55 protein-coding genes and 2 pseudogenes (1 of these 57 running past the window's edge) are annotated in these 57,176 nt (G+C 70.4%); 28 read left to right on the top strand and 29 right to left on the bottom strand.

The features are described 5' to 3' along the window. Both ACQEVM_RS37635 and ACQEVM_RS37630 read right to left on the bottom strand, forming a co-directional pair. On the bottom strand, positions 1–58 hold the 5' portion of the coding sequence (locus ACQEVM_RS37635) for an SAF domain-containing protein (protein ID WP_433087094.1). The gene continues 665 nt to the left of window position 1, outside the view; the window shows 58 of its 723 coding nt (coding positions 1–58); the start codon lies at positions 56–58; its stop codon lies off the left edge, out of view. A 937-nt stretch (positions 59–995) separates the two neighbouring features. Next, positions 996–1,604: a hypothetical protein gene (locus ACQEVM_RS37630; protein ID WP_433087092.1), complete on the bottom strand. Its 609-nt coding sequence runs from the start codon at positions 1,602–1,604 to the stop codon at positions 996–998. A gap of 588 nt (positions 1,605–2,192) precedes the next feature. Between ACQEVM_RS37630 and ACQEVM_RS37625 the strand changes: the two genes are divergently transcribed. The 4 genes from ACQEVM_RS37625 (at position 2,193) to ACQEVM_RS37610 (ending at position 4,708) form a co-directional block, all read left to right on the top strand. Further along, positions 2,193–2,861 carry an HNH endonuclease family protein gene (locus ACQEVM_RS37625; protein WP_433087167.1) on the top strand — a complete coding sequence of 223 codons (669 nt, stop codon included), beginning with the start codon at positions 2,193–2,195 and terminating at the stop codon, positions 2,859–2,861. A gap of 132 nt (positions 2,862–2,993) precedes the next feature. Then, positions 2,994–3,563, top strand: a complete 570-nt coding sequence (locus tag ACQEVM_RS37620) for a hypothetical protein (protein WP_433087090.1) — start codon at positions 2,994–2,996, stop codon at positions 3,561–3,563. Positions 3,564–3,951: 388 nt separating this feature from the next. Then, on the top strand, positions 3,952–4,152 hold the full coding sequence (locus ACQEVM_RS37615) for a hypothetical protein (RefSeq protein WP_433087088.1): 201 nt from the start codon (positions 3,952–3,954) through the stop codon (positions 4,150–4,152). Positions 4,153–4,246: 94 nt separating this feature from the next. After that, entirely contained in the window at positions 4,247–4,708 is a 462-nt protein-coding gene (locus ACQEVM_RS37610; protein WP_433087086.1) for a hypothetical protein, read from the top strand. 70 nt (positions 4,709–4,778) lie between these two features. On the opposite strand, the gene ACQEVM_RS37605 is transcribed toward ACQEVM_RS37610, so the two are convergent. The 9 genes from ACQEVM_RS37605 to ACQEVM_RS37565 all read right to left on the bottom strand — a co-directional run bounded on the left by ACQEVM_RS37605 (position 4,779) and on the right by ACQEVM_RS37565 (position 17,307). Then, on the bottom strand, positions 4,779–5,687 hold the full coding sequence (locus tag ACQEVM_RS37605) for a replication-relaxation family protein (RefSeq protein ID WP_433087084.1): 909 nt from the start codon (positions 5,685–5,687) through the stop codon (positions 4,779–4,781). Then, entirely contained in the window at positions 5,684–8,272 is a 2,589-nt protein-coding gene (locus ACQEVM_RS37600; RefSeq protein WP_433087082.1) for an ATP/GTP-binding protein, read from the bottom strand. Before ACQEVM_RS37600 ends, ACQEVM_RS37605 begins: the two co-directional genes overlap by 4 nt. Beyond that, complete coding sequence (locus tag ACQEVM_RS37595) at positions 8,257–8,736, bottom strand: hypothetical protein (protein ID WP_433087080.1); 480 nt, start codon at positions 8,734–8,736, stop codon at positions 8,257–8,259. The genes ACQEVM_RS37600 and ACQEVM_RS37595 overlap by 16 nt, the downstream gene beginning before the upstream one ends. Before the next feature lie 197 nt (positions 8,737–8,933). Beyond that, entirely contained in the window at positions 8,934–10,019 is a 1,086-nt protein-coding gene (locus ACQEVM_RS37590) for an NlpC/P60 family protein (protein WP_433087165.1), read from the bottom strand. Positions 10,020–10,051: 32 nt separating this feature from the next. Next, positions 10,052–12,955 carry a hypothetical protein gene (locus ACQEVM_RS37585; RefSeq protein WP_433087078.1) on the bottom strand — a complete coding sequence of 968 codons (2,904 nt, stop codon included), beginning with the start codon at positions 12,953–12,955 and terminating at the stop codon, positions 10,052–10,054. Continuing rightward, a complete protein-coding gene (locus ACQEVM_RS37580) occupies positions 12,952–15,531 on the bottom strand; it encodes an ATP-binding protein (protein WP_433087076.1) in 2,580 nt (859 codons plus the stop codon). Before ACQEVM_RS37580 ends, ACQEVM_RS37585 begins: the two co-directional genes overlap by 4 nt. Next, on the bottom strand, positions 15,528–16,070 hold the full coding sequence (locus tag ACQEVM_RS37575) for a hypothetical protein (RefSeq protein ID WP_433087074.1): 543 nt from the start codon (positions 16,068–16,070) through the stop codon (positions 15,528–15,530). The genes ACQEVM_RS37580 and ACQEVM_RS37575 overlap by 4 nt, the downstream gene beginning before the upstream one ends. Further along, positions 16,067–16,381: a hypothetical protein gene (locus ACQEVM_RS37570; protein ID WP_433087072.1), complete on the bottom strand. Its 315-nt coding sequence runs from the start codon at positions 16,379–16,381 to the stop codon at positions 16,067–16,069. Before ACQEVM_RS37570 ends, ACQEVM_RS37575 begins: the two co-directional genes overlap by 4 nt. Then, on the bottom strand, positions 16,378–17,307 hold the full coding sequence (locus ACQEVM_RS37565) for a hypothetical protein (protein WP_433087068.1): 930 nt from the start codon (positions 17,305–17,307) through the stop codon (positions 16,378–16,380). The genes ACQEVM_RS37570 and ACQEVM_RS37565 overlap by 4 nt, the downstream gene beginning before the upstream one ends. A 590-nt stretch (positions 17,308–17,897) precedes the next feature. On the opposite strand from ACQEVM_RS37565, the gene ACQEVM_RS37560 reads away from it, so the two are divergent. Next, complete coding sequence (locus ACQEVM_RS37560; RefSeq protein WP_433087066.1) at positions 17,898–18,923, top strand: ATP-dependent DNA ligase; 1,026 nt, start codon at positions 17,898–17,900, stop codon at positions 18,921–18,923. A 745-nt stretch (positions 18,924–19,668) separates the two neighbouring features. Here the strand turns inward: ACQEVM_RS37560 and ACQEVM_RS37555 are convergent. Beyond that, entirely contained in the window at positions 19,669–19,899 is a 231-nt protein-coding gene (locus ACQEVM_RS37555) for a DUF397 domain-containing protein (protein ID WP_433087064.1), read from the bottom strand. Further along, complete coding sequence (locus tag ACQEVM_RS37550; protein WP_433087062.1) at positions 19,896–20,765, bottom strand: helix-turn-helix domain-containing protein; 870 nt, start codon at positions 20,763–20,765, stop codon at positions 19,896–19,898. The genes ACQEVM_RS37555 and ACQEVM_RS37550 overlap by 4 nt, the downstream gene beginning before the upstream one ends. Before the next feature lie 498 nt (positions 20,766–21,263). Here ACQEVM_RS37550 and ACQEVM_RS37545 point away from each other — a divergent pair, with 498 nt between their 5' ends. The 8 genes from ACQEVM_RS37545 (at position 21,264) to ACQEVM_RS37510 (ending at position 26,330) form a co-directional block, all read left to right on the top strand. Further along, positions 21,264–21,536 carry a hypothetical protein gene (locus ACQEVM_RS37545; protein WP_433087060.1) on the top strand — a complete coding sequence of 91 codons (273 nt, stop codon included), beginning with the start codon at positions 21,264–21,266 and terminating at the stop codon, positions 21,534–21,536. Between the two features lie 71 nt (positions 21,537–21,607). Beyond that, complete coding sequence (locus tag ACQEVM_RS37540) at positions 21,608–21,745, top strand: hypothetical protein (RefSeq protein ID WP_433087058.1); 138 nt, start codon at positions 21,608–21,610, stop codon at positions 21,743–21,745. Positions 21,746–21,828: 83 nt separating this feature from the next. Beyond that, positions 21,829–22,452, top strand: a complete 624-nt coding sequence (locus ACQEVM_RS37535) for a hypothetical protein (protein ID WP_433087056.1) — start codon at positions 21,829–21,831, stop codon at positions 22,450–22,452. A gap of 66 nt (positions 22,453–22,518) precedes the next feature. Further along, positions 22,519–23,520, top strand: coding sequence for a UDP-glucose 4-epimerase GalE (gene galE / locus ACQEVM_RS37530; protein ID WP_433087054.1), 1,002 nt, complete (start codon positions 22,519–22,521; stop codon positions 23,518–23,520). Next, a complete protein-coding gene (locus ACQEVM_RS37525) occupies positions 23,517–24,395 on the top strand; it encodes an NAD(P)-binding domain-containing protein (protein WP_433087053.1) in 879 nt (292 codons plus the stop codon). Before galE ends, ACQEVM_RS37525 begins: the two co-directional genes overlap by 4 nt. Next, on the top strand, positions 24,392–24,799 hold the full coding sequence (locus ACQEVM_RS37520; RefSeq protein ID WP_433087051.1) for a hypothetical protein: 408 nt from the start codon (positions 24,392–24,394) through the stop codon (positions 24,797–24,799). The genes ACQEVM_RS37525 and ACQEVM_RS37520 overlap by 4 nt, the downstream gene beginning before the upstream one ends. Then, the gene (locus ACQEVM_RS37515; protein ID WP_433087049.1) at positions 24,799–25,119 is read left to right on the top strand and encodes a hypothetical protein; all 321 of its coding nucleotides are present in this window, start codon (positions 24,799–24,801) and stop codon (positions 25,117–25,119) included. The genes ACQEVM_RS37520 and ACQEVM_RS37515 overlap by 1 nt, the downstream gene beginning before the upstream one ends. Before the next feature lie 14 nt (positions 25,120–25,133). After that, positions 25,134–26,330 carry a radical SAM protein gene (locus ACQEVM_RS37510; RefSeq protein WP_433087047.1) on the top strand — a complete coding sequence of 399 codons (1,197 nt, stop codon included), beginning with the start codon at positions 25,134–25,136 and terminating at the stop codon, positions 26,328–26,330. A 54-nt stretch (positions 26,331–26,384) separates the two neighbouring features. Here ACQEVM_RS37510 and ACQEVM_RS37505 read toward each other — a convergent pair whose 3' ends face one another. Continuing rightward, a complete protein-coding gene (locus ACQEVM_RS37505; protein WP_433087045.1) occupies positions 26,385–26,828 on the bottom strand; it encodes a hypothetical protein in 444 nt (147 codons plus the stop codon). Between the two features lie 1,040 nt (positions 26,829–27,868). Between ACQEVM_RS37505 and ACQEVM_RS37500 the strand changes: the two genes are divergently transcribed. From ACQEVM_RS37500 to ACQEVM_RS37490, 3 genes are all read left to right on the top strand, one after another. Further along, positions 27,869–28,714 carry a helix-turn-helix domain-containing protein gene (locus ACQEVM_RS37500; RefSeq protein ID WP_433087043.1) on the top strand — a complete coding sequence of 282 codons (846 nt, stop codon included), beginning with the start codon at positions 27,869–27,871 and terminating at the stop codon, positions 28,712–28,714. A gap of 25 nt (positions 28,715–28,739) precedes the next feature. Beyond that, positions 28,740–29,300 (top strand): class IV adenylate cyclase, encoded by a 561-nt coding sequence (gene cyaB / locus ACQEVM_RS37495; protein WP_433087041.1) that lies wholly within the window; start codon positions 28,740–28,742, stop codon positions 29,298–29,300. A gap of 424 nt (positions 29,301–29,724) precedes the next feature. Then, complete coding sequence (locus tag ACQEVM_RS37490) at positions 29,725–30,342, top strand: hypothetical protein (protein ID WP_433087039.1); 618 nt, start codon at positions 29,725–29,727, stop codon at positions 30,340–30,342. Between the two features lie 24 nt (positions 30,343–30,366). Here ACQEVM_RS37490 and ACQEVM_RS37485 read toward each other — a convergent pair whose 3' ends face one another. From ACQEVM_RS37485 to ACQEVM_RS37475, 3 genes are all read right to left on the bottom strand, one after another. Then, on the bottom strand, positions 30,367–30,702 hold the full coding sequence (locus tag ACQEVM_RS37485) for a type II toxin-antitoxin system PemK/MazF family toxin (protein ID WP_433086996.1): 336 nt from the start codon (positions 30,700–30,702) through the stop codon (positions 30,367–30,369). Continuing rightward, positions 30,699–31,313, bottom strand: a complete 615-nt coding sequence (locus ACQEVM_RS37480) for a hypothetical protein (protein ID WP_433087037.1) — start codon at positions 31,311–31,313, stop codon at positions 30,699–30,701. The genes ACQEVM_RS37485 and ACQEVM_RS37480 overlap by 4 nt, the downstream gene beginning before the upstream one ends. A gap of 65 nt (positions 31,314–31,378) precedes the next feature. After that, complete coding sequence (locus ACQEVM_RS37475) at positions 31,379–31,705, bottom strand: hypothetical protein (RefSeq protein WP_433087035.1); 327 nt, start codon at positions 31,703–31,705, stop codon at positions 31,379–31,381. A 43-nt stretch (positions 31,706–31,748) separates the two neighbouring features. Between ACQEVM_RS37475 and ACQEVM_RS37470 the strand changes: the two genes are divergently transcribed. Together ACQEVM_RS37470 and ACQEVM_RS37465 are read left to right on the top strand one after the other, a co-directional pair. Beyond that, positions 31,749–32,084, top strand: coding sequence for a hypothetical protein (locus ACQEVM_RS37470; RefSeq protein ID WP_433087033.1), 336 nt, complete (start codon positions 31,749–31,751; stop codon positions 32,082–32,084). A 2-nt stretch (positions 32,085–32,086) separates the two neighbouring features. Next, entirely contained in the window at positions 32,087–32,446 is a 360-nt protein-coding gene (locus tag ACQEVM_RS37465; protein ID WP_433087031.1) for a DUF6233 domain-containing protein, read from the top strand. Between the two features lie 62 nt (positions 32,447–32,508). On the opposite strand, the gene ACQEVM_RS37460 is transcribed toward ACQEVM_RS37465, so the two are convergent. Continuing rightward, positions 32,509–32,829: a hypothetical protein gene (locus tag ACQEVM_RS37460; RefSeq protein WP_433087029.1), complete on the bottom strand. Its 321-nt coding sequence runs from the start codon at positions 32,827–32,829 to the stop codon at positions 32,509–32,511. A gap of 205 nt (positions 32,830–33,034) precedes the next feature. Here ACQEVM_RS37460 and ACQEVM_RS37455 point away from each other — a divergent pair, with 205 nt between their 5' ends. Beyond that, positions 33,035–33,724 carry a hypothetical protein gene (locus ACQEVM_RS37455; RefSeq protein WP_433087027.1) on the top strand — a complete coding sequence of 230 codons (690 nt, stop codon included), beginning with the start codon at positions 33,035–33,037 and terminating at the stop codon, positions 33,722–33,724. A gap of 209 nt (positions 33,725–33,933) precedes the next feature. Here the strand turns inward: ACQEVM_RS37455 and ACQEVM_RS37450 are convergent, their stop codons facing one another. The 4 genes and pseudogenes from ACQEVM_RS37450 to ACQEVM_RS37435 form a co-directional block, all read right to left on the bottom strand. Next, positions 33,934–34,164, bottom strand: a complete 231-nt coding sequence (locus tag ACQEVM_RS37450; RefSeq protein ID WP_433087025.1) for a hypothetical protein — start codon at positions 34,162–34,164, stop codon at positions 33,934–33,936. Positions 34,165–34,445: 281 nt separating this feature from the next. Further along, positions 34,446–34,715: a hypothetical protein gene (locus ACQEVM_RS37445; RefSeq protein WP_433087175.1), complete on the bottom strand. Its 270-nt coding sequence runs from the start codon at positions 34,713–34,715 to the stop codon at positions 34,446–34,448. 383 nt (positions 34,716–35,098) lie between these two features. Next, positions 35,099–35,344 (bottom strand): annotated as a pseudogene (locus ACQEVM_RS37440) (DUF6211 family protein); the annotation flags it as partial. Positions 35,345–35,528: 184 nt separating this feature from the next. Continuing rightward, on the bottom strand, positions 35,529–35,657 hold the full coding sequence (locus tag ACQEVM_RS37435) for a hypothetical protein (protein WP_433087009.1): 129 nt from the start codon (positions 35,655–35,657) through the stop codon (positions 35,529–35,531). A 1,053-nt stretch (positions 35,658–36,710) separates the two neighbouring features. Here ACQEVM_RS37435 and ACQEVM_RS37430 point away from each other — a divergent pair. Further along, positions 36,711–36,920 carry a hypothetical protein gene (locus tag ACQEVM_RS37430; protein ID WP_433087023.1) on the top strand — a complete coding sequence of 70 codons (210 nt, stop codon included), beginning with the start codon at positions 36,711–36,713 and terminating at the stop codon, positions 36,918–36,920. 389 nt (positions 36,921–37,309) lie between these two features. Here the strand turns inward: ACQEVM_RS37430 and ACQEVM_RS37425 are convergent, their stop codons facing one another. Together ACQEVM_RS37425 and ACQEVM_RS37420 are read right to left on the bottom strand one after the other, a co-directional pair. Beyond that, entirely contained in the window at positions 37,310–37,672 is a 363-nt protein-coding gene (locus tag ACQEVM_RS37425; protein WP_433087021.1) for a hypothetical protein, read from the bottom strand. A gap of 1,863 nt (positions 37,673–39,535) precedes the next feature. After that, on the bottom strand, positions 39,536–39,871 hold the full coding sequence (locus ACQEVM_RS37420; protein ID WP_433087019.1) for a hypothetical protein: 336 nt from the start codon (positions 39,869–39,871) through the stop codon (positions 39,536–39,538). A gap of 4,006 nt (positions 39,872–43,877) precedes the next feature. On the opposite strand from ACQEVM_RS37420, the gene ACQEVM_RS37415 reads away from it, so the two are divergent. Beyond that, entirely contained in the window at positions 43,878–44,231 is a 354-nt protein-coding gene (locus ACQEVM_RS37415; protein WP_433087017.1) for a hypothetical protein, read from the top strand. A gap of 3,917 nt (positions 44,232–48,148) precedes the next feature. Here the strand turns inward: ACQEVM_RS37415 and ACQEVM_RS37410 are convergent. The 3 genes from ACQEVM_RS37410 to ACQEVM_RS37400 all read right to left on the bottom strand — a co-directional run bounded on the left by ACQEVM_RS37410 (position 48,149) and on the right by ACQEVM_RS37400 (position 50,253). Then, positions 48,149–48,289 (bottom strand): hypothetical protein, encoded by a 141-nt coding sequence (locus tag ACQEVM_RS37410; RefSeq protein ID WP_433087015.1) that lies wholly within the window; start codon positions 48,287–48,289, stop codon positions 48,149–48,151. 1,058 nt (positions 48,290–49,347) lie between these two features. Beyond that, positions 49,348–49,503 (bottom strand): hypothetical protein, encoded by a 156-nt coding sequence (locus ACQEVM_RS37405; protein ID WP_433087013.1) that lies wholly within the window; start codon positions 49,501–49,503, stop codon positions 49,348–49,350. Between the two features lie 324 nt (positions 49,504–49,827). Beyond that, on the bottom strand, positions 49,828–50,253 hold the full coding sequence (locus tag ACQEVM_RS37400) for a hypothetical protein (protein WP_433087011.1): 426 nt from the start codon (positions 50,251–50,253) through the stop codon (positions 49,828–49,830). A 940-nt stretch (positions 50,254–51,193) separates the two neighbouring features. Here ACQEVM_RS37400 and ACQEVM_RS37395 point away from each other — a divergent pair. The 4 genes and pseudogenes from ACQEVM_RS37395 to ACQEVM_RS37380 all read left to right on the top strand — a co-directional run bounded on the left by ACQEVM_RS37395 (position 51,194) and on the right by ACQEVM_RS37380 (position 52,881). Beyond that, complete coding sequence (locus ACQEVM_RS37395) at positions 51,194–51,322, top strand: hypothetical protein (protein WP_433087009.1); 129 nt, start codon at positions 51,194–51,196, stop codon at positions 51,320–51,322. A 253-nt stretch (positions 51,323–51,575) separates the two neighbouring features. Continuing rightward, a pseudogene (locus tag ACQEVM_RS37390) lies at positions 51,576–51,764 on the top strand (DUF6211 family protein); the annotation flags it as partial. A 645-nt stretch (positions 51,765–52,409) separates the two neighbouring features. Continuing rightward, complete coding sequence (locus tag ACQEVM_RS37385) at positions 52,410–52,604, top strand: hypothetical protein (RefSeq protein ID WP_433087008.1); 195 nt, start codon at positions 52,410–52,412, stop codon at positions 52,602–52,604. A 91-nt stretch (positions 52,605–52,695) separates the two neighbouring features. Then, the gene (locus ACQEVM_RS37380) at positions 52,696–52,881 is read left to right on the top strand and encodes a hypothetical protein (protein WP_433087006.1); all 186 of its coding nucleotides are present in this window, start codon (positions 52,696–52,698) and stop codon (positions 52,879–52,881) included. A gap of 244 nt (positions 52,882–53,125) precedes the next feature. Here the strand turns inward: ACQEVM_RS37380 and ACQEVM_RS37375 are convergent, their stop codons facing one another. Continuing rightward, positions 53,126–53,542 (bottom strand): hypothetical protein, encoded by a 417-nt coding sequence (locus ACQEVM_RS37375; protein WP_433087004.1) that lies wholly within the window; start codon positions 53,540–53,542, stop codon positions 53,126–53,128. A 493-nt stretch (positions 53,543–54,035) separates the two neighbouring features. On the opposite strand from ACQEVM_RS37375, the gene ACQEVM_RS37370 reads away from it, so the two are divergent. Beyond that, positions 54,036–54,224, top strand: coding sequence for a hypothetical protein (locus ACQEVM_RS37370; protein WP_433087002.1), 189 nt, complete (start codon positions 54,036–54,038; stop codon positions 54,222–54,224). Positions 54,225–54,419: 195 nt separating this feature from the next. Here the strand turns inward: ACQEVM_RS37370 and ACQEVM_RS37365 are convergent, their stop codons facing one another. Continuing rightward, positions 54,420–54,695, bottom strand: coding sequence for a DUF6233 domain-containing protein (locus tag ACQEVM_RS37365; protein WP_433087000.1), 276 nt, complete (start codon positions 54,693–54,695; stop codon positions 54,420–54,422). 471 nt (positions 54,696–55,166) lie between these two features. Between ACQEVM_RS37365 and ACQEVM_RS37360 the strand changes: the two genes are divergently transcribed. Together ACQEVM_RS37360 and ACQEVM_RS37355 are read left to right on the top strand one after the other, a co-directional pair. After that, positions 55,167–55,400 (top strand): hypothetical protein, encoded by a 234-nt coding sequence (locus ACQEVM_RS37360; protein ID WP_433086998.1) that lies wholly within the window; start codon positions 55,167–55,169, stop codon positions 55,398–55,400. A gap of 773 nt (positions 55,401–56,173) precedes the next feature. Next, on the top strand, positions 56,174–56,509 hold the full coding sequence (locus tag ACQEVM_RS37355) for a type II toxin-antitoxin system PemK/MazF family toxin (RefSeq protein WP_433086996.1): 336 nt from the start codon (positions 56,174–56,176) through the stop codon (positions 56,507–56,509). The last annotated feature ends 667 nt before the right edge of the window (positions 56,510–57,176 follow it).

The following is a 57,176-nucleotide window of genomic DNA, read 5'->3' as shown; positions in this document are numbered from 1 at the left end:
CCCTACCGGGGCCGGGGACAGACGGCCGCCCCGGGACAGCCGTGGTGGTGCTGCTCACGTGCAATGCCTCCATACGAGGAAAAAGGGAAGTGCGGGGATCGGTCGCTTCCGTCGCTACTGGCCGACGACCTGAATCTCTCCGACCGACACCGTGAACGGCGTCTGCCGAACCTCAGTCAACTGACCGCTACGCCCGCCACCGGTGACGGCCCAATCGATCGTCCACGTGCTCGTCGCCGTGCCCTGATACCTGGCACCCGACTGACCGGCCGACGTCGACCGGTAGCGATGACCACAATCCGGCGACGGCGACATGCCACGCGCCGCGGTATACGGCGTACCCGGGGACGCGCAGGTCACTGTCGTCCCGTCGCCCATGCTCCACGCCACCGACGACACCTTCGCGGTCGCCGTCACCGTGATCCCACCCGCCGACGCCGACGCGCTGTTCGGCCCCCAGGTCGTGGGGCTCTGACCGACCCACATCCACATCGGCACCCCGACCGTGTACTTCCCGTCGGCCTTCGGACTGACGATCGCAGGACGGTCCAGAAGCATGCTGTCGACCGCCCGCTGCGCGAGGACAGCCGGGTCGACGGCCGGGGCCGGAGCGTCCTTCGACCAAAAAGTCAGACCGATGGTGTCCTCATTCGCGGTTCCCGGCCCGCTGACACAGGTGTTGAGGTAGATGGCGCCGTCACCCGGGGCGTGCCCCTCCCACATGGGGCTGCCTACGGGGGGCTGGGGATCAAGGAGTCGGATCTTGCAGGAGTCTGGATCAGGGGTGCCGCTGCCACTTCCGGTTCCTCCACCGCCGTTGGTGCCCTTGCCTTGGTTTCCGCCCGTGCCGGAGCTGCCGTCATGGCCTGGCTCTGTGACACAGATGGTGACGAACTTCTCGGCTCCGTCGCAGGGACCTGCTTCGGCGTGCGCTGGAAGGGCCAACGACAGGGACGTGGCGATGGTCAGAGGGATCGTGGTGGCTACCGCTCGCCTCAGCACTTTCTGCCTCCATCCGGCGTCAGCTTGACTACGAGCCACTGCCCAGCCCACAGCTCAACCTCAGCGACGGTGATGTAGCGCAACGGCTGCTCAGACGGATAGGGCCGAACTTCACCGGTAGCGATGTTGACCGTCTGCCACGTCGATAGATCAAGACAATCGGTGACGCCACCTCGGGGGTGCTCGCCGGACATGTCGAGCGTTGTCGCTTCGGCTCGATGGCCCGGGCTGCCCTTCTTGGCGATGCCGGCCGCCTTCATCTTCGCAAGGTCGGCCAATGCTTCATTGAAGGCGCTTTTCGCCGAGTAGTTCACAAGCTTGGTGTTCTTCTCGGTGCCAGTGGCGTAGGCCTTGACCGACTCCGCCCAGAAGGCGTTGTAGGCGGTGAGAACCTTGGCCTTCTCGGCTGCCTGCGGATCGGTGGAGCCGCTGGCCGACGCGGAGGTGGTGGGCGTCGGCGAGGGGGAGGGCGCGGCCTTGTTGTCGTCGCTGTGTTTGGTGCAGCCGGCGGTGAGGGTGGCGACGATGGCGGCTGCGGCGGTGGCGGCGAGGAGTCGGCGGTGGTGGCTGTTGGTTCGGGTGTGCTGTCGTGCCTTTGTCACGGGAACCCCCGGGTGGTTACTTCGTCGGGCGGGTGGGTTGGGTGCCTACCCGGGCCGCGGAATCGCTGGTGCAACGAGTGTGTACGTGGTTGCGGTGCAGTCGTATAGCGCACCCTACGACGTCAACGCGTCAGCTTCTATGGGGTTCTTGGGGTGCAGATGATCGAACGTCACTTTTGCCCGGGATTGTGGATCAGGCATATGCCGTACAGCCATTGAGGTGCGGGTTTGTTCCTGGCCGGCGGTGAGAATCAGCCGGAGAAGTGATTTCGGCATCCGCTGGCTTGATTTCTCCGTTCTGGCTGATTCTTTGCTGTTGGTAACGGTGGCGAAGGAAGGTCGTGGGGGTGTGTTTCTCGCATCGAGCATGGCCGGTGAACCTCACCGGTGACATCGGATCGGGTCACGATAGGGGGCTCGCGTTCACTGGTGAGGAAGTGCGGACATGATCGGCGGAACCCGACTTCGGGGCGTGCGGGGCACTGCTGACGTGGCGTTTCTTCGGTGAACCGGTGTCCGCCGAACGGGTGGTGGTCGGGTCCGGGTCTGTCGGTGAGGGCGGTGGCGCGGCTACAACCCGGGTACGTGATGATCACTGTGATGCGCGCGGCCGCCGCGATGGCCCTGGCCGTGCTTCCCCTGTCCCTGCCCGCCCCCGCGCAAGCGAGGGCCGCGGTGCCCGAGGTCCTTCCGATCGGCGTTGCGGTCTCCGTGCTCCCGGTCGCGCAGGAGTCCCGCGCCGGCTACACCCGCACCGCCTTCAAGCACTGGACCGCCGGCGACAATCCGAGTGACGGCTGTAACACCCGTTCGGAAGTCCTCATTTCGGAGGCCATCGCCGCTCCCGAGGTGGGGCCGCGCTGCTCGCTGACCGGCGGAACCTGGAGTTCCTACTACGACGAGACCGCGGTGAACGGGGCCGGCGGCCTTGACATCGACCACATGGTGCCCCTGGCCGAAGCCTGGGACTCGGGCGCTTCCGGCTGGACGGCGGCACGGCGCGAGGCGTACGCGAACGATCAGGGGCAGGCGTCTTCCCTTGTCGCGGTGACGGCGCGCTCGAATCGCCAGAAGGCGGACCAGGACCCTGCGGAGTGGCTTCCGCCGGCGGCGGGCGCGCTGTGCCGGTACGCCTCGGAGTGGACCGCCACCAAGCTGCGGTGGGGCCTGGCCGTGGACGAACTCGAACAGGACCGCCTCTACGACCTGGCCGCCGGCTGCGGCGGCGACACCGTCACCTACACCCCCGCCCCGTAAGCCGGGCGAGACGCGTGTGGTCCGCGCTACGGGGGGAGTGCGGGCCGCGCACGCCACGCATCAGGTTGTGCCGCCGGGGTGTTTCGTCCGGACCCTGGCTCGGAGCCGAGTCGGGTGGGCGATCATGAGTCAATGAGCATGGACTACTGGGTGGCGTTGTCGGATTCAGAGCGCGAACACTGGGGATTCGTTCCCGGAGAAATAGTCGGGCCGCTGAACTTCGGAATGACCGAACGGGCGGTATTCGACACCATGGCGGGGCGTGGTTTCACCGGTTCTCAGGACGAGGTGGAACGCTGGAACACGGCCCGAATGCAGTGGCGAATCACGTTCCACAAGGCCGAAGCGGATCGGTGGAATCGACCGGCAGTGAAGTGCTATTTCGTCGAAGGGGTGGGGCTGACCTGCGTCCTCCTCGACGGCCTGCGCGGACCGCAGGTCACGCACGAGGGCATCCCTCTCATCGGCCGCGTTCCGTCGGAACTCTCCCAGGATATAGAGGCTTACGCGACGCGAAAGAACATTGGAATCCGGTTCAACCATGCGAGCGACATCCTGTACGACGGCATGGACACGATGATCAACCGCGGTGCTCAGCGAGCCGGGGACACCGTTGTCACCTGGGCCGTTTTCTTCAATCTGGGCGAGATCGCCGGGACCTCGTGGGACATCTTGCCGGCGGATGTCTGGCACCACGGGTAGAGCGTTTCAAGGCCGGTTCACATGACCAAGCCGGCTCCCATCTTGCTGATCAGACGCGGATGAACGAATTGGCAGTTGGGGAATCGCTGAATCTGCCAGGCTGTGTGGGACATGTCGACCGAGGAGAGGGGCGCGGGCAGTGTTCGAATATGTTGGCAGGGTCGAGGATGGGTTGCCGGTATTGGATGTCCGGGCTCACGCCTGGCTGGCCGGCCCCCGTACCGCGGGCATCATCTACACGCACCAACTCACGATCGCGCTTCTTGATGACAGTGGTGCTCTGAGGGATGCCGACGCGGTTCTCACCCGCGCTCGCGCACTCGGCTGGGTGCCCACGGCGGAGTACGCCGGATGGGCCGCTCCGTGCCCCGGCTGGCAAGCCCGTTTGGTGGACGATCACTTGCTGGTGCGGCAGCCCGACGGGGCCGTCTGGTACGACGGGACCCTGCCCACCACCGAGGTGTGGCGCGAGGCTGCTCGGGAGGCCGGGCAGATCTACCACTTCACCGCGGCGACGGGGGACCTGGACTCGATCGGGGACCAGATCGCATCCGGCGACGCCCTGGCCGTGGTTTCCACACTGACCTGAACCGCTCGCGCGAGCCCACCGGCACGCCGTGGAGGGCTTCCGAGGGTGCCTGGGATCGGTCACCATGGAGGTCCGTCGGCGATCCGAGGTGGGGATGAGCGAGGGTGGGGACGTTCCGGAGGGGCAACCGGAGCAGGTCGGGCCCGCGCCGTGGCTGGCGCTGGCCTGTCTGGTCGGGCTGGTTCTGGCCTGCGTCGTGCTGACGAACTTCACCGCAGAGGTGCGGGCGGCGCTGTGGGGTAAGCCCGGGACCGTGACCGAAGCCGGTTGCCGGACGTACGACAACACCGTGGCCAATGCGGGAACGTCGACGTCCTGCTTGGGCGCGTTCACCCCGGACGACGGCGGCTCGTCGTTCGACGTGCCCGTCGAGGGCGACATCGATTCGCAACCGGTCCGCGCTTGGCTGGTGGACGGTACGTCCGGCACCGCGTACGTCTCACCGACGGTGTGGGCGGGGGTGCTCCCGGTGGGGCTGTCCCTAGTCCTGGCCGGTCTCCCGGTGGCGGTGACGGTGAAGCACGTGCGCCTCGTCCACGCACGGCGCCCTGGATAGCCTCTTCATGAGTTCCACCTGCCGGCCGGTCTCCCGAGAGCGGTGGTCAGGCACCGCTCTCGGGGTGGTGTCAAAGCTCTGTCCAGCCGCGGGGTTCGCGGTCTCCGGTGAGGGGTGTCCAGATCTTGGCGTGCGGGCCTTCGGCTTCGAGGTCGTCGAGGACGGTCGCTCCGAGCGGGACGGAGGTCCCGAGGCGGGTGACGAGATCGTGGTCGGCGGCCATGTGTCGCAGGTCGGTGATCCGGTTGGCGAGGGTGGGTCGGGTCGCTCCGGTGAGGACGAACAGGATGCGGGGGAAGCGGGGATAGAAGCGTTGCCAGGCGAGCATCGCCGAGCCTTGGTCGGCGACGGTGCCGCGCCTTGGCGGTTGGGGGGTGTAGTCGTGGAAGCGGGCGTAGGAGATGAGTTTGCGGGCCAGGCGTTCACTGCTCATGGTGGCCCGGTCGATCTCCACGAACGCCCGGTATTGGCGGCGGCGGGGGTGGGCGACGGTGTAGTGCAGGACGGCGTCGGCGATCAGTCGGTCCTCGCCGCCGGTGTCGGGGAGTCGGTGGGTGACCTCGGGCACCCAGTCCAGCGGCTCGTACTCGTCACCCCGGACGCGCGCGTCGGTCAGGAACGCGAGGTGGGCGCGGACACCGGTGAGGGTGTGCGCGGCGCGTAGACGTGCTGCGGCGGGGCTTTGGATGACGGTCGCGGAACGCCCGCGCAGCTCCGGCCAGTCCTGGACCGCCTGCGCGCCGGCGGGGGTCAGGAAGTAGGCGTGAAGGAAGCCGCTGCCGCCGAGCACGGTGCGGTCGATCAGCCCTTCCTCGCGCAGCGGGGCGAGTTCCTTGTGGATCTTTCGGGGTGGGGTGTTGGGGGTGAGCATCTGGTGGATCTGGTTGGTGGTCAACAGCCGGTGTTGGGCGATCAGGGCGAGGGCCCGGTGGGCGTGGGAGTCCTCGGTGGACGGCTGGGTCATCGCCTCGGTGGTCATGCGTACGGGTCTCCCTCTTTGGCGTTGCCGGCGGTGGGTTTGGCCTGCTTGGTGAGGAACTCGCGGACCTTGCCTTCTTGGGCGAGGGCGATGGCGGTCCGCTTGGACAGGGGGCGGGCGCCGGCGTTCTTGTGCGCGGCCTGGATGAGCGCGCCGACGTCCTTGGGGCGGGCGAGCTTCCCGAAGACCTCGGCGAGTTCGGGCCCGCGGATCAGCAGGGGCCCGATCCGCTTGCCGGCGACGGTGAAGGAGGCGTAGTGCCACCACCGGTCGAGGCCCGCGACGTCGCGGGGGGTGATGGTGCCGGGCCACTGGTCGGTGATTTCCGCGATGGCTTCGATCGAGCCGGCCGTCGTGGACAGACAAGAGGCGTTTTGCATCAGGGCGGTTCGGGTGGTGGGGCTGAGGCGGTGCAGGAGCTGCGTCATGCCGTGGAGGCGGCACCCGAATTTACGCAGCTGCTCGGTGATCTCCGCCAGGACACCGGAAGAGCCCTGGTCCAGTGAGATCAGCTCGTCGAGGTAGAAACGGAAGGAGCGACGTCGCTTCTCGGGGAGGTCGCGGCGAGACAGGCCGGCTCGCAGGAAGTCGTGGACGATCAGTGACACCAACAGCCTGTCGGTGGGCCCGGTCCCGGGCGGGCAGATCCACAACACGTGACCTTGGTCCATGGCGCGGCGCATGTCGTATCCGCTGAGCGGGCACCCCAGGAACGCCCGGACGACGGGGGAGGACCCCAACCGTTCCAGGGGGTTCAGGACGACCGACAGACCGTCCTTCGGGATATCGGGGAAGGTGGTCATCCACCACGACCGGGCTTCCGGTTCCAGCGCGGCGAGCACGAGATGACGAAACGCCGGATCGGTGAGCAGGGTACGGATCTGGAAGATGGTGGCCTGCCGGGTCTCGGCGCCGGCCGCGACGGCGGCGACATTGACCGACACCAGCGCCTCGACGGCCTTGGTCAGGATGGTGAGCGCGCGCGGTGCGCTCACGTCCCCCCAGCCCAGGGCGCTCGCGAACGCCTCGACCACCGCGGCGCTGACCTCGTGGGCGGGCTGCCGGCTGCTCATGTCGATCAGGTTCCAGCAGCCGAGCATGGCGTCGTCCCCGCGCACCGTCAGGTCGAAGAGCGCGACGCGGTCCATGACCGCGTCGTGCGCGAGATATCGGGCGACGTCGCCGAAGGAGTCGCCGTGCGGGTCGACGAACGCCAGACCGCGCCCGTTGTGCGCGCTCGCGACGGCCTGGACCTGCGCGCGCATCGTCTTGCCCCAACCGGCCTTGCCCGACTGGACCTCGAACAGGGTGTCGTCCTCCGGGGTGGCCAGGAGCCTCATTCGCCCGTCGGGCCCCCGATACCAACCCTGCGGAACCAGGTCCTTGCCCCTTTCGTAGGTCGGGATGTCGCCTTCCATCAACGCCACCCGCGCCGCCACGGTGGTCGGCTTCAGGAAGCCCGCCAACTCCTCGATGTGGGCCCACCCGCCCCGCGCCGGCCGCATCAGCGCGGTGGACCACCGCTGGTCGAAACGGTCCCGCCACGGCCACCGATCCGGGCCGATCCGCAGGGGCCCGAGCGACCAACCGAGCGAGGACAGACGCGAGGCACCCGCGTAGACGTCCATGGCCGCGCTGATCCGCGCCATGCGCTGCTCCGCACGCCCGTCCTTGTCCGAGGCACAGCGCACCATGATCTGTACCCGCACCAGACCGGGGCTGTGGGCGAGTTTGCCGAGCACTTCGTCGTGGTCGAGTCGTCGGGGCTGGGGTGAGATCACCATCTGTCCTCGGGGGGTGCCCCGCCACTCGGCCGGGTCGAACAGCTTGCCCAGGGCGACGGGGACACTGTCCCCGCCGGTGTTCTGGGTGACCCACCGCGCGTCCCGCCTCGCTTCACGCCGCGCCTTCTCGCGGGCGCGCTGCATGGTCTGGAGGCGGCGGGCGGCAAGGTGCCAGCGGGGTGCGGGGGAGAGGTCCACGCACACCTCGGCCATGTCGCCGAGTTCGGCGTTCAGGCCGGCGACGGCGTCGAGGAGCGGTTGCAACGGGTCGGGATCCAACGGGACCTCGCGCAGGCGGGATCCGGGCTCACCGTGCAAGGTGAGCACGGCCCGCACCACGTGGTCGCGCCGCTTGTCCGCGACCGGAGCACAGGCCTTGACGCGGACCCGCTCACCGTATGGCGTCTGCGTCAGCAGGTCGTGTGCGCTCGCCGGGGCCTCGATGCGGTAGGTCATGGGTCGGATGCCGTCGGCGCGCAACCGCAGGCGTAGCGTCCGGGCTCGACGGGGTGTCCACCACGGTCCCGAGCCGGCGGCGCGCGCGAGTTGCATGCCTTGGCGCCAGATCTGTTCGGGGCTCGGGTCGAAGTGCGGCGCGGGCGTCACCTCGAAATAGGTCCGCCGCGAGAGCGCTTCCGTGGCCAAGCGCCGTTGCACGGCCTCCCACCCGATCCACACGACGGCCGCGGCCAACGCGAGCCACCACGCGTTCGCCAACATCCAGTCGGCGAACGCCGCCAGGGCGTCGAGCAAAGCGGCGCCCGTGGTGAGTACGCCGGACGCCATCAGATGCGGTTCCATGATTCTCCGTTCTGGGTGTAGAGGACGGTCGCGGTGCGTCCATCGAGGAAGGTCCCGGCCGGATCGGCGCCAGCCCACACCAGCCGCACCACCGCCCGTGGGGGCGCCTTCTGCGGGGTCTGGTGCCTGCCGGTGGAGGTCCGCGGTGTCGGGGTGGTGTCGCGGCGGGCGGTGGCGGCCTGGATCCGCACGCGGGTGTACCGGGCGGTCTCGCCGAGCCACGCCGTACGCCCCAGGGTCAGCAGCCGCTGTTCGTCGCGGGCCGGGAGGTCCGGTGCGCTCGCCCGGTCGAGGGCGCGTTGGATGATCGGGTCCGCGGCCGGTCCCGAGTCGGGCGGCGGGAGCTCGCCCGGCGCCGACGCGGTGCCGGGCTGTGTCGGTCGGGCCGGCTCCGCTGGCGCTGAAGCGGCGTCCGCTGCCGGCTGCCCCGGGGCGCCGTGCCCGGTGGGTGATGGGCCCGCCACCGCATTGGGGCCTTCGGGCGGCGAAGCCGGCGGCGCGGGGGAGTTTGCGGCCGTCTCGATCCGGGGGCGGGGGCCTGGAGAGCCCGCAGAACGGTCCGTGGCGGGTGCCCGCAGTCCGAGGTGGAGGAGGAGGATTCCCGCGGTGGTGAGGATGGCGGCGGCCGCCAGGAGTCGGGCGCCGGTCCAGTGGGAGGTGTTCACAGGAGTCTCGTGCCGCCCGCGTAGTCGGGCATGGCGGTCACGGGGTCGATGCGGACGGGTTTCCCGGGGCGGGGCGCGTTGATCATCTTTCCGTCTCCGAGGTAGATGCCGACGTGATGGATGAGGGAGTCGGTTGTGGGGCTGTAGCCGTAGAAGATGAGGTCGCCGGGTCGCAGGGCGCTGATGCCGGCCGATGCCGGGATCCGACGGCCTGCGCCGGCTTGTTCGGCGGCGGTTCGGGGGAGGTTGATGCCGGCTTTCGCGAACGCGTACTGGGTCAGGCCCGAGCAGTCGAAGCCGGTCACGGTGCGGCCGTCCTGCCCGCCCGGTGAGCAGCAGATCCCTGTCGTCGCCCCTTCGGGCCCGCCCCCACCCCAGGAATAGGGCTGCCCTTGCTGGGCCAGGGCGGCTTGGATGACGGTGCCGATGCTGCCCGAGGGCATGGCCGGGACTTTGCCCAGGGAGTCGTAGCGGTCGATGCCGGCCATGACGTCGTCGACGTACGCCCATGACAGGTTGTAGGTGTGGATGGCCGCCCGAAGCTGCTCGCGGTCGGTCAGGTCGCGGCCTTTCCCGCACAGGTAGACGGCGGCGGACAGGGCGGCGTCGTCGGCGTTGTGCGGGTTGACGACCTTGTCGCCGTTGCCGTCCTTCCCATACGCGCGGAAGGTTTCGGGCAGGAACTGGAAGGGACCGACCGCTCGTTCGTACTGGTCGTCGCCGTCCCACAGTCCCCCGTCGGTGTCGGTGATGGCGGTGGTGTTCCCGCCGGCTCCGGATCCGTCCAGGCGGGGGCCGATGATGGGCGGGGTGATGTCCCCGCTCGTCCCGACCGCGTGACCGGCGGCGTGGTCGGACTCGATTCGGGCGATCCCGGCCAGGACCTGCCACCGCATCCCCTTGCACCCGGACACGTGCGCGGTGACCCCGGCCGCGCCGGTGAGGTAGGCGGCCATCATCCGTTCCGGGACCCCGGCCTCCGCCGCGCTCACCCCTGCGGTCACCGACCCTGCGCCCGACTGGCTCGCTGCCACCGACATGAACACGCTGGCAGTGCAGCCCACGGCCGCCGACACGAGCACGAGGCCCAAGCATCCGAGCTTCTTCCAGGCCTTCACTGGTCACCGCCGTCCGTGCGGTCGGCTTCGCGGCGACGTCGAGCGGCGTCGGCCTGTTCCTGGAACCGGCGGCGCAACCGGTCGGCGTTCTCGCTGCCCGTGTTGTCGGCCCGGGATTCGGGCGCGGGGTACGGCGTGGGTCGTGCGTCGCCGGCGGGTGCGGGGGTGTACGGGGACGGGGTGGTGGGTCTCGGGCGGATCGGTTCGGGACGCGGTGTCGCCTCCGTCATGAAACTGCCCGACGTCGCAGGGGCCGCAGGTGCGGGGCGCGGGCTGGGCGTGGTGCGCGGGGTCGGCGTGGACAGGGGTGTCGAGGGGATGCGGGTGGCGAGGTCGGGCCCGGAGGTGGGGCGGATCCGTGAGGGCGCGGGCATGCTGCCGCTGTCCCCGTCGGGGGGTGTGTCGAGGCGGGTGATGCCGGCGCGGGGGCGGGGGGCCGCTTCGGGGGCGGCGGGGGTGGAGGTGTAGATGGCGGCGCTGATCGCTGTGTCGCGGATGCCTCTGTGGGCCAGCTGGCCGGCCTCGTGGGTGCCGTCGATCAGGGGCTGCCAGGATGCGGAGTCCTCCCGTAGCCGGTGGTGGGCGACGTCGAGTTGCTGGCGGACGTCGGTGGTGAACTCGGATTTGGCGGAGTTCGCGCGGCGCAGGGTGTCGGGCAGTCCCATGGTCGCGCCGTATCCGACGCGTGCGGTGCGGGCGGCGATCCGATACCCGCGCAGTCGTGAGGCACGGGCGTGGATCCGGGACCCCAACAGCGGCCGGTCCGTCGCCGGGTCGTGCAGGATCTGCCCCGTCTCCTCGTCGACCACCATCTCGCCCCGGGCACCCTGGGCGCCGGTCGGGCCGTTGCCGGCGACGGAGGACAGGACCGTGCCGGCCGGGTGACGGGCAGTCGGTTTGGGGCCGATGAGCGCGGTGTGGGCGCCGCGTAGGAGCATCGCGACGGGTGCGAAGCCGCGGCGGCCTTCGGCGAGTGCGTCGCCGAGCAGCCGGCCGGGTGACATCGGGGTGCCGGCGCCGTCGGCCATCGCGGCGAGCGAGCCGATCGACCCCCGCAGCCCCAACCCGAGGCCGGTGCCGCTGCTTGAGCGGTCGGCGCCGTGTAGGCCGATGGCGGCGCCGATTTCGGAGTTGTCGCCGCTCAGGTGGCTGCCGCCGACCTTCCGGTAGCGCATCCGGGTGGCGAGGCGTTGCCCGAAGCCGGCCGTGGCGGCGAGGATCCGGCGGTGCATGATCAGGAACGCGATGGCGATGGCGTCCACGAGTAGAAGTCGTTCGACCATGACGTCGGGTCCGCTGTCGGCGAGGATCGCGTCCACGGCGATACCGAACATGGGCAACGCCATCGAGGCGACGAAGGTGACCATGGCGGAGACGATGAACACGCCGATCCAGCGCCACAGCAGCATGCGGGAGGGTCCCGGGAGCATCGACCACACCCATGCGATGGGTGCGGCCGCGGCCGCAGCCGCGTCGGCGCCCTGGGCGCCGAGCAACACCACCGACATCGACAGGACCATCAACGTCACCACGATCACCGCGATGAGGAGCGCGACGACCGACCACACGCGTTCCCACGTGGCCGTTTGTGCGAACTCGGCGCACTGTTTGCCGATGTCGCCGGCGGCTTTCAGGTTGGTGATGTGCTGCTCGAAGGAGACACCTGGACGGGGGCCGTTGCCGTTCTCGCAGAAGGGCTTGGCCTGCTCGTGCAGCTTGGCGCAGGGGTCTTGGTTGGCCAGGCAGTACTTCAGAGCCGAGGACCCGTCCGGCAGGAGCCTGCAATCCTCGGGAACGTCCTCCTTGTCCTTGTCCTTGGCGGGGTCTGGAGTGGGAGGGAAGTCGGTGTTATTGCGTTCGCAGTTGTCTTTGATCGGCCCAAAGGTGCCTTCGCACGTGTCGCGGGCCTCGTCGGTGATCGGCGCCTCGCCAGGCTTCCGGCGGGTCTCGTGGTTGCCGTTGACCCACTTCATGTGGGCCGCGTATGCCGGCTTGTCGTTGACGTTCTTCGGGTCGAGGACGCGTCCGTATTGCAGGAGCATGTAGGGCTTGACGATCAGAGCGTCGGTGAGTGCGGCTTGAATCGCTCCGGTGGTCGTCTTGGGGTCGGAGCGGACTCGGTCGCGTTCCTTCAGGCAGCCCGGGTTCGGTTGGCCGGTTCCGGTCGCGCAGGAGTCGGGGCCGCCGAAGTAGGAGGTGGTGGTGATGGCGGCGACCTCGATGGCGGCGCGCTGGGTCTGGGCGACCGGGCCGTCTTTGCCGAGCAGGTGGTCGGGTCGGACGAACGCGCTGGCGGCGAACGCGACGATGAACAGGGTCAGCATGATCTCGCCGAGTCCGGTGCCGACCTTGCCCCGGACGAACAGGATCAGCCCGAACGCGAAAGCCCAGGCGAGAAAGAGGCCCTGGACACCGAGGGGGACGACCACGTGGCGCGCGTAGGCGTCGGCGAGCTTCTGCGCGGGGTCCGTCAGAAGGGTCGTGATAGGGAACTTGAAGACGAAGCCGACGAGCCAGCACGCCAGGCCCACAAGTAGCCGGACCAGGGTGAACAGGCCTCCCATCACCATCCGTTGCAGTTCACCGACCACGTCATAGGGCACGCCGCTTTCCATCGTGACTTGCGCCGGGGTCTTCCCCACGTTCGGCGAGATGCTCTCCAGCTGGTAGCCGCTGAGCGGGGCGCCCTCGCTGCTGTAGATGTCCAGGGGAGCCAGAAGACCCCCGCCAGACGTCGCACCGTCCGCTGCCATCGCCACCGAGGTGTTCGTGATCAGAAAGACGACCGTGAGGAGTGCGACGAACCCGGCGGCGCGCAGGGTGCCCTGGTCGACGCGGTTCGTCCACCGGCGTATCCCGGACGCCGCCCACCACATCGCGGGCGCGGTGTCGGCGTTCACAGGGTCCTCCGGCTGGCTGCCGGCGGTGTCTTGCGGCCGGGGGTGGTGTAGATGGCGTCCTTGATGCGGGGGACGCCGGGGACGATGACCTTGATACGGCCGATCTGCATGCGCGGGTCGCGCAGCAGCATTTCCCCTTCGCGGCCGACCTGGCCGACGGGGGACAGGCCGGTGGTCACCAGTCGGATCAGGTCCTCGTCCTCGCCGTCGAGCCCCAGGAACTTCAGGCCGCGGGCGGCGCGGGCGCTGTCGGTGGTGCGGGAGAGGTACCGGTAGGCGATCAGGCCGGCGTCCTTGCCGAGTTCCTGTTCGTCGTGGGCGCCCATGAGGACGCCGGCGCCGTGCTTGCGGCCGTCGTGGAGGATCTCGTGGACCAGGGCGGCGCCCTCGGCGGAAGAGGTCAGCCAGTACACCTCGTCGAGAGTGACCAGACAGAACCGGTCGGGCTCGGTGAACGCCGCTTGGCGCGCGATGGCCGCGATCAGATACAAGACGGCCCGGCCGATCAGGGCCTCCAGCGGCTGCTGACGCAGAATCTCGGCGTTGGCGAAGGCCTCCTTCGGGGGCAGGGTCAGGCCGGCGGTGGTGACCACCACCATGTCCGCGCCCATGTCCCCGTCCAGCGTCACCGGCGGCAGATCCGGGTCGAAGACCATCGCCGCCAACGGGTTTCCGCGGACGATCCGCAGTAGGTCTGCCATGGTCGCGGCGGCGTCCGCGCGACTGCTCCCGCCGGTCTTCGCGAGGGCCGCCAAGACGTCGAGGACCTTGCCCATGGACGGGTCGGGGCCCCCGGACACCTCCTCGACGGCGTGGTGCAGCACGGCGCCGGCGGCCGTCATCGCGCCGACCCCGAGTTGCAGGGTCAGGTACGAGAGGGCGTAGTGCGCGCCGATGGCGCCGCCGAAAACGCGCAGGGGGTCGATGGAGATGTGGGCCTGGGCGGCGTCGATGATCTGGCAGCGCTCGCCCATGGACGAGCGGGCGAAGGTGGCCCATTCGCGGATCGGGGTGCGGTCGATGACGATGGCGCGCCCGCCGCGGTCCACCACCCCGGCGGTGACCTGCTTCGCCAACACACTCTTGCCGCCACCGAGGTCGCCGCATACCGCGCTGGACGCGGATGCGTTGACCTGCGGTGCGTCGGCCGGGTTGATCAGGACGGGGCGGATCGTGCCGCTGTCGAGATCGTGGCCGATCATGATCCCCGTCGGATCGCCCACCCGCGACAGCGTCAAGGCACCGGCGGCGGCCCAGTCCTCGGACAGTTGATGCTGGGTGAACTGCGAGAGTTGCGCGGCCCGTGCCGTCCCCGGCAGGGACAGGGTGAACAGGTCTTCTTGCATGCCGTAGGGGCGGACCACCCGGTAGTCGCCTCCCGACAGGGCCGCGGAGAGTTCACGGGCTCGTGCGTCGCAGGTGGCGGCGTCGCCGGCCCACACGGTGAGCACGGTGACCGACTGGACCTCGACCTCCACGGACGTGCGGGCCATGCGGGCGTCTTCCTCGGCGAGGTCCCCGGCCGCGTCCGGCAGTGAGTGCGGCATCCCGGTGGGCTGCGCCCCGTACTGGTCTGCCTGGTCGAGCAACTCGCGCTTCTTGCGCTGCACCTGCGCACGCGCCTTCTTCGAGGGCACCACCCGCAGATCCACCGTGACGTCGATCGGGAACGGCAACCCCTCCAACTGCGCCAAGACGTCGGCAGCCTCCACCGACACTGCGGGCGGCAGCTCCGCCAACACCAGATGGGACTGGTAGCCGGTGCCGGCCTCGGACTCGACCTGAAGCCACCGACGCCCCAAAGGCGAAGACGTCGCCGCGGAACGCCACCACGGCCGCTTGTTGCCGGTTGCGCTGGTCGCCTTCTCGTTGCGGACCTCCTGTCCTCCCTCGGCGACACGGATGTCGCCGAGGTCGGTGTACGAGGGGGACTGGAGCCGGCCCGCGTGGACACGGCTCCCGTACAGCGGGCTGTGTTCGGCGTCGGACAGGAGCGGTTCCTGTGACAGGCCGCGGTGTAAGGCGTGCTGGAGCATCCACACGATCTCGGCCGGGGACGCCGGACGCAGTCCGAGACCGCCCCCGAGTGAGGATTGGATGCGGTCGGCGTCCTCGAACGCGGCGGTGACGTCGGCCTCGGGGACAGGGATCGGCGCGAGGTTCAGGTTCGCGGAGAGTTCGGAGTAGAGGGCGGTCAGGGACGCGGTCGCGGTCGAGCCGTTCGAGGCGACGGGCACGGCGAGCCACAGGGTGCGTTCGTGCATCTCGCGATCGGCGAGGAGATCGACGGCGGCCGCGCACGTCTCGGCCCACTCCGGAAGCCGGCGCCAATCCACGTCCGCCACCATGCGCTCCGCGACCTCGCCGGGGTCGGTACGGGCCGCGAGAACGAACAACCGCGGGTCCATGCCCGGCATCGACCGCACCAGGGACGTGACCCGCCCCAACAACTCTTGGTGCACGCGGGTGGGCAGGTAGCCCCCGGGGAGCGGGGTGACCTTCCATATCGCCCACACCCGGCCCGTGGTGGACCACAGCAGATGACCGGCCACGTGCCGAAACGGAGTCTTGATCACGCCGCGCTCCTCTCGGCCTGCTCGGCGTCGGCCAGCAGCCGCGCGAGACCCGAACCACTCGCCGCACGCGGGACCGGCTTCAGCGCGCCGACCCGCGCACCGGCCACCCCGGGGACCGGCTCCGTCGCGGGCACGGCGGCCGCGGCCGCGAGGGCGGGGGCGCACTGGATGACGAACCGGGCCCGCATAACGCTGGGCGCCTTCTCGCGGGCGACCCGCCCGCCGATCCGGCCGGCGGGGTGACGCACGAACAGAGAGAGGGCGCCGAACGCGGCGGTGAACGGGTTCTGACCGGCGATCTGCGCACCGCGCACCGCCCAAATGGCCCCCACCCACAGCCCGACCGGGATCGGTCCGGCCCACGACCACCAGTCATAGCCCTTGATCAGGGCGAAAGCGCCGCCCCCGATCACGACCAACTGCGCCGGCGTGTAGGGCCCGAACCAGATCGTCCAGTCCCCGAGCTTGCCCAGCACCCACGGGTGTCGGCGTGCGCTCGTGTAGTTGCGGGCGACGCCCGGGCGCCCCGACTTGCTCACAGCACACCGCCGCTCGACCCGCCGGGCGGCGAGACGACCACGGTGACCGGCCCGGCGCTCTTGGACGGGTTCTTGATCTCGTCGGTGACCTTCCCCGACAGATCGTTCTGGGAGGCGTAGATGGCGAGGGCGAGAACCATCGCGATCAGTGCGCCGATGGCGGCTTTCATGGACATCTTGCGGGCGATGGTGATCAGCACGATCACGGCCAGAGCGACCTTGATCCCGTCGTCCGTCCACCCGGCCAGAGTGCCGATGAACGAATCGCCGAGATCCTTGAACGCGCCTGCCAGCATCACGGAGGTGTTCATCGGGCACCGCCCGAAACCGTCGCGGCGGAGGGCGACGCCGAGACCGTGGGCGAGCCGGTCGGGGCGCTGTTGCCCGTTTCCAGGGTGCTGACCTCCCAGCGGCCGGCGCGCGCGGTCACCTCCACCCGATACAGCAGCGGCCACCGCGTACCGGCCCGGTCCTCACCGACCACCCGCGCGCGCACCCGGGCCCGCGTGCCGTCGACGGGGGCCGCGTCACCGGCGGTCTGCTCGGCGTCGGCGGCCACCTCCTCGATGTCGACCTTCGTATAGGCGCTTGCACCCGGCGGGATCACTCGCACGCCGGGGGAGAGGTAGCGGTCGAGGCCCGCGCTCTGTCCGCCGGAGAGGTAGGCGCGGACGAACTCACCGAGCGTTGTGGCGAGCGCCCCGTCGGCGGCGACGGTGTGCGTGAACCGGGAAGCGGTCGCCTTGCCAGCCTCGGGCGCGGCGACTTCCGCCGGCGATCCCTCGATCGCGTACGGGCCGCCGTTCTCGCCGCCCGTCCCCGACACCGCGAAGTACCGCGCCGCGGGGTCGGAGACGGCCGTCGAGCCGGCGGGGGCCGGTTCGGTTCGGTCGGTGACGGCCGCTACCACCACGGTCCACGCCCCACCCGGGGCGAGTGTCGTGCGCAGGGCCACCACCCGGGAACCTGCGGGCTTCTCCTTCTGCTCGCCGGTCCGCTTGGGAAGTTCGGCTTCGGGGGCCATGGCGCGCACGGCGGACCCGATGGCGTTGTCGGGGGTGGCGGCGTCGGCGCGAAGCCAGAGGTCGACGAACATCGCGGCCGCTCCGGCCGGGTCGGCGGCCGGTCGGGCGGTGTCCTGGACGCTGGGCGCGGGTGCGGCCTGGGCGGCGGTGGTGCGGGGGGTGAGGAAGGCGACGGCCAGGGCGAGGGGGCCGGCCGCGAGTGCGGTCCACACTCCGATTCGGATCAGGTTCGGGCCGCGAGAGACGGGGCCCGCGGCCGGGACGGTCTCCGGTCGCGTGGTCCGCAACGGGGTCGAGGCGGTCCGGCGGATGCGCCGTGAGGGGCGGGGTGGGCGAGTGGTCGGGCTGGTCATCGTGGTGCCTCCGGGGGAGTGGGATTCGCTCTGCCCCAGGCAACGGCCCCGACCTCACCGGTTCGCTCACCACGGCAAGCCCTTCGGTGTCACGAGGAGACAACTCCTTGGCGCGGTGAGTCACCGGTGACTCACCACGACACCGGTGAAACTCCCCATCGCAGGTCACAGGCCCGCACGCGGCGAACTCACCGGCTCGTGAACAGAACGCCGGTGAAAGTCACCGGCTCACTCACCGGCCCGGCGGCCGTTGCCCCGTGCAGTCACCGCCCCAAGTCACCGGCTCCAAACGACGGGGCGGTGAGTCACCGAACGACTCACCGGCCCGACCCGCGCGCGGATCGTGCGTCGTTTCGGCCGTATGGAGGCGCCTGCCATGCCGGCGTCGCGCACGGCATCCACAGTGATCTTGGAAGGGGGCGACAGACGACCGCTGAGGAGACAGTCGGGTGACGTTGCGACCGCCGGTACAGCCGATGCTCGCGCAGGCCGCGGAGTCGGTGCCGGGCCCCGGCGTGCTCGGACCGCCGGCCTTCGAGCAGAAGTTCGACGGATTCCGGGCGCTGTTGTTCACCCCGGCCGGGCCCGGCGGGCGGGTGCTGGTGCAGTCCCGGCGCGGCGCCCTGATCCAGGACCGATTTCCCGACCTCGTCGCGGCCGCCGAACAGCAACTGCCCGACGGCCTGGTCCTCGACGGCGAACTACTCGTCTGGGACCCCGAGGAGGGCCGGCTGTCCTTCGAGGCCCTGCAACGCCGCGCCGCCGTCCGCGGCCGCAACGCCCCGACCCTGGCGGCCCGCTGGCCCGCCTACTTCGTCGCCTTCGACATCCTCCAGACGGGCGGCGAAGAGACCGTCAACCGTCCCTACGTCGAGCGGCGCGCACTGCTGGAGGACCTCTTCGCCGACCACGGGCTCTCGGCGCCGTGGACGCTGTGCCCCATGACGACCGACCTGGCCACCGCCCGGGAATGGCTGGAGTCCTGGACCGACGTCAGCGGCGTCGAGGGCCTGGTCGTCAAAGGCATGAACCAGCGCTACACCCAAGCCGCCAGAGCCTGGTACAAGATCCGCCGAAGAGACACCACCGAAGCCGTCATCGGCGCCGTGACCGGAACTCTCGCCCGCCCGCAGCTCCTCGTCCTCGGCCGCCACGACCTGGCAGGCCGGCTGCGCGCGGTCGGCCGCACGGTGCCCCTGCGCCCGGACGCGTCCCGCCTGGTCGGCGAACACCTGGCCGCGGCCGCACCCGGACACCCGTGGACGGGGGTTGGCTTCGCCTCCGCGTGGGGGTCCCGGGACGTGCTGGACGCGATCCTCGTCCGCCCGGACCTGGTGGCGGAGGTCAGCGCTGATCGGGCCATCGACCGCGGCGGCGTCTTCCGCCACCCCCTGCGATTCAAACGGCTGCGCACGGACGTCACGGTGGAGGACGTCCCCCGGTTCGGCGTCGGACCGAACACCGCCGCGGGGTGAGGCCCACCGACGCTGAGATTCCTCACAGCCCGTCTCGATGTCAGACCCGCCGCTTAGAGTCCTGGCTGATGGGGTCGGTCCCGGGGCAACCAGCACCAAAACACGGCGCTTCCCTGGTCTGCTCGGGGGTGGTCACGGCCCAACCGGCGTCCAGGCTCTGACGAGGGCCACGAGTGCAGCCCGCCAGCCCGGCCCCATCCACTCGAACCGAGGAGAAGAGCCCCGCCGCACGGGGGTTGCGGCGGGGCTCGGGTGGCCAGTGCGGTTGGGTGGGAGGCACTGGTACCCCTCCAGGACGGCACACGCTACGCCCATGGTGGCCTGAATGGCACCCCCCGTGTATGGCCGAATTCGGATGCCGGTAGGCGGTCGGTCCCGCTCGTCTTCAACGCCAACACCAAGGTCCCCGCTCCTCTGACGGTCGGCTTGGTCACGCCGGCTTGCAGCGCCCATGGGATCAGGCTGTCCCAAGTGGTGGCAGGCAGGGTCATGTGCCACGCCCGAAGCGTGCGAACGCAACGAGATACGCGAGTTCCAGAACCTGCGCGAGGGTGAGAGCCGCAGTGAGGTGGCAGGCGGTGCGGTGCGCCGAGCGAGAAACGTGCCGTCGGCCGCATCCGCTACGCCACCCACCGTTGGGGCGCCCTGGGGGAACCACGCGGCCCCCTGCATCAGACACACAGGGGGCCGGGTGCGCAGGGGATCCGCGATGGTCAGCGGGCGGGTCTGGCGGAGAGATCTGAGATCAGATGGCCCCGTCGTTCCTGACGTCAGTGATGAAGGAGGTCCAGGCGGTGACCGGGAAGCGCAGTACCGGCCCGCGCCCGCAGGCCTTGGAGTCGCGGACGTACAGGGCTCCCGGGGTGGGTGCCACCTCCAGACACTGGCCGCTGTCGCCGCTGCTGTGACTGGACTTGTACCAGCCGAGTGAAGCCGTGGCGGCCTCGGTGCCTTCGCGCTGGTGGCTGGTGCTCACGTGCGGGTTCCTTTCAGGTAGGTGGTGATGACGTCCCGGGACGCGTCCTCGGCGTACGCCGCGTCCTCGATCCGGTCGTACATGGCTTCGAACACGGCGACTTCCGCCGGGTCCTCCAGCGTGCTGCCGCCGCGGTTGTGGTCCACGGAGACGACGGGGTTCCACGGGTGCCCGAACGTGAGCAGGGTGAAGTTCCCGCCGGTGCCGGGGTGCGGAAGAGCGGTGAGGGGCACGACGCGGATACTGATGTGAGGAGCCTCGGAAGCGTCGAGCAGGCGGGTCAGTTGGTCGCGCAGGACGGAGGGTCCGGAAACGAATCGCTGGTGGAAGGCCGCTTCGGGGACGAGAGCGGAGTAGTGCACGGGCTTTCCCGGCCGGCTGAACACCTCTTGGCGGGCCATGCGCGCGGCCACCAGTCGCTCGGACATCTCAAGAGACATGGGCGTCACCGACGTCGCGGCGATCTCGCGGGCGTAGGCCGGGGTCTGGAGTAGGCCGCCGACCAGACCGGCGTGCCAGATGCGGATGGTCTCGGCCTCGGACTCAAGGGTGATGAAGTCGATGTACTCCTGCGTCATCAGTCCCCGGTAGGGCATCCACCATCCGATGTCCGGGGGCTCTTCGGCGACGCGGGCGATCTCCGCGAGCGCGGCTTCGTCGTCCACCCCGTACACCTTGCCCAACGCGCGGACCTCGTCGCCGCTGACCCGTTGCAGTCCGCGTTCGGTGCGGCTCATCCGGGCGTTGTCCCAGCCCATCGCCTTCGCCGCGTCGCCCGTCTTCATGTCCACGGCCTCGCGATAGCGGCGCAGTTGAGCGCCGACGCGCCGTCTCTTCACGGTCGGTGTCGCACGTGTCTGCGTCATGGGCGCAGTGTGGCACGGCGTTGGCGCGTGGCGATACGTCATTGGCGTAACCCGGTTCGCCATTGGTGCAGGCCGACGTGTCGGCGTTCCAACTCGTCATATGCGCACGGTAGTTCGCATCTTTTGAGATCTCCTCCAACATATTGCGCTGTGACCGTCAAAACGAGCATGCTAGCTCCCGGAGGACGACGTGACTGTGCGTCAAGTCGCGATTACTTCGCGATGCCCCGCCATGCCCTCCCGAGGACGACTTGCCTTCTCGCCCCCTGCCGGGGCCGGCGAGTCGATCTCACTCCCATACGACGCGAGCACGCAGAGGCCGACTATGAAGACGCGCCCGAGCATCACGACCACCAGCGGCGGACACCGGAGGAAACCCCTTTCCCTCGCGGTTTCGTTCGTCCGCGACCACATTGAGAACCCCCGTCCCCGCGGCCGGACCTCCTTCCCCCAGGACCCGACCCCCTTCACCGCTCCGATCCCCGTGGGAACGTCGCGGTGAGCCGGCAGCGCACGGGCCGGAGCGCCGCTGAACCGGCCCGGTCACTGCCGTCCAAGTTCTCCGTCGGCGACTGGGTGGAGGGCTGGACCCGTCCCACGGACGGCACCCGCGAACAGAGCGAACTCCACCAAGGGGAAGTCGTACAGATCGGGAGCGGCTGGGCAGGCGTCGACGCCGATGCCGCCTATCTCTGGGTACGCCTCCCCGACGGCACGGAGCGGCGCCTTTGCATGAAGCGAACCACCCACACACCGCGGCGGACCTCATGAGGGCCCCCGAGTTACCCCGTCGCGGGGTCGGCCGCCATCGGGGCTCGGAAGAAATCCTTCCCGGCGCGCTCATGGTCGCCGCGAACGCGGTGGGCCTGGCGCTCATCGCCTGGTCCTCCGTGCTCACGATGACCGCCGACGCCACCCCGAGGGCCGAACCCGCCCCGATCGCCGGTGCGGACGTCCCCGATCCCGACCCACTCCGCTGAAGCCCCGACGCCCGGGAAGGGCGGCCCGGACCGCCACGCACTTTCCCACCGCCCCGGCGAAGCCCCCAGAAGGGAAAATCCACGTGTCCCAGTACTCCCCGCTTGTCCCGCTCGATCCGGAGCGCACCGTCGTGGCCACGCTGGGGCCGGAGGGGACGGACGCCCACGCTGAGGCGACGCGGTGCTTCGAGAACGTGACTCTGTCTCCTTCGTTCAACGCCGCCATGGAAGTCGCGTACGAGCGCGGCATCCATGCCCTCGTCGCGGCCGGCTTCGTCGAACGGGCCGGAGCGTCGGGGACGGTGACGGACTGCTGGGTCGACGTGCATTTCCGCAACCTCGGCCGCATGGAACTGGTGCACGTCTGGCAGAGCCCGACCAAGGAAATGTGCCTGGCGACCAACGGCCGCGCCCTCGACGTTCGCGCCATCCGGTCCATCGCACTGCACCCGGCGACACAGGTGTTCGCCGACCGGCTCGCCCCCCACGCCGCCCGCGAGTACGTCGACGCGAAGCCGATCGCGGTCCGGATGGCGGCGGACGGACGAGTCGACGGCTGCATCGGGTCCGTGGACGTCGCCCGACAGGCCGGCCTGGACATCCGCGAGACCTTCGCGCCAACGATGGTCTGGTGCCTCTACCGACGCGCCCCCCGGTCACGGACCAACCACCACGAACCGACACAGAACCTACCAAGTCGCTGCTAGGCTGCGCGCCTGTCAGATTCGGCGCCGCGACAACTCGCGTGCGCCGCAACGAACTTGGGAGTGCGCATGAAGGTCCTGATCACCGGTGGCGCCGGTTTCATCGGCAGCACCATCGCGTCGGCCTGCCTGGACGAGGGCATCGAGCCGATCATCATCGACAACCTCGCCACCGGCCGCCCGGAATTCGTGACCGGCCGGAACTTCTACCAGGGCGACATCGGTGACGGAGACCTCATCGACCAGGTATTCGCCGACCACCCCGACATCGAAGCCACGATCGGATGCGCCGCTCTGATCGTGGTTCCCGAATCCGTCGCCGAACCGCTGCGGTACTACACCGTGAACGTGTCCAAGGGCCTCGACCTGATCGGGCACCTCCTGCGCAACGGGTGCGAGCGATTCGTCTTCAGCTCCTCTGCCGCGATCTACGCCGCCGGCCAGGGAATCACCGAAGCCGCGCCGCTGGAACCGATGAGCCCCTACGCCAACACGAAGGCCGTCTTCGAAAAGGCCCTGGAAGACATCACCGGCGGAACCGGTCTCCGCGCGATCTCTCTGCGCTACTTCAACCCGATCGGAGCCGATCCCAAGCTGCGCAGCGGCCTTCAGGTCCGCAAGCCCAGCCACGCCTTGGGCGTCATGATCGACAAGTACCACGCGGACGAGCCGTTCCCGATCACCGGAGTCGACTGGCAGACACGGGACGGCTCCGGCATCCGGGACTACGTCCACGTCTGGGACCTCGCCCGCGCGCACATCGCCGCGGTACGCCGCTTCGACCAGGTCGCGCCCGCCGGCCCGGACTCCTATCGCGTCATCAACCTGGGCAGCGGCACCGGCACGACCGTTTTCGAGCTGGTCAAGGCCTTCGAGAACGTGACCGGCCGACCGTTGGCGACCACGGTCGTCGGAGCACGCCCGGGTGACAACGCGGGCGCCTACCCCGACATCACACTCGCGGCCGAACTCCTGGACTGGAAGCCGGCCCTGTCCCTCGAACAAGGCATCTCCGATGCCCTCGCCTGGTTCGCCCACCGAGACAACGTCCTAGACGGAGGTCACGTATGAACAATCCCCTCTTAGGGGCCGCCCGCCCGGCGACGAACATCCTCGTCGCCGGGTACGGCGTCATCACCGCCGGCATCATCCCGCACCTGGTGAAACTGCCCGACACGGCTGTGACCATCACCAGCCGGCACCTGATCCGCGCCCCCGCCGGCACCCGCCTCCTGGCCCCGGACGGCATCGAGGACCTGCGCCCGGACATCGTTCTGGGCTGCTTCGCGGACGACGGCCCGAGCCGCGCGTTCTGGGAACACGAACGCGTCACGGCGGCCGTCACCGAGCACCGCCCCGTCTGCATCGAGCTGTCCACGATCAGTCCCGCCTGGGCCGAAGCCTGGCACTCCCACATCGACGCCCACGGCGGCATCCCGGTGGAATGCCCCGTTACCGGATCCAGGCCCGGCGCCATCGCCGGCACCCTCTCCGGCTTTCTCCACACACCGCGCCAGGATCCTCGAACCGCGCGCACGCTCGGCGCCTTCACCCACCACCGCTACGCCTTCAGCCGACCGGGGAATCCCGCCCGATTCAAGCTGATCTACAACGCGTGGGGGGCCGCCATCCTCCACACCCTCAGCTTCGCCCGGCAACTCCCGCTCCACCTCGGAGACGACTACGCCACCGCCGCGCGGATCGTCACGACCGACGGATGGATGGCCACCATCGCCGCCTCCAAGCTCTCACGCGTCGAGGCCGGCGACTACGACGATCCCGACTTCGCGCTCCGCCACATGCTCAAAGACCTCCACCACGCCAGAGACCTCCTGGGTGACAACTCCCTGATCACAACGGCGATCGAGGCATACGACCAGGCCGCGCACACACACGGCCCCTACGCCGACTTCACCGCCGTCGCCCAAACCGGGGGCACCCGATGAAGCCCAGCGAACTCCCCGACCTCCACGCCCACCTGCGTGACGCGCTGTCGACCACGTCCGGGATGTCGATCGCACTGTCGGGTTCACTCGCGCGCGGCGACTACCGGACCAACCCCGAGGGCGCCATCACCTCCGACCTCGACCTGATCCCCGTCGTGCGCCGCGCCACCGACGTCGCCTCGGCCCGCACGCAACTCGAACCCATCCTGCGCGAAACCGCCGACCGCTTCCAGATCGTCGCCACCGCCGCGGTGACCCTGCTGACCGCGTTCCTCGACGCACCCCACGCCCGGTACGTGACCAGCATGCCCGCTGACCCCTGGATCACAGACCCCCTCGACGTCGCGACACACACCCCCGCCACTTCCCGGCCCCCAGCATCGCGGAGCGTCTGCCCTGGCTGATGCAGCCCGTGACGTACTACCTGGCCAAAGCCACGCACGACGACCCGGCGACGAACATCGGCAAGGCCCGCGCCGCCCTCGCCCCACTCCTGGAAGGCCTCACACCCTCGATCCCCCACGCCCTCGACGACCTGCACCGGACCCTGCGCACCTTGACCGCCGAACAGCGCCTCACCCCCCTTCGCTCCTCAGGCGCGTACTTCGCGGGCCCCACCAGCCCAAACGTGCACCGCATCGTCCGTGACCTGGTCTTCGTCGAGAACCAGGGACTCCTGTTCGTCGAATCAGCCATGGCCGTCACCCCCGCCCTCCCCAACTGAGCAAGGAGACACACATGGCACGCACGAACGTCGAGCTCCTGCCGCCGCACCCCCTGCGCCCCGGATACGACCGGGACGTGGATCCCGGATCCATCACGGACCAATTTCAGAAGCGGCTGGAACCCGCCAACTTCAACGCCGCCCACTTCACCGAACTGGCCCACCGCATCGAAACCGAACTGGCACAACAACACCCGTCCAGTCAGGAACTGCGCTACCAGCTCGCGTTCGTCCTCCTCCAGAACAACGCGGACCTGACATCCGTCAAGCGGGCCGAAACCCTGCTCGCCGACACCACCCTGCCCGGCGGCCGCCGGCTCCTGGAACTGATCTCCGGCATCAAGACCCGAGCCACCCGCCCCGCCGACGACCGGGTCGTCCGCCGCGTGAACTGGTCCATCAACAACCGGTGCCCGATGTCCTGCCAGGGTTGCTACAACCCATTCGTCCAAGGACAGATCACCGAATCACAGGCCAAGACCATCATCGACAAACTCGCCGACCACGGAACCACAGACCTCGTCATCGCCGGCGGGGACCCCCTGCTCTGGCCCCCCATCTTCGACGTGATCGACCACGCCACCACCGCCGGGCTCCGCATCGCACTCGACACCACCGGCTACACCCTCGACGCCCCAAAACTCGACCGACTCGCATCACTGGCATCCCTGCGCCTCCCCATGGACGGCACCACCGCGCAGGTACAACGAGCCTTCCGCCGCAGCGCCGACCGTGACCTCCCGGCACGGTTTCGGGAGTCCCTGCACCTGTGCGACGACGCGGGCTTTCACCGCGTCCGCGTCCACACGGTGGCCTCCAAGGCCAACATCACCGACCTCGGCGCGATTGCCGACACCGTGTTGTCGCACGCGTGCGTGCGTCAATGGGTCGTCTTCCAATGGTGGGGTCGCCGAGCTCCCCAAGCCCTGACCCGCTCCCTGTTCATCGACGCCGACGCGATCCGCGAGGCGCTCGACCGGGTACGGCTACGGCATCCGGACAAAGAGATCATCTTCGCCGAGACCACGGAACGAGAGTTCCTGAACTGGATGATCCAGAGCAACGGCGCGGTCGTCACCTTCGGATCGGGCCCGCAGGAGGAATTCATCATCGGCAACCTTCTGACTGACACCGTCGCCGACATCACCCGACACCCCATCCTGGACTTCGAAGCGATGCAGCGCGGAGTACCGGTGACACCCGGACACTGACGGACGATCTCGCCGAAGGTCTGACCCCATGCGAGCGCCGACGTGCCCGCGGGGTCAGACCTTCGGCGACGTGGTGAAGGCGTATCGGACGGGGGCTTTGCCGTCGTTCTTCCAATCGAGCTTCACCACCACGGTGGTCACGGCCTGACCGGCGCCGTGGCCGGTCGTGAACGTAGGGGTGGTCACCGACCCGTCGCGGGCCCGGTCGAGCCGCTCGCGCAGGTCGGTCCACCGCGTCACACCGGCCCCGCGGCCGGGCCGCTTCCCGGTCACGCTCACGCCGGTGCCAGGGGCGTTGAAGATGCCGCCCGGGGTGAAGACGCTCGCGGGCAGGTCCCAGGACACCTTGGCCCAGTGGGCGACCCGGCCGCCGGAGCGCTTCGCGCAGGCCTTCACGGTGAACTTCCAGTTGTCGGGCCAGGGACCGCTGTAGGTGGGGGTGTCGATGCTCTTCGAACTTGTCCTGCACGCCTCGGCGGCCTGCGCCGGTGCTGACATCCCCAGCGCGGCGACCGCGGTCACCGTTACCGCGGCCGTAACCGCGTACCTCGCCCTGGACCTGGTCTCGCGCATCGAATCGGCCTCCCGTGATCGTCTGCCGTGACAACGACGGGCGACCGGAAGGGTCATTCACACGACATGCGCCGGGGATGCGGAGCCGGCCGCAGGTCGAGCCGGTCCGTCGAATCCGGCGCGCGGCGCGGTGACGGGCGGGCTGGTTGATTCAGGGTGTGCGGGGCGGGCGGGCGACCGGTTCGCCTTCGCGCCGGTTGGGGCAGGACCTTTCGTGCACGATGACCCCGCCCCCGGGGCCGCCGATCGCCAAAGCCTCGGCTCCACAATGGCGGCAGGTGGGGGACCGGTTCTCGCTTGTGCCGGGCGGTGTCGCGGGCGCTGTCATGACGTGGGCCTTGGGGGGCAGGCCCATACCTCGGTGTCGATGCTGTGCACTCCTTGTCGGCCGGAGACCTTGCCGCGCGAGACGGCCCCGGTGGTGAGCTTCTTCCCGCAGGCGACGCAGGCTCGGCCCATGGCGACATTCCAGGGCAGCCCTTGGGCAGGGGGCAGGGGAGTGTCCGCGCATTGCAGCGTCGTCGTGGTCACGGGTCACCCTCCCACGGGCGTCGGGTTGTGCCGTACGCGGCAGTCCGCGCACGTGTAGATCGGCTGGTCCGGGCCTGAGCTCGTCATGCCCCAACAGGCCACCAGTTCGGTCGTGGTCGGCCCGTCGTGCCACTGGCACCACCCTCCCTCGGGGCGGGGTGGCCACTGTCCCTCGACGGCCTGGGGGCCCTGTGGGCTCTCCGATGTCGGCTTCACCGCGGAATCGTTCCCGCCCGCTCGCGAAGTGACGCGCACGCCCGGCGCGGTATCCCCGGCGACCGTTCGTGTTCTCGCCGTTGTGGATCCGTCCTGACCTGCCGTGCCGTCACCATGGGGCCAGCTTCCGGCGACCACCCGCGCCGCGCGATACCCGAACGGTAATCTCACCGTGGGATGGATCCCATCCCGTTCGCGGATGACAGGCAGACCTCTCTGTGACAAGCGGCCTCTTACCGATCACCCTCGCGGACCGGGCTTGGGAACATCCCGAGGTTCGCGAGGCGCTGCGCGCCCGCGACATCGGCGCCGTGTTCCGCCACGTCCAGCGCTACAGCGGGGCCAGCCAGTCCCGGCTCGCCACCGCGGTCGGCATGACGCAGGCCCGCGTGAACGAGATCATCAACGGCCGCCGCGCGGTCTCCCGCCTGGACGTCTACGAGCGGATCGCCGACGGCCTGACCATGCCCGACGACACCCGACACCTTCTTGGCCTGGCCGCCGGACGTGAACAACGCACCGGAAACGCCGCGTTCGACCTGGCGGCCTTCCCGGAGGTCGCACGCGTCTACTCCGCGCAGGCCTCCGCCCGCGAGGAGATCCAACAGCGGACCCGTACGGCGAAGGAACTCGACATCCTCGCCGTGCGCGGCCTCGGCCTGATCGGCCTCAACGACTCCATGCTGCGTTCCCATCTCGCCCGCCTCGACGGCCGGCTGCGGGTGCGGGTGCTGCTGTTGGATCCGGAGGGCCCGGCGCTGGTGCGGCGGGCGGCTGAGATCGGCGAGTCGGTCGAGTCGCTGGCCTCCGGCGTTCGCCTGGCCGAAGCCCGCCTTCGGGAACTTTCGACGGTCTGCGACATCGAGGTCTACCGGTACGCGATGCTGCCGACCTGGCGCGTGATCCGAACGGACGACTGCATGTTCGTCGGCGCTTTTGACGCCGGCTGGGAAGGGCACGAGTCGGCGACGTACAAGGTGATGGAAACACCGCACGGACCCCTGTACCGGGGTTTTCGGCGGATGGTCGAGGCGATGGTGGCCGACGCGGTGCGCACGGTCTGAGAACGCGGGAAGTGGTGACGGGCACGTGATCGAGGCGGAGTTGAAAGCGCGCGTCGAGGAGCCGGAAGCGGTCCTTCGGCGTCTGGAGGAGCGGGCGACGGGCCAAGCGGAGGTGTACGTGGACACCTACTTCGACACCCCCACCCGCGCCTTGGACGAGCGAGGCGAGGAACTGCGGGTGCGGACTGTGAACGGCGCGGACGAGACCCGCAGCGTGTTGACGTTCAAGGGGGCCGTGGTCGATGAGGAGTCCGGTTCGAAGCCGGAGCACGAAACCCGGGTCGAAGACGTGGACGCGGTGCACGCGATGCTGCGCGGGCTGGGCTACGTCCCGCTGATCGCCTTCGAGAAACACTGTCGGAACTACGGCTTCGACGCCCGGGGCCGCAGGATGCTCGCCACCCTCGTGCGGGTTCCGGAGATCGAGGGCACGTTCCTGGAGCTGGAGACCCTCGTGGGCGAGGACGACGTGGCCGCGGCCCTGGACGACGTCCGCGCGGTCCTGGACGAACTCGGCATCACACCCGAGGACCTGACCCGAGAGCTCTACACCGACGCCGTCCGCACCGCACAACGCACAACCTGACCGTCCGGGGCGTGCTCGTCCGGGCGTCGGGGCGGTCCGCGAGAGCCGGCCGGCGTTGCCGCGCGGGGTGCGGTGGCCGTGCCCATGGGCCGGGGCGGTGGTGGCCGGGCCCGCCTGGTTACTAGGCCAAGGGGCGGGGCCGGCCTGAACCCCGCAGAAAGGGGACACGGCCAAGCTACCGCTGGCGCACACCGTTCCGCAGGGGGTCCGCCAAAAGAGAGTTCAGCCGGCCGCCCCAGAGACACGCTGGGGCGGCTTCGGGTCCCTGCTGTGCCGATGGGGCTCGGCCGGTGTGTCTGTTCCGTGCCCGACCGGGTGGGGTGATCGTTAGGCTGGGCGCCCGGATTATGACGGTGGGGGTGCGGTGGATTACAACCCGTATGCGGTGAAGCCGGTGGAGAGGCGGACCGCGCCTGTCTGGACGGTGCTTGACGATCATCTGCTCCACAGCGTCCGCGTGGTGCACGACCTGATGCGGGGCCGGCTCTCCGAGCGGGCCCCGGTACCGACGATGGCGCCTCTCGTGCCCGGGGAACTGTCCCTCGCTGTCGGCCCGGCCTCGCGCCATACCTGGCGCGCGTTGGGCAACGGAAGCTACCGACATGACAACACGGTCGCCTTCGGATCCCCGGCCTTCGTCCTCCTCAACGTGGCCGCCTCGGCCCTGGGCAACGCCAACCGCAAGAGCCAGGCACGGGCCGACGCTCAACTTCGCTGGGTCATGGATGGTCAGGGCATGCTGACCGTCACCAACCGGCGCGCCTTCCTCGGACAGGCGCGCGGCTACCTGGACCTGAACTGGTCGGGCCTGACCTCCGTGGACCTGGCGGGCCCGGACGTGTTCCAGTGCTCGTTCCACGACACCCACACCGGCGGTTACAGAACCGTGCAGCTCCACACCCCATGGGCGTCACTGATGTTCGCGTTGGCCGCGCACTCCACCTTCCCGGCGCACCCGCGGTTGACCTCCGGCGGGTGGCTTCCCCCGGACTTCGAGGCACGGTGCGCTGCGGTCGGCGCGCACTGCCCCACCGTGCGGTGACGCGACCGAGCGCAGCGCACGGGTTTACCAGTCGAGTTCGAGGCGTAGCTGTAACAGGCGGGCGAGGGCGAATTCGACCTGGGCCAGATCGGTCTTGTTCAGGTGATCGACGGCTTCCCCGATCACGTATCGGGTGTCGATGGTGCGGACCTGGTCGGTGAGGGCGAGGGTGTCGCGGCCGGCGATGTGCAGGCGGGGCCGGAAGACGGCATCCTGCGCGCTGGTGGAGGTGGGGACGATGACCACGGTCGACCACGACTCGGGGTTCTGGCTGAGGACGATGCCGTACCGCTTGCCACGCTGCTCATGACCGCGCTTCGCGTCGCCGAGATCGACGCGGTGGACGGACCCCCGGATCACCGCTTGTCCGCCCGGCGGGCGGCGATGGCGCGCAGATGGGCCATTCGCCAGGATACGGCGCCTGTCGGGCTGGGGCGGGTTGGAGCCTTTGCGTCGGCCCACGCTTGCATCAGGCTGGAAGCGGTCAGAAGCCGTGTGTCGGCGGCGATCTGCGCGGCAGCGTGGGGATGGCTCCCTAGGCGTTTGGCCTTCATCAGAAGTGCCTGATCGCCCGTATTCAGTACAGCGTCGGCCTGGGCGAAGAAGGATGCGCCCCGTTCCGTGTCCAGAAAGTCGACATCGGATGTGGCCAGGGAGAACGACATTCTCCCGACGGGATGGAGCACTGGCGTGTCGGTCGGGGACAGCGGCGACACCGGCGGGTGAGGCTCGTGGGTGTGACGGTCGCTCGGGTCTCCGTCTTCGTCGTAGCCCCAGTCGTCGGGGTCCTCGGAGAGGTTCTCGCCGCTGGCGGCGATGCGTTCCATGTCCTGGCGGGCCTGGTCGTCCCACTTCTGTCGGTCGAGCGCGCGCAGGGCTCGGCGCAGGACGTCGGAAGTGGACTCCTCGGGCCGTTTGTGGGCCTGGATGATCTCGTTGTCGGCCGGTGTGGGCCGGAATCCCACGCTCATGATTCGAGCGTACAACGATTGTCCAACACGGGGGGATCATGCCGCAGGCCTCGACCCTGGGCCGCTCACCGCTCGGCCGGCGGGTACTGCCATGCGGTGCCGGTACCCGGTGGAAGGGTGATGAGGCGGCCGTCGACGACGCGCTTCTCGACGGAGGGCTCACAGCCTGCGGCGACGGCGGCCCGGTGAAGCCCGACGCGGGCCGCAGGGGTGTGGGGGTGCTCCCGCCAGTAGGGGTGATCGCCGATCCGGATGGAGAGACGGAACAGCCGCTCGTCGAGCTCGGCCCGCTCGGGGTCCGGGAGCGGCGTGGCGCTGAGCGCGTTATAGGTGCGGATGCTCTCCTGTTTCAGGTGGATCAGGTCGTCAGGGAAGAGCCAGGTTTCGGCCATGTCCTGATTACAACACGAAATCGAACAGGCGTATGATTGCGGTATGGCCATCGACTACCCCCCTCGTCTTGTCGCGCTGCAAGCGCAGCTACACCGCGTCCGTTCCCAGCACGCGGAGCTCTGCGCGACACTGCCGTGGTCGGCGGACCCGCTGGAGGGCTGGCAGGCGCGGGAGGGTGTCTACTCCCACCGCGGCGACGTCGAGGCCAGTCCCGGCTACACGTCGGAGCAGCGCGCACGGAAGGCTGCCTTCGAGCGTCGACTGAGCCGGCTGGCCGGCCTGGTGCTGACCGATCCGTACTGGACGACGCTGGAGCGCGGGGACGTGGTCGAGGCGCGGATGGGTCTCAAGCGCGCCCACCTGGTCCAAGGGGCGTAGTCGTGGACCTGGCGGGTACGCCCAGGTGGCTCCCGCCGGACTTGGAGCGCCTGCGGACGGTGGAGACGCTCCTGTCGGTCCTCCTCGATGAGACTCGTGCCCGGATCGTCGCGGTGGAGGCTGAGGAGCGGGTGCGCGCGGACGCGGCCCGGTATCGGCCGCCGGTGGTGGAGTGGGTCATCGAGTACGGGATCGACGCGGCCGGCCGCTCGGTCCTCGTCCACACCGGTGACTGCCCGCTGGTCTCCGGTCGCTCCCGCCCGGCCACGCGCGCGCAGGCGGTCGAGGCGCTGCGGGACCCGATCGCGCGCGCCTGCGAGATCTGCCGGGTGGACTCGGCCCTGGGGCTTCTCGACGCCTGAGTACACCCCGGCACCCGCGCCCGGGCGACGGGGTGTTCGGCGGTCGGCGGGGGTGTCCCTGCTCATGTGCAGTCGGTGAGCCCGGTCAGGTCCGGTTCGCACAGCTTGCAGGTGCGGTATCGCTTGCCGCCTCGGCTGCCGGTGTGCTCGCCGATCCATGAGGCGGCCTCGTGCCGCGGCCGGGCGGCCATCTGTTCACGGACGTTGTCCAGGCTCACCACACCGGCGCGGGCAGGGTCGATCAGTTCGAGGACGGCGGGCAGTTCGACGCTGACGCCCCAACCGTCGGTCCAGCGGCGTTCGGGCGGGAAGTCCATTCCCCAGGTCGTGCGGATGTCGGCGACCTGGTCGCCGGTGCCGAGCGGGACCGTCATCAGCTCCATGTTGGGCAAAGCTCGGGGGTTTCATTGAATCGCGCCGCGAATCAGCCGGCAAGTGTGCCGCATCTGTGCTTTAATTGACGTGTTGGTGCGGGGGAGGGCAAACCCCCAATCCGCTCGATCGGGCTGTGTCCGGTCGGCCCCCTTCATGTCGAGGAGTCTTCGGGTTATGCGGTGGTTTGAGGATGTTCGGCCGGATGATCGTGTGGTGGTTCGTCTGCCGCGTGGGTCGGTGTCGGCGACGGTGGCCTACGTGGTCGAGGATCGTGTGGGGCGTCTGGCGGGGGTGGGCGTGGCGCTGGACCGGGGTGGTCCGGTGCGGGAGGTGGCGCGGGATGTGGTGTGGCCGCTCGACCCGCAGGTGGACGGGTGGGACACCTCCAAGCCTCGTCTGTGGCGGCATGAGGGGGGTTGGTTGTTCTGGCGGGGCGGCCGCCGGTATCTGTTGTCCCGGTCGCCGGGGTGTGAGCGTGAAGCCTGGGATTGTGTCGGGTTGTTCGAGGGGGCGGCGGCGGAGCGTCAGGTGACGTGGCGGTGCCGGTCGCGGGCGGCGGCGATCACGCAGGCGTTCCACAAGATCGCGACGCGCGCGGTGGTCCGTTTTCACTGGGACGGGTACCACCCGTCGATGCACGGGAGCGGGGTGGCGCCGGCGTGTCTGACGATGCGGGGGTTCGAGGCGTGGCGGGTCTCGCTGTCGACGTGGGAACTCTCCCTGGACGGCGTCTTGGTGGGGTCGGTCGACTCCGTGGACGGTGGCGGTTGGCGGTCGTGGATGCATGATTGCGTGCGCCGGCTCGACGACGGTGAGGACTATGAGTTGAGCCGGGTGCCGCGCACCCGGGAGGAAGCGTTGATGACGATCGTCGAGGAGTTCCCGTTCGCCGACGACGAGTGATCGGCGTGTGACGTGGCGAGGCCCCCATCATCCGGGCGGATGGTGGGGGCCTCGTCGTGTCTGCGGGTGGCTTCCGATGTGGCGGCGGGTTCGGCCTGGCCCCTGCGATCGTGGGTCGTGCGGGCGTTGGGGGCCCGGGCCGGGTGCGGGCGTCGTGGGGGGGCTGAGCGGTTCTTGCCCGGGGAGTCGGATCGTGTCCCGTGGGGGTGTCAGATACTGCGGCGGCCGTACTCCTCGGCGCCGCTTCGGTGGTCCTCAGTGGCGGGGCTGATGCGGCCGTCGGTGAGGATCCATCCGTAGCGCCGGCGGCGGGAGTCGGTGGCGTAGGTCCAGCCGATGAGGGTGTCGCTCTGGTCGGTGAAGGGCTTGAAGCCGATGGCGCCCGGGTGGCGGCTGCCGGCCTGGTGGCGGGCGGCTTGCTCGTCGAGGATCTCGCTCACGGTGGCTCCTGGGCTGGTGCGCGGGCCGGGATCGGCTCGCGGCGCGTTGTGTGTCGTTCGCTGGTGGTTTCGTGCTGCCGCGGGGGTGGGGTCAGTGGTCGGGGGTGGTGAGGGGCCAGTCGGTCGGGGGGATGGGGCGAGGCCGGTGGTGTCGCGGTGGGCTTCGTCGGTTCCGCAGGTGGTGCAGATGGGTTGGGTGCGGTGGGTGTGCAGGCGGGAGTGGGCGGGGCGTTCGCCGATGGGTTGGGCGCAGCGGGGGCAGGGGCCGGCGTGGTGGTCCGTCACTTCTGCTCCTGGTCGCGGGCGGCGAGGAGGATTTTCCGCCAGACGGCGGCGGACGTCCCGGGGTGCTGTTCGTTGAGGCGTCGGGTGTGCTGGATGGCGCTTTCGTCGGGGTGCTTGGCGATGATCTTGCGGGCGGCGGTGAGGCGGGGGTCGTTGGAGTAGGAGGTGCCGTCTCGGGTTCCGGCGGGGCGGCCGGCGCCGGCGCCGCGCAGGGTTTCGGTGGGGGCCGGGTGTCGGCGTAGGCCTGGGCGGCGTCGCGGTCCCACAGGGGGCCCCAGCGTTCGGCCGCGTTGGCCCACTCGGCGGGTGGGGGAATCCGGGCGGCGGTACGTCGGCGGCCCTGCTGATCCATCCGTGGTCTTTGAGTCCCAGGATGCGGGCGAACTCGGATCCGCCGATCAGGTTCTGGCGCCGGCGGTCCCATGCCTCGAATTCGTCGGCGTCCCATACGAGGGTCTTGCCTCGGCGCTGGGCGGGCGGGTGGTTGTTGTTGGCGCGGTTGGCCCACAGGCGTTGCAGGGCACGGACGTTGTAGCCGTGGGCGGCCGCGAGTTCCTCGCGGGTGAGCAGTCGGGGTTCGGTGTTCTCGGTCATGGCGGGGTTCTCCTGGCGGTGCCGGGGCGGGGGCGGGGCGTGGCGGGTCAGGGGTGGGGTTCCAGGTGCGGGTGTCGGTGGTGGTGACGCGGGTGGCGAGGGCGATGTCGTCGAGGGGGACGGCGGCGGCCCAGTCGTGGTGTTCGGGGTGGTCGGCGAGGTGCCACAGGGTGTAGGTGCCGGGGGGTTCGGTGTCGGCTACCAGGTAGGGGGTGCGGGGGTCGGCGCCGAGCCGGTTGTCGGGGTGGAGGTGTACGTGGTCGTAGGGCTGTGGAGTGTTGTCGGTGCGGGGGTTTACCATGGGTGGTGTCCTTTCTGCGTGCCGTGAGGCTCCGCAGTGTGAAGGGGACGTTGCCCGGCGGCCTTTTGCCCATTGCGCCGCCGGGCGCTTGATTTCGGTCGCGGCCCTGGGGTTCCCCGGGGCCGCGACCTTTTCGTTTGTGGAACGGGCGCGGGCCGGCTTCGGGCACGGCCGCGGCGGGCTGTCAGCGCCTGCGGGTCCGGCCGGTGTCGGTGCGCCGGCGGGCCTGGGCGGCGGTGTGGTCCGCGGGCCCCGGGCGGCGAGCTCCGCGGCCGGAGACGTCGCGGGGGCCGTGTCGGGGGTCATGGTGCATGGCTGGGCTCCTCGCGGGTGTGAAGGGGCTTCGAGCGCTGCCGCGCCCGGGTGCCGGTCGGGGTTTAACCCTCCCCTCGCAACGACGTTTATTAAAGCACTGATGCGGCATTGTTGCTAGCGGTTCGGGGGTTGTCGCGGGTGCGGGTGCTCGTGTCGGCGGTGCGGGTGGGGTCCGGTTCGGTGGTTGGGGGCGTGTCGTGGCCTGTGGGGGTGGCGTGGAGCGGGGCGAGATCCATGTGGCGGGGCGTGGGTGTGGGTGTGGTGGGGGAAGCGGGTGGAGATCGGTGGTCGGGGGGCGCGGCGGGGCTGGCGAACGCGGCCGGGGCCAGGGAGCTCGCGGGGCCATAGTTCCAACTGCTGGTGGTGGGCGCGGTGGAGCGCGGCGATCCGCTCCGCGACGGCCGTTGCCTCGGCGTCGACCTGGTCGGCCGGCTGCTCCGTGGCCCTGCCGGAGCTGGTGGTCGTGCGTCGGGTGTCGGTGGTGCGAATCGTGGTGGGTCGGGGGCCGGTACGTCGGGGCAGTGTCCGCCCTCGTTGTCCCACTGCTCGGTCGCCGCGTGCTGCGCGGCGGTCTTGCGCGCGGTGGTTTGCCTGTTCGGCGAGGGTGACGGGCCGCCGGTAGGTGCGCATCGCGGAGGGGTCGAGTGGGGGCAGACGGCGGGCGGCGGCTTTCTTGTCGTCGCGGCGTTTGTATCGTTTGGCGACGCGGGCGTAGCGGGCTTCGTAGGCGGCTCGGTCGCTGTTGTGGAGGCCGGCGGGGTGCAGCCGCGCGTATTCCAGCGCGACGGCGCCCATGGGGGTGGGGGTGAGTACGCGGGTTCCGTCGGTCTGTCGTTCGGCGGTGAGGAATCGTGCGGCGTACAGGGCTTCGGTTCGGTCGCGGCTGATCTTGCGGCCGCCGCTCCACTGCCCGGGTCGGGGTGCTCTCCAGGCTTGCCGATCCCGCCAGTACAGGCGCCCGTCGGTGGCGGCTTCCAGGACTCGGACGTGTCCGGCCGTCCAGCCGAGTTCGGGCACGTAGGCCTGGGCGAACCAGCGGTTGTTTCTCGGCGTGCCGGCGGTTGTCGTGGTCCATGCCGGTCGCGGCGCGGGCCTCGGCCTCTTCCTGGGCTTCGGCGCGGCGGCGCTCGTTCTCGCGTTCGGCGAGTTCCCGCGCGGTCAACGGCCGTTCGAGTTCGGTGCGCAGTGCGGCCGCGGTCACCTCGACGCCGGCGGCGGCTTGCGCGCGCGGATCGCCGCGTCGACGGCGCCGCCGGCGTAGCCGATGACGACGTGGTCGGCGACGTCGCCGTTTTCCCCATTCGGCTGTCCAGTTGGCGAACTTTCTTGCTTGGCAGGCTTCTTTGTGGGCGGCGTGCATGATCTGGTCGAGGTGGGTGGGTGTTGCCGGATCGGCTCCGGCAGACGGCGTTCATCGCCTCGTCGGCGGCGGCTTCGGCGAGCGCGGCGGCCGTGCGGGCGACGCGAACGCCTGTACGTGGCCGCGGCTGGGGGTCCTCGGCGACGGGACGTTCTTCGGTGTGGATCATGCCCTTTCCTGCGGGTGAGGTCGGTGCGGGTGGGCCTGCCTGCGAGGCCTGGGCGGGCCGGTCCGGCGGGGTCGGGCTTTCTGCGCCCCCCGCCGGACCGGCCGGCTTGCCTGCGGGTGGGTCAGCTTCCGGGCGCGGTCGAGGATTTCCCGGAGCGTGATGTTCGTCTTGAACGGCTGGCCCATGGCGGTTTCGGGCGTCGGCGTACTCGGTGAAGAGTTTCGGGGTTGAGCTGGGCGGAGCGGATGAGGTCGTCGGTGTGGGCGAGGGGGCAGGCGCGGGCAGCTGAGGCGGCGCAGTGCCCTGGTCGTAGGCCCTGGTGGTGGGGAATCGCGTTGTCGCGGTGGATTTTCCAGACCTGCTCGGTGGTGAGCTGGTGAATCGGAAGCCATGTGGTGACGGTGCGCAGGGTGCCCTTGCCGGTCATCCGGTGTTGCTCGATGGTGGCTTCTTCGCGCGGCGCGGCGGACTCCTCGGCGCGCAATGCCCATGGCGTAGCCGGCGCGGGGCGGGCGTCCGAGCTGGAGTTCGGCGCCGACCTCGTCGACGTAGCCGCGTCCGACGGCCGTCTTCAGGTCGGAGGTGCAGTACCTGGCGAAGTGCCCGGGCCAGCGGCCGTGGGACCGGATCCGGTCCCAGAGGGGAGTTCCATCGGGTGCTGCGTCGGACGGCGAAGGGAACGCCGTAGAGCTGGGCGTGCGCGCGGGCGACTTCGAGGGCGCCGGGCCATTCGACCAGGTGGCCTCGGGTGGTGCGTCCGAGGTCGGCAGTGGAGCACCCGGATCTTGTGGAGTTGGCCGACGGCGTCGGCTTGCGTGCACACCTCGTGGACGGTGGCGCCGCTGTCTTTGCCGCCGCTGTCGCCGATGATCACGATGTCGTGGGCGTCCCAGTCGGAACTCGGCGGCTTCGTTGCCGGTCGTTCGGCGGTACGGGGTGTTCGAGTTGCGTGGCGGCGCATGTGATGGCGCAGGGCGGAAGGTTGCGCATGGGCTGTCTCCTGGTCCCTGAGGTAGGGAAAGGTTCCGGGCGGGTTGGCGGGCGCCGGTTTCCCTGGCCCGGTTCGGATGGGGGAGGGGCGTTTCCGGGTCGGGGGTAGACCGGTCTGGCTTCGGCGGGTTCGCGGGCGGGTGCCCGGCGGCGGGGTGTGGGGGGCTCGGCCGGAGTGTGGGCGCGCACGGTGGGGTGGCGACGGGTGGGTGACGGCTGCCGGGTGGTGGCGGGGTGTTCGGTGCGCGGCGGGGGTTGGAACCGCGGTCTGCCGTCGCGCTTCGGCGTTCGCGGGCCCGCCACGACCGGAGGGGGCGCCACCCGCCGGCGGCGGGCGGGTGGTGCCGGGGGAAGGTTCTCGGGGGCGGGGGTCAGATGGGGAGGGCTTCGCGGATGAACTGGGCGGTGGCGGTGCGCCGGTGGTCTCGGGCGCGGCGGCGGGCGTCGTCGCGGGTGTCGGGCGTGGACGTTCAGGGCGCCACATCGGCAGAGTGCCGCGCTGGTGCCGCTGTAGAGGAGACCGTTACGGCGGCCGGGCCTGTTCAGGCCGGCGCTGGCGTGTCCTGTCTCGCTGGGGCGTGTCCAACCTTGGGGGGTGGTGGTGTGGGTGCTGTGGTCTTGGGCGTGCATTGCGATGAGCGCGGGCAGGGTGAGGCGGGCGCGGCCTTGGTCGTCGGTGATGAAATCCGCGTTCGTGCAGGCGGGCGCTGGCTGCCGGGGGGAATGCGGTGGAATCCGGTGGTGACGACCTGGCGGTCGGACTCCGTCTCGAACTTGGCGCGCTGGCCGGCTGTCTGGATGAGTTCGAGGTCTCGGCGGGTGGCTTCGGTGAGTCCTCGGACGGGCGTCTGCGGGGTGAGGATGAGGGAGCGTGGTTCGGTGAGGATGCGGTTCTCGTCGCGGGGGTCGAAGCGCCGGTAGGTCCAGTTGACGGCGACGCTTCCGTCGGGCGCTGGCTTCGACGTCGTAGCCGCGGCGCACCGCTCGCCGAAGCAGAGTGATCGCGTGGGACTCGGTGGCGGTTGCCTCGCGTACGAATTCCTGGGTGAGATTGAGTCGGAACATGTGATCTCCAAGGTGGGGTGGTGGGGCGCTGCCGTGCGGGTGGGGCCGGCGCAAGGGGGTGCTGCGCACTGGTTCCAGGGGGTGATGTGGGGCGGCGCCTGGCGGGCGGTGCGGGGGCGGCCTTCGCTGAGGGGGGCGGAAGCTGCGAGGGGTCCGTCGCGTTTACTCCGCGATGGGCCGGCCGTGCCTAGGGCGTGCGGCATCGGGGCCGGTGCGCGCCTTCGGTGGGTGACGGCGACTCGGCCGGCCGGGCGGTGCCTGCGGACTGTTTATGCGGTGATTTCCTCGTGGGTCACGCAGTCGCCCCATTTGGCCAGTACGTCAGCCGGGGACCGTGTCCGCACACGCGGCGCCTTGTGCGGCTTGATTGATTGCTCGGTGCCGGGGTCCAGATCGGGGCCGGCCTTTCGGCCGCGACCCTGATGATCTCGCGGACTTCGGACTCAAGGTGGCGCCGTTCTTCCACGCGGGCGATCATCAGGGCCTGTGCCTCGATGCGGCTTCGGATCGGGCGGCGGTCCGGGTGCCGGACCTGCTCGGCCTTGCGCCACTGCTTCGGGTTCTTGCCGAGATCGGCCGGGGGCATGTGCTCGCGGGTGATGTACCACTCGCCCTTGTGCTGTGCCACCCAGAAGCGTCGACCGCGCCATGAGGGCGTGACCTCCCACCGGTACAAGGCCCCGGCGCCGGCCCTCGGCCCAACACAGCACCACCCGCGCGGAGTCATCAGGGTTTCCGGTCGGGGGGGTCGTTCGGTTGTTCATGGTCGCTCCTCCTCGGGTGGGCGTGGGTGAAGTGGCAGGTTTTCGTGGCGGCGACGGCCCCGTGCCCGGCCCAAGGGGTGTTGCGCACTGGGGCAAGCGGCAGTGGTGTGGGCGGCGTCCGCCGGGCTGGTGTGGGGGCGGCCCTGGGCGGCGGGAGTAGTGACCGCGGCGGGTCGTCGCGCTTCTCCGCTGCGGGCCGGCCGTGCCTTGGGTCGGGAGGGAGGATCGGCGGTCCCGGGCGGGGCGCGGGGTGGGCCGCGGCCCCGGTGCGGGCTCACCGCCTGTTGGGTGACTCGGGCCTGTCGCGCGGCTTTCTTGTAGTCGGCGAGGGTCACGATTCCGGCGAGGGTGCGGTTCCCCATTTCGGCGGTGGATCGGTCGGCATCGAATGACCAGCGTGTAACGCGTGCCACCGTGTGACCACATGACGGAGAGGACTGCGTTCGCCTGTCCGCCGTGGTGGTTGTCGTGGGCTCGGCCGGTGCACTCCACCTCCCAAATGCCGACCAAGGTGTCGTCGTCGAGGGCGTGAGTGCCGGCGCGCAAAGACCACGACCCAACCGGCGGATTCGGCGGTGCGGGCGAAAGAAGGCGACGGCGGCGGGGGTGTCTCTGGGCGGGTTGGCGGTCGTCCACTGGCAGTACTCGCCGATCCACCATGCGCGGTCGGTGACGGACACTGCGGGGGCGGTCGCCTTCGTCTCGGACTCGGGGGCGGGCCGGCCTGCTGCGGGCTGGGGTGAGGATGCCTGCGGGTGTTCGCGCTGGATGCTGTTCACGGTTCGGTCCTCATCGGTTCGGTGCGGGTGAAGTGGTAGGCGTTCGACGGAGGGGGACCGCCCCCCTGCCTGGCGCGGGCGGTGCTGCGCACGGGGCGGGGAAGGCGCGGTGTGGGCGTCGGTTGCCGGGATTGGTGTGGGGGCGGCCTTCGCGGCGGGGGTTGGATCCGCGGTGGGTCGTCGCCCACCGCCGCACGCTGTGAGCGGGTCTGGCCTTCGCGGCCGCCGGCCTGGTCGTCGCCGGGGCCTGGGCCGCTCGGGCGCGTAGGGGGCTTGCCTCGGGTTCCCGGAGCGCGGCACGGTGGGCCGGCCCCGGGGTGCCCGGGGTGTGTCAGGCTGGTGGTGTCTGCGGGGGCTGCCGGACGTTGCAACACGGTGTGGAACGGGCCACTTGCTACGGGCGCCGTGCCGGCTCTTGAACATGCGCGGTGGGGCGGCTTCGAGCATCTGGTCTCCGATGCTCCGGTTGAGCGTGGGGGCCATGCCCTTGTGCGTTTCCGTCGAGGACCCGGACGGTGAGCTTGGATCGTCCCGCCGTTGTTGATGAAGTGGATCCGGGTCACGGTCCCCGGCACGTACTCGCGGTCGGTGTTGGTGCCATACCCAACCCTCGTGGTCGTCCGCCTCGGGGAACGTCCACCCGGCGCGCGGCGGCGGTCGGTGCGGGCTCCGGCGCCGGCTCGGGTACGGGGGCCGTCTCGGGTGTCTCGTCGTCGGGCTCCTGCTCCGGGGTGGTGCGGGCGGCGTCAAAGAGTTGGGCGAGGAATCCGGCAAGGGGGTTCGAGGGAAGGAAGGACGGTCCGTGTGCGACTCGGATGGTCAACAGGTCACCGGTCGCGGGCGACTGCAACGCGGCCAAGTCCTGGAGGTAAGGCCACAGTCCCGGGTAGCTGATGCCTTCGCGGATCGTCCCGTCCGCGAACCGGGTGATCACACCCGGTGATGGGGCTCCACTCGATCCGCCGGCCGAACGGAGCGGCGGCAACGAAACTCGACCTCGGTCACGCCCCGGGTTGTCGCAGAACTCGAAGCGTCGCGAGCGTGGTGGCAAGGGCGTCCAGCAGGCACGCGGCGGTGTCCGGTGGTGTCGAGCGGGGGGAGTCCGGCTGCGGCGGCGTCACGCCGGGCGTCGGAAAGGATCAATCTGGACTTCCAGGTTCGACCACTCCCCACGGTCCCCGGGGTGGCAGTGCTGACCGGTCCACTGGGCATTCGTCGGCAAGGGCCAGGAGCGGGGGGCGCTCGTCGGCGGCGGTGTCGGGGGTGCTGGGCGCGGGCCTTGGCGTAGGTCGCGTATGACGAACAGTTCGGTACGGGGGGTTGAGCGTCACGGGAAACTCCAGGTGTGAGGGGCTGAGCTGAGGTGGTGGTGCGCACTTCGGCGCGGTCCTGGCTGCCGATCGGCGCGTGCCGGGGATCAGCTCCGGGATTCCGGCGCGGGCGGGCCGGGATGACGGCCTGTCGTCGCGTTCCGCAGCTGCGGGCCGATCGGGGTTTTCGCGGGCCGGCCGGCCACGGGCCGGCCCGCCCGCTTCCGGGGCGCTGCGGCGCCCCCGGAAGCGGCCCGTCTGCGTCGGGTTGCCTGCGGGACCCGACCGATGGTCGGTTCCGGGGGCGGGGCGCGGCGTGAGCCGCGCCCCGGCCGCGGTCTGTCAGCGCTTGTGCTCGGGGCACTCGTATACCGCGCGGTAGTAGTCGGCGTGTGGCGACCCTTGACGAACCGAAACGGTTCCGGGGGCTCCGCACGGGGGGTGCCCGAACTGGCTCGTGAATCCCGGTTCCGTGGGCTGATTCCTTGCCGTAGTAGATGACGCGGACCCGGCGCCACGTGGCGTCACACGATCCGTAGGTCTTGTGGACGCTGTTGTCGGGGGCGCGGGTTACTGCCGTGCGGCGCATCTCGGCGTCCCTTCTCGGCCTCGTCGGCCTCGTACTGGCGGCGGGCCAGCCGTACGGCGTGATTTGGTGCTCGTCGCCTCAATGACAAGGAAGGTGCAAGGGGGACTGAGAACTCGTCCACTCCTTCCGCGATCCACTCTTTTCCGGGCCTCGTAGACGGTGCGGTCGGTGGGCGCGGGTTCGGCCAGCAGGATGCGGCGGGGGTGAGAGAACCTGGGCTGCTGGCGGCGGTAGGTGTACTCGTCGTCGGCAACGACGAAGTAGGTGCGCAGCTGCTTGGTCGAATGCACCATTGGGGTGTGTCCTTCGAAGTTGTCGGGTGCCTGCCGGTTCGTGGCGGGGGAGGGCTCGCGGTTTCTCGACGGGGTTCCCGGTGGCTCCACAGCGCGCCCCGGTCCCGGAGGTACGCGCCGAACTCAAGCGCGATGCTGGTGTCGCTGTTGGTGGGGATGCGCCGTGCGATCCCGCCGTCCCGGTGGCCGTTGCGCAGTACGCCGTACTGGCGGCCGATGGCGGGGATGCGGAGCGTGTAGAGAACCGTGAATGGGTCTGGACGTGGGACTAACAACGGCCTGGGCCGGCCTCGTCGACGGTGACCGGACCGGTTGTCGGCCCGGATGGCGAATCCGCCTCCCGAGTAGCCGGCTATGGCGCGGGCCTGCATGAGGTCGGTGCCGTAGTCATCGGCCGGCGGCGCCCCCGGCGCCCCGGCCGCACCCGACCGGATCGGCGTCCCCCTCCTCGTCCTCGTCGCCGGCCGGGTGGGCGGGGCGTGCGGGGAGCGCGAACGCGGGCGCGGGCAAGGGCCCCTGGCGGCCGGTGCGTGGCGTGGCGCCGCCTCCGATGTAGGCGCCGGCCCTGGCCGGCTGCTCGGTGAGCGAGCGAGCGTCGGGCCGGCGACGGGAACCGACGGTCCCATGAAGCCGTCCGGCATTCGCGGTGACCGATCACGGTCTCTCGTCCGGGTCCCCGCCATCGGCCGCCAGTTACGGCGTACTGCGCAACGGCCACCGGGAACGGCGGGATCGCACGGCGCATCCCCACCAACAGCGACACCAGCATCGCGCTTGAGTTCGGCGCGTACCTCCGGGACCGGGGCGCGCTGTGAGCCACCGGAACCCCGTCGAGAACCGCGAGCCCTCCCCCGCCACGAACCGGCAGGCACCCGACAACTTCGAAGGACACACCCCCAATGGTGCATTCGACCAAGCAGCTGCGCACCTACTTCGTCGTTGCCGACGACGAGTACACCTACCGCCGCCAGCAGCCCAGGTTCTCTCACCCCCGCCGCATCCTGCTGGCCGAACCCGCGCCCACCGACCGCACCGTCTACGAGGCCCGGAAAGAGTGGATCGCGGAAGGAGTGGACGAGTCTCAGTCCCCCTTGCACTTCCTTGTCATTGAGGCGACGAGCACCAATCACGCCGTACGGCTGGCCCGCCGCCAGTACGAGGCCGACGAGGCCGAAAGGGACGCCGAGATGCGGCCGCACGGCAGTAACCCGCGCCCCCGACAACAGCGTCCACAAGACCTACGGATCGTGTGACGCCACGTGGCGCCGGGTCCGCGTCATCTACTACGGCAGGAATCAGCCCACGGAACCGGGATTCACGAGCCAGTTCGGGCACCCCCCGTGCGGAGCCCCCGGGAACCGTTCGGTTCGTCAAGGTCGCACACGCCGACTACTACCGCGCGGTATACGAGTGCCCCGAGCACAAGCGCTGACAGACCGCGCCGGGGCGCGGCTCACGCCGCGCCCCGCCCCCGGAACCGACCATCGGTCGGGTCCCGCAGGCACCCGACGCAGACGGGCCGCTTCCGGGGCGCCGCAGCGCCCCGGAAGCGGGCGGGCCGGCCGTGGCCGGCCGGCCCGCGAAACCCCGATCGGCCCGCAGCTGCGGAACGCGACGACAGGCCGTCATCCCGGCCCGCCCGCGCCGGAATCCCGGAGCTGATCCCCGGCACGCGCCGATCGGCAGCCAGGACCGCGCCGAGTGCGCACCACCACCTCAGCTCAGCCCCTCACACCTGGAGTTCCCGTGACGCTCAACCCCCGTACCGAACTGTTCGTCATCGCGACCTACGCCAAGGCCCGCGCCCAGCACCCCGACACCGCCGCCGACGAGCGCCCCCCGCTCCTGGCCCTTGCCGACGAATGCCCAGTGGACCGGTCAGCACTGCCACCCCGGGGGACCGTGGGAGTGGTCGAACCTGGAAGTCCAGATGATCCTTTCCGTACGCCCGGCGTGACGCCGCCGCAGCCGGACTCCCCCCGCTCCGACACCACCGACACCGCCGCGTGCCTGCTGGACGCCCTTTGCCACCACGCTGCGACGCTTCGAGTTCTGCGACAACCCGGGGCGTGACCGAGGTCGAGTTTCGTTGGCCGCTCCGTTCGGCCGGCGGATCGAGTGGAGCCCCATCACCGGTGTGATCACCCGGTTCGCGGACGGGACGATCCGCGAAGGCATCAGCTACCCGGGACTGTGGCCTTACCTCCAGGGACTTGGCCGCGTTGCAGTCGCCCGCGACCGGTGACCTGTTGACCATCCGAGTCGCACACGGACCGTCCTTCCTTCCCTCGAACCCCCTTGCCGGATTCCTCGCCCAACTCTTTGGACGCCGCCCGCACCACCCCGGAGCAGGAGCCCGACGACGAGACACCCGAGACGGCCCCCGTACCCGAGCCGGCGCCGGAGCCCGCACCGACCGCCGCCGCGCCGCCGGGTGGACGTTCCCCGAGGCGGACGACCACGAGGGTTGGGTATGGCACCACACACCGACCGCGAGTACGTGCCGGGGACCGTGACCCGGATCCACTTCATCAAACAACGGCGGACGATCCAAGCTCACCGTCCGGGTCCTCGACGGAACGCACAAGGGCATGGCCCCCACGCCTCAACCGGAGCATCGGAGACCAGATGCTCGAAGCCGCCCACCGCATGTTCAAGAGCCGGCACGGCGCCCCGTAGCAAGTGGCCCGTTCCACACCGTGTTGCAACGTCCGGCAGCCCCCGCAGACACCACCACCTGACACACCCCCGGGCACCCCGGGGCCGGCCCACCGTGCCGCGCTCCGGGAACCCGAGGCAAGCCCCCTACGCGCCCGAGCGGCCCAGGCCCCGGCGACGACCAGGCCGGCGGCCGCGAAGGCCAGACCCGCTCACAGCGTGCGGCGGTGGGCGACGACCCACCGCGGATCCAACCCCCGCCGCGAAAGGCCGCCCCCACACCATCCCGGCAACCGACGCCCACACCGCCCCTTCCCCGCCCCGTGCGCAGCACCGCCCGCGCCAGGCAGGGGGGCGGTCCCCCTCCGTCGAACGCCTACCACTTCACCCGCACCGAACCGATGAGGACCGAACCGTGAACAGGCATCCAGCGCGAACACCCGCAGGCATCCTCACCCCAGCCCGCAGCAGGGCCGGCCCGCCCCCGAGTCCGAGACGAAGGCGACCGCCCCCGCAGTGTCCGTCACCGACCGCGCATGGTGGATTCGGCGAGTACTGCCAGTGGACGACCGCCAACCCGCCCAGAGACACCCCCGCCGCCGTCGCCTCTTTCGCCCGCACCGCCGAATCCGCCGGTTGGGTCGTGGTCTTGCGCGCCGGCACTCACGCCCTCGACGAACGACACCTTGGTCGGCATTTGGGAGGTGGAGTGCACCGGCCGAGCCCACGACAACCACCACGGCGGACAGGCGAAACGCAGTCCTCTCCGTCATGTGGTCACACGGTGGCACGCGTTACACGCTGGTCATTCGATGCCGACCGATCCACCGCCGAAATGGGGAACCGCACCCTCGCCGGAATCGTGACCCTCGCCGACTACAAGAAAGCCGCGCGGACAGGCCCGAGTCACCCAAACAGCGGTGAGCCCGCACCGGGGCCGCGGCCCACCCCGCGCCCCGCCCGGGACCGCCGATCCTCCCTCCCGACCCAAGGCACGGCCGGCCCGCAGCGGAGAAGCGCGACGACCCGCCGCGGTCACTACTCCCGCCGCCCAGGCCGCCCCCACCACCAGCCCGGCGGACGCCGCCCACACCACTCCGCTTGCCCCAGTGCGCAACACCCCTTGGGCCGGGCACGGGGCCGTCGCCGCCACGAAAACCTGCCACTTCACCCACGCCCACCCGAGGAGGAGCGACCATGAACAACCGAACGACCCCCCCGACCGGAAACCCTGATGACTCCGCGCGGGTGGTGCTGTGTTGGGCCGAGGCCGGCGCCGGGGCCTTGTACCGGTGGGAGGTCACGCCCTCATGGCGCGGTCGACGCTTCTGGGTGGCACAGCACAAGGGCGAGTGGTACATCACCCGCGAGCACATTGCCCCCGGCCGATCTCGGCAAGAACCCGAAGCAGTGGCGCAAGGCCGAGGCAGGTCCGGCACCCGGACCGCCGCCCGATCCGAAGCCGCATCGAGGCACAGGCCCTGATGATTCGCCCGCGTGGAAGAACGGCGCCACCTTGAGTCCGAAGTCCGCGAGATCATCAGGGTCGCGGCCGAAAGGCCGGCCCCGATCTGGACCCCGGCACCGAGCATCAATCAAGCCGCACAAGGCGCCGCGTGTGCGGACCGGTCCCCGGCTGACGTACTGGCCAAATGGGGCGACTGCGTGACCCACGAGGAAAATCACCGCATAACAGTCCGCAGGCACCGCCCGGCCGGCCGAGTCGCCGTCACCCAACCGAAGGCGCGCACCGGCCCCGATGCCGCACGCCCTAGGCACGGCCGGCCCATCGCGGAGTAACGCGACGACCCCTCGCAGCTCCGCCCCCCTCAGCGAAGGCCGCCCCCGCACCGCCCGCCAGGCGCCGCCCACATCACCCCCTGGAACCAGTGCGCAGCACCCCCTTGCGCCGGCCCCACCCGCACGGCAGCGCCCCCACCACCCCACCTTGGAGATCACATGTTCCGACTCAATCTCACCCAGGAATTCGTACGCGAGGCAACCGCCACCGAGTCCCACGCGATCACTCTGCTTCCGGCGAGCGGTGCGCCGCGGCTACGACGTCGAAGCCGCGCCCGACGGAAGCGTCGGCCGTCAACTGGACCTTACCGGCGCTTCGACCCCCGCGACGAGAACCGCATCCTCACCGAACCACGCTCCCTCATCCTCACCCCGCAGACGCCCGTCCGAGGACTCACCGAAGCCACCCGCCGAGACCTCGAACTCATCCAGACAGCCGGCCAGCGCGCCAAGTTCGAGACGGAGTTCCGACCGCCAGGTCGTCACCACCGGATTCCACCGCATCCCCCCGGCAGCCAGCGCCCGCCTGCACGAACGCGGATTCATCACCGACGACCAAGGCCGCGCCCGCCTCACCCTGCCCGCGCTCATCGCAATGCACGCCCAAGACCACAGCACCCACACCACCACCCCCCAAGGTTGGACACGCCCCAGCGAGACAGGACACGCCAGCGCCGGCCTGAAACAGGCCCGGCCGCCGTAACGGTCTCCTCTACAGCGGCACCAGCGCGGCACTCTGCCGATGTGTGGCGCCCTGAACGTCCACGCCGACACCCGCGACGACGCCCGCCGCCGCGCCCGAGACCACCGGCGCACCGCCACCGCCCAGTTCATCCGCGAAAGCCCTCCCCATCTGACCCCCGCCCCCGAGAACCTTCCCCCGCACCACCCGCCCGCCGCCGGCGGGTGGCGCCCCCTCCGGTCGTGGCGGGCCCGCGAACGCCGAAGCGCGACGGCAGACCGCGGTTCCCAACCCCCGCCGCGCACCGAACACCCCGCCACCACCCGGCAGCCGTCACCCACCCGTCGCCACCCCCACCGTGCGCGCCCACACTCCGGCCGAGCCCCCCACACCCCGCCGCCGGGCACCCGCCCGCGAACCCGCCGAAGCCAGACCGGTCTACCCCCGACCCGGAAACGCCCCTCCCCCCATCCGAACCGGGCCAGGGAACCGCGCGCCCCAACCCGCCCGGAACCTTTCCCTACCTCAGGGACCAGGAGACAGCCCATGCGCAACCTTCCGCCCTGCGCCATCACATGCGCCGCCACGCGCAACTCGAACACCCCCGTACCGCCGACGACCGGCAACGAAGCCGCCGAGTTCCGACTGGGACGCCCACGACATCGTGATCATCGGCGACAGCGGCGGCAAAGACAGCGGCGCCACCGTCCACGAGGTGTGCACGCAAGCCGACGCCGTCGGCCAACTCCACAAGAATCCGGGTGCTCCACTGCGACCTCGGACGCACCACCCGAGGCCACCCTGGTCGAATGGCCCGGCGCCCTCGAAGTCGCCCGCGCGCAACGCCCAGCTCTACGGCGTTCCCTTCGCCGTCCGACGCAGCACCCGATGGAACTCCCTCTGGGACCGGATCCGGTCCCACGGCCGCTGGCCCGGGCACTTCGCCAGGTACTGCACCTCCGACCTGAAAGACGGCCGTCGGACGCGGCTACGTCGACGAGGTCGGCGCCGAACTCCAGCTCGGACGCCCGCCCCGCGCCGGCTACGCCATGGGCATGCGCGCCGAGGAGTCCGCCGCCCCGCGCGAAGAAGCCCACCATCGAGCAACACCGGATGACCGGCAAGGGCACCCTGCGCACCGGTCACCACATGGCTTCCGATTTCACCAGCTCACCACCGAGCAGGTCTGGAAAATCCACCGCGACAACGCGATTCCCCCACCACCAGGCCTACGACCAGGGCATGCGCGCCGCCTCAGCTGCCGCGCCTGCCCCCTCGCCCACACCGACGACCTCATCCGCTCCGCCCAGCTCAACCCCGAACTCTTCACCGAGTACGCCGACGCCGAAACCGCCATGGGCCAGCCGTTTCAAGACGAACATCACGCTCCGGGAAATCCTCGACCGCGCCCGAAGCTGACCCACCCGCAAGGCAAGCCGGCCGGTCCGGCGGGGGGCGCAGAAAGCCCGACCCCGCCGGACCGGCCCGCCCAGGCCTCGCAGGCAGGCCCACCCGCACCGACCTCACCCGCAGGAAAGGGCATGATCCACACCGAAGAACGTCCCGTCGCCGAGGACCCCCAGCCGCGGCCACGTACAGGCGTTCGCGTCGCCCGCACGGCCGCCGCGCTCGCCGAAGCCGCCGCCGACGAGGCGATGAACGCCGTCTGCCGGAGCCGATCCGGCAACACCACACCCACCTCGACCAGATCATGCACGCCGCCCACAAAGAAGCCTGCCAAGCAAGAAAGTTCGCCAACTGGACAGCCGAATGGGGAAAACGGCGACGTCGCCGACCACGTCGTCATCGGCTACGCCGGCGGCGCCGTCGACGCGGCGATCCGCGCGCAAGCCGCCGCCGGCGTCGAGGTGACCGCGGCCGCACTGCGCACCGAACTCGAACGGCCGTTGACCGCGCGGGAACTCGCCGAACGCGAGAACGAGCGCCGCCGCGCCGAAGCCCAGGAAGAGGCCGAGGCCCGCGCCGCGACCGGCATGGACCACGACAACCGCCGGCACGCCGAGAACAACCGCTGGTTCGCCCAGGCCTACGTGCCCGAACTCGGCTGGACGGCCGGACACGTCCGAGTCCTGGAAGCCGCCACCGACGGGCGCCTGTACTGGCGGGATCGGCAAGCCTGGAGAGCACCCCGACCCGGGCAGTGGAGCGGCGGCCGCAAGATCAGCCGCGACCGAACCGAAGCCCTGTACGCCGCACGATTCCTCACCGCCGAACGACAGACCGACGGAACCCGCGTACTCACCCCCACCCCCATGGGCGCCGTCGCGCTGGAATACGCGCGGCTGCACCCCGCCGGCCTCCACAACAGCGACCGAAGCCGCCTACGAAGCCCGCTACGCCCGCGTCGCCAAACGATACAAACGCCGCGACGACAAGAAAGCCGCCGCCCGCCGTCTGCCCCCACTCGACCCCTCCGCGATGCGCACCTACCGGCGGCCCGTCACCCTCGCCGAACAGGCAACCACCGCGCGCAAGACCCGCCGCGCAGCACGCGGCGACCGAGCAGTGGGACAACGAGGGCGGACACTGCCCCGACGTACCGGCCCCCCGACCCACCACGATTCGCACCACCGACACCCGACGCACGACCACCAGCTCCGGCAGGGCCACGGAGCAGCCGGCCGACCAGGTCGACGCCGAGGCAACGGCCGTCGCGGAGCGGATCGCCGCGCTCCACCGCGCCCACCACCAGCAGTTGGAACTATGGCCCCGCGAGCTCCCTGGCCCCGGCCGCGTTCGCCAGCCCCGCCGCGCCCCCCCGACCACCGATCTCCACCCGCTTCCCCCACCACACCCACACCCACGCCCCCGCCACATGGATCTCGCCCCCGCTCCACGCCACCCCCACAGGCCACGACACGCCCCCAACCACCGAACCGGACCCCACCCGCACCGCCGACACGAGCACCCGCACCCGCGACAACCCCCGAACCGCTTAGCAACAATGCCGCATCAGTGCTTTAATAAACGTCGTTGCGAGGGGAGGGTAAACCCCGACCGGCACCCGGGCGCGGCAGCGCTCGAAGCCCCTTCACACCCGCGAGGAGCCCAGCCATGCACCATGACCCCCGACACGGCCCCCGCGACGTCTCCGGCCGCGGAGCTCGCCGCCCGGGGCCCGCGGACCACACCGCCGCCCAGGCCCGCCGGCGCACCGACACCGGCCGGACCCGCAGGCGCTGACAGCCCGCCGCGGCCGTGCCCGAAGCCGGCCCGCGCCCGTTCCACAAACGAAAAGGTCGCGGCCCCGGGGAACCCCAGGGCCGCGACCGAAATCAAGCGCCCGGCGGCGCAATGGGCAAAAGGCCGCCGGGCAACGTCCCCTTCACACTGCGGAGCCTCACGGCACGCAGAAAGGACACCACCCATGGTGTAAACCCCCGCACCGACAACACTCCACAGCCCTACGACCACGTACACCTCCCACCCCGACAACCGGCTCGGCGCCGACCCCCGCACCCCCTACCTGGTAGCCGACACCGAACCCCCCGGCACCTACACCCTGTGGCACCTCGCCGACCACCCCGAACACCACGACTGGGCCGCCGCCGTCCCCCTCGACGACATCGCCCTCGCCACCCGCGTCACCACCACCGACACCCGCACCTGGAACCCCACCCCCTGACCCGCCACGCCCCGCCCCCGCCCCGGCACCGCCAGGAGAACCCCGCCATGACCGAGAACACCGAACCCCGACTGCTCACCCGCGAGGAACTCGCGGCCGCCCACGGCTACAACGTCCGTGCCCTGCAACGCCTGTGGGCCAACCGCGCCAACAACAACCACCCGCCCGCCCAGCGCCGAGGCAAGACCCTCGTATGGGACGCCGACGAATTCGAGGCATGGGACCGCCGGCGCCAGAACCTGATCGGCGGATCCGAGTTCGCTCCGCATCCTGGGACTCAAAGACCACGGATGGATCAGCAGGGCCGCCGACGTACCGCCGCCCGGATTCCCCCCACCCGCCGAGTGGGCCAACGCGGCCGAACGCTGGGGCCCCCTGTGGGACCGCGACGCCGCCCAGGCCTACGCCGACACCCGGCCCCCACCGAAACCCTGCGCGGCGCCGGCGCCGGCCGCCCCGCCGGAACCCGAGACGGCACCTCCTACTCCAACGACCCCCGCCTCACCGCCGCCCGCAAGATCATCGCCAAGCACCCCGACGAAAGCGCCATCCCAGCACCACCCGACGCCTCAACGAACAGCACCCCGGGACGTCCGCCGCCGTCTGGCGGAAAATCCTCCTCGCCGCCCGCGACCAGGAGCAGAAGTGACGGACCACCACGCCGGCCCCTGCCCCCGCTGCGCCCAACCCATCGGCGAACGCCCCGCCCACTCCCGCCTGCACACCCACCGCACCCAACCCATCTGCACCACCTGCGGAACCGACGAAGCCCACCGCGACACCACCGGCCTCGCCCCCATCCCCCCGACCGACTGGCCCCTCACCACCCCCGACCACTGACCCCACCCCCGCGGCAGCACGAAACCACCAGCGAACGACACACAACGCGCCGCGAGCCGATCCCGGCCCGCGCACCAGCCCAGGAGCCACCGTGAGCGAGATCCTCGACGAGCAAGCCGCCCGCCACCAGGCCGGCAGCCGCCACCCGGGCGCCATCGGCTTCAAGCCCTTCACCGACCAGAGCGACACCCTCATCGGCTGGACCTACGCCACCGACTCCCGCCGCCGGCGCTACGGATGGATCCTCACCGACGGCCGCATCAGCCCCCGCCACTGAGGACCACCGAAGCGGCGCCGAGGAGTACGGCCGCCGCAGTATCTGACACCCCCACGGGACACGATCCGACTCCCCGGGCAAGAACCGCTCAGCCCCCCCACGACGCCCGCACCCGGCCCGGGCCCCCAACGCCCGCACGACCCACGATCGCAGGGGCCAGGCCGAACCCGCCGCCACATCGGAAGCCACCCGCAGACACGACGAGGCCCCCACCATCCGCCCGGATGATGGGGGCCTCGCCACGTCACACGCCGATCACTCGTCGTCGGCGAACGGGAACTCCTCGACGATCGTCATCAACGCTTCCTCCCGGGTTGCGCGGCACCCGGCTCAACTCATAGTCCTCACCGTCGTCGAGCCGGCGCACGCAATCATGCATCCACGACCGCCAACCGCCACCGTCCACGGAGTCGACCGACCCCACCAAGACGCCGTCCAGGGAGAGTTCCCACGTCGACAGCGAGACCCGCCACGCCTCGAACCCCCGCATCGTCAGACACGCCGGCGCCACCCCGCTCCCGTGCATCGACGGGTGGTACCCGTCCCAGTGAAAACGGACCACCGCGCGCGTCGCGATCTTGTGGAACGCCTGCGTGATCGCCGCCGCCCGCGACCGGCACCGCCACGTCACCTGACGCTCCGCCGCCGCCCCCTCGAACAACCCGACACAATCCCAGGCTTCACGCTCACACCCCGGCGACCGGGACAACAGATACCGGCGGCCGCCCCGCCAGAACAACCAACCCCCCTCATGCCGCCACAGACGAGGCTTGGAGGTGTCCCCACCCGTCCACCTGCGGGTCGAGCGGCCACACCACATCCCGCGCCACCTCCCGCACCGGACCACCCCGGTCCAGCGCCACGCCCACCCCCGCCAGACGCCCCACACGATCCTCGACCACGTAGGCCACCGTCGCCGACACCGACCCACGCGGCAGACGAACCACCACACGATCATCCGGCCGAACATCCTCAAACCACCGCATAACCCGAAGACTCCTCGACATGAAGGGGGCCGACCGGACACAGGCCCGATCGAGCGGATTGGGGGTTTGCCCTCCCCCGCACCAAACACGTCAATTAAAGCACAGATGCGGCACACTTGCCGGCTGATTCGCGGCGCGATTCAATGAAACCCCCGAGCTTTGCCCAACATGGAGCTGATGACGGTCCCGCTCGGCACCGGCGACCAGGTCGCCGACATCCGCACGACCTGGGGAATGGACTTCCCGCCCGAACGCCGCTGGACCGACGGTTGGGGCGTCAGCGTCGAACTGCCCGCCGTCCTCGAACTGATCGACCCTGCCCGCGCGCGGTGTGGTGAGCCTGGACAACGTCCGTGAACAGATGGCCGCCCGGCCGCGGCACGAGGCCGCCTCATGGATCGGCGAGCACACCGGCAGCCGAGGCGGCAAGCGAATACCGCACCTGCAAGCTGTGCGAACCGGACCTGACCGGGCTCACCGACTGCACATGAGCAGGGACACCCCCGCCGACCGCCGAACACCCCGTCGCCCGGGCGCGGTGCCGGGGTGTACTCAGGCGTCGAGAAGCCCCAGGGCCGAGTCCACCCGGCAGATCTCGCAGGCGCGCGCGATCGGGTCCCGCAGCGCCTCGACCGCCTGCGCGCGCGTGGCCGGGCGGGAGCGACCGGAGACCAGCGGGCAGTCACCGGTGTGGACGAGGACCGAGCGGCCGGCCGCGTCGATCCCCGTACTCGATGACCCACTCCACCACCGGCGGCCGATACCGGGCCGCGTCCGCGCGCACCCGCTCCTCAGCCTCCACCGCGACGATCCGGGCACGAGTCTCATCGAGGAGGACCGACAGGAGCGTCTCCACCGTCCGCAGGCGCGCTCCAAGTCCGGCGGGAGCCACCTGGGCGTACCCGCCAGGTCCACGACTACGCCCCTTGGAACCAGGTGGGCGCGCTTGAGACCCATCCGCGCCTCGACCACGTCCCCGCGCTCCAGCGTCGTCCAGTACGGATCGGTCAGCACCAGGACCGGCCAGCCGGCTCAGTCGACGCTCGAAGGCAGCCTTCCGTGCGCGCTGCTCCGACGTGTGAGCCGGGACTGGCCTCGACGTCGCCGCGGTGGGAGTAGACACCCTCCCGCGCCTGCCAGCCCTCCAGCGGGTCCGCCGACCACGGCAGTGTCGCGCAGAGCTCCGCGTGCTGGGAACGGACGCGGTGTAGCTGCGCTTGCAGCGCGACAAGACGAGGGGGGTAGTCGATGGCCATACCGCAATCATACGCCTGTTCGATTTCGTGTTGTAATCAGGACATGGCCGAAACCTGGCTCTTCCCTGACGACCTGATCCACCTGAAACAGGAGAGCATCCGCACCTATAACGCGCTCAGCGCCACGCCGCTCCCGGACCCCGAGCGGGCCGAGCTCGACGAGCGGCTGTTCCGTCTCTCCATCCGGATCGGCGATCACCCCTACTGGCGGGAGCACCCCCACACCCCTGCGGCCCGCGTCGGGCTTCACCGGGGCCGCCGTCGCCGCAGGCTGTGAGCCCTCCGTCGAGAAGCGCGTCGTCGACGGCCGCCTCATCACCCTTCCACCGGGTACCGGCACCGCATGGCAGTACCCGCCGGCCGAGCGGTGAGCGGCCCAGGGTCGAGGCCTGCGGCATGAATCCCCCCGTGTTGGACAATCGTTGTACGCTCGAATCATGAGCGTGGGATTCCGGCCCACACCGGCCGACAACGAGATCATCCAGGCCCACAAACGGCCCGAGGAGTCCACTTCCGACGTCCTGCGCCGAGCCCTGCGCGCGCTCGACCGACAGAAGTGGGACGACCAGGCCCGCCAGGACATGGAACGCAATCGCCGCCAGCGGCGAGAACCTCTCCGAGGACCCCGACGACTGGGGCTACGACGAAGACGGAGACCCGAGCGACCGTCACACCCACGAGCCTCACCCGCCGGTGTCGCCGCTGTCCCCGACCGACACGCCAGTGCTCCATCCCGTCGGGAGAATGTCGTTCTCCCTGGCCACATCCGATGTCGACTTTCTGGACACGGAACGGGGCGCATCCTTCTTCGCCCAGGCCGACGCTTGTACTGAATACGGGCGATCAGGCACTTCTGATGAAGGCCAAACGCCTAGGGAGCCATCCCCACGCTGCCGCGCAGATCGCCGCCGACACACGGCTTCTGACCGCTTCCAGCCTGATGCAAGCGTGGGCCGACGCAAAGGCTCCAACCCGCCCCAGCCCGACAGGCGCCGTATCCTGGCGAATGGCCCATCTGCGCGCCATCGCCGCCCGCCGGGCGGACAAGCGGTGATCCGGGGGTCCGTCCACCGCGTCGATCTCGGCGACGCGAAGCGCGGTCATGAGCAGCGTGGCAAGCGGTACGGCATCGTCCTCAGCCAGAACCCCGAGTCGTGGTCGACCGTGGTCATCGTCCCCACCTCCACCAGCGCGCAGGATGCCGTCTTCCGGCCCCGCCTGCACATCGCCGGCCGCGACACCCTCGCCCTCACCGACCAGGTCCGCACCATCGACACCCGATACGTGATCGGGGAAGCCGTCGATCACCTGAACAAGACCGATCTGGCCCAGGTCGAATTCGCCCTCGCCCGCCTGTTACAGCTACGCCTCGAACTCGACTGGTAAACCCGTGCGCTGCGCTCGGTCGCGTCACCGCACGGTGGGGCAGTGCGCGCCGACCGCAGCGCACCGTGCCTCGAAGTCCGGGGGAAGCCACCCGCCGGAGGTCAACCGCGGGTGCGCCGGGAAGGTGGAGTGGCGCGGCCAACGCGAACATCAGTGACGCCCATGGGGTGTGGAGCTGCACGGTTCTGTAACCGCCGGTGTGGGTGTCGTGGAACGAGCACTGGAACACGTCCGGGCCCGCCAGGTCCACGGAGGTCAGGCCCGACCAGTTTCAGGTCCAGGTAGCCGCGCGCCTGTCCGAGGAAGGCGCGCCGGTTGGTGACGGTCAGCATGCCCTGACCATCCATGACCCAGCGAAGTTGAAGCGTCGGCCCGTGCCTGGCTCTTGCGGTTGGCGTTGCCCAGGGCCGAGGCGGCCCACGTTGAGGAGGACCGAAGGCCGGGGATCCGAAGGCGACCGTGTTGTCATGTCGGTAGCTTTCCGTTGCCCAACGCGCGCCAGGTAATGGCGCAGAGGCCGGGCCGACAGCGAGGGACAGTTCCCCGGGCACGAGAGGCGCGCCATCGTCGGTACCGGGGCCCGCTCGGAGAGCCGGCCCCGCATCAGGTCGTGCACCACGCGGAGCGCTGTGGAGCAGATGATCGTCAAGCACCGTCCAGACAGGCG

This window comes from Streptomyces sp. CA-243310, from assembly GCF_050936775.1.
Lineage (GTDB): Bacteria > Actinomycetota > Actinomycetes > Streptomycetales > Streptomycetaceae > Streptomyces.
The sequence above is the reverse complement of the archived record's forward strand: the minus strand, read 5'-3'. Positions and strand labels throughout refer to the sequence as shown.

Bases quoted from the DNA above. Each gene is read 5' to 3' on its own strand.
- ACQEVM_RS37480 (WP_433087037.1), bottom strand. From the start codon at position 31,313: ATGAGCGTGGGATTCCGGCCCACACCGGCCGACAACGAGATCATCCAG.
- ACQEVM_RS37475 (WP_433087035.1), bottom strand. From the start codon at position 31,705: ATGGCCGAAACCTGGCTCTTCCCTGACGACCTGATCCACCTGAAACAG.
- ACQEVM_RS37570 (WP_433087072.1), bottom strand. From the start codon at position 16,381: ATGAACACCTCCGTGATGCTGGCAGGCGCGTTCAAGGATCTCGGCGAT.
- ACQEVM_RS37610 (WP_433087086.1), top strand. From the start codon at position 4,247: ATGAGCGAGGGTGGGGACGTTCCGGAGGGGCAACCGGAGCAGGTCGGG.
- ACQEVM_RS37460 (WP_433087029.1), bottom strand. From the start codon at position 32,829: ATGGAGCTGATGACGGTCCCGCTCGGCACCGGCGACCAGGTCGCCGAC.
- ACQEVM_RS37525 (WP_433087053.1), top strand. From the start codon at position 23,517: ATGAACAATCCCCTCTTAGGGGCCGCCCGCCCGGCGACGAACATCCTC.
- ACQEVM_RS37415 (WP_433087017.1), top strand. From the start codon at position 43,878: ATGGTGCATTCGACCAAGCAGCTGCGCACCTACTTCGTCGTTGCCGAC.
- ACQEVM_RS37365 (WP_433087000.1), bottom strand. From the start codon at position 54,695: ATGAGACTCGTGCCCGGATCGTCGCGGTGGAGGCTGAGGAGCGGGTGC.
- ACQEVM_RS37360 (WP_433086998.1), top strand. From the start codon at position 55,167: ATGGCCGAAACCTGGCTCTTCCCTGACGACCTGATCCACCTGAAACAG.
- ACQEVM_RS37510 (WP_433087047.1), top strand. From the start codon at position 25,134: ATGGCACGCACGAACGTCGAGCTCCTGCCGCCGCACCCCCTGCGCCCC.
- ACQEVM_RS37370 (WP_433087002.1), top strand. From the start codon at position 54,036: ATGGAGCTGATGACGGTCCCGCTCGGCACCGGCGACCAGGTCGCCGAC.
- ACQEVM_RS37605 (WP_433087084.1), bottom strand. From the start codon at position 5,687: ATGACCACCGAGGCGATGACCCAGCCGTCCACCGAGGACTCCCACGCC.
- ACQEVM_RS37540 (WP_433087058.1), top strand. From the start codon at position 21,608: ATGGTCGCCGCGAACGCGGTGGGCCTGGCGCTCATCGCCTGGTCCTCC.
- ACQEVM_RS37520 (WP_433087051.1), top strand. From the start codon at position 24,392: ATGAAGCCCAGCGAACTCCCCGACCTCCACGCCCACCTGCGTGACGCG.
- ACQEVM_RS37470 (WP_433087033.1), top strand. From the start codon at position 31,749: ATGGCCATCGACTACCCCCCTCGTCTTGTCGCGCTGCAAGCGCAGCTA.
- ACQEVM_RS37620 (WP_433087090.1), top strand. From the start codon at position 2,994: ATGAGCATGGACTACTGGGTGGCGTTGTCGGATTCAGAGCGCGAACAC.
- galE (WP_433087054.1), top strand. From the start codon at position 22,519: ATGAAGGTCCTGATCACCGGTGGCGCCGGTTTCATCGGCAGCACCATC.
- ACQEVM_RS37550 (WP_433087062.1), bottom strand. From the start codon at position 20,765: ATGACGCAGACACGTGCGACACCGACCGTGAAGAGACGGCGCGTCGGC.
- ACQEVM_RS37505 (WP_433087045.1), bottom strand. From the start codon at position 26,828: ATGTCAGCACCGGCGCAGGCCGCCGAGGCGTGCAGGACAAGTTCGAAG.
- ACQEVM_RS37395 (WP_433087009.1), top strand. From the start codon at position 51,194: ATGCACCATGACCCCCGACACGGCCCCCGCGACGTCTCCGGCCGCGGA.
- ACQEVM_RS37600 (WP_433087082.1), bottom strand. From the start codon at position 8,272: ATGGAACCGCATCTGATGGCGTCCGGCGTACTCACCACGGGCGCCGCT.
- ACQEVM_RS37625 (WP_433087167.1), top strand. From the start codon at position 2,193: ATGATCACTGTGATGCGCGCGGCCGCCGCGATGGCCCTGGCCGTGCTT.
- ACQEVM_RS37410 (WP_433087015.1), bottom strand. From the start codon at position 48,289: ATGGGGAGGGCTTTCGCGGATGAACTGGGCGGTGGCGGTGCGCCGGTG.
- ACQEVM_RS37515 (WP_433087049.1), top strand. From the start codon at position 24,799: ATGCAGCCCGTGACGTACTACCTGGCCAAAGCCACGCACGACGACCCG.
- ACQEVM_RS37435 (WP_433087009.1), bottom strand. From the start codon at position 35,657: ATGCACCATGACCCCCGACACGGCCCCCGCGACGTCTCCGGCCGCGGA.